This window comes from Pyruvatibacter sp. HU-CL02332 (genome assembly GCF_040362765.1).
In the GTDB taxonomy this organism is placed as follows: Bacteria; Pseudomonadota; Alphaproteobacteria; order CGMCC-115125; family CGMCC-115125; genus Pyruvatibacter.
The window spans coordinates 1-53,732 of sequence record NZ_BAABWK010000002.1; the positions used below are offsets into that span (position 1 = coordinate 1).

At 57.3% G+C, this 53,732-nt stretch carries 68 protein-coding genes, 1 tRNA gene and 1 pseudogene (1 of these 70 running past the window's edge); 53 read left to right on the forward strand and 17 right to left on the reverse strand.

The genetic code is table 11. The features are described 5' to 3' along the window. From ABXH05_RS10515 to ABXH05_RS10680, 34 genes are all read left to right on the forward strand, one after another. Positions 1-211 (forward strand): EF-Tu C-terminal domain-related protein (locus ABXH05_RS10515; RefSeq protein ID WP_502947733.1); only part of this gene is annotated, 211 nt, incomplete at its 5' end. Positions 212-315: 104 nt separating this feature from the next. After that, on the forward strand, positions 316-624 hold the full coding sequence (rpsJ, locus tag ABXH05_RS10520) for a 30S ribosomal protein S10 (protein ID WP_043949288.1): 309 nt from the start codon (positions 316-318) through the stop codon (positions 622-624). Between the two features lie 28 nt (positions 625-652). Beyond that, positions 653-1,423, forward strand: a complete 771-nt coding sequence (rplC, locus tag ABXH05_RS10525; RefSeq protein ID WP_348141075.1) for a 50S ribosomal protein L3 — start codon at positions 653-655, stop codon at positions 1,421-1,423. A 2-nt stretch (positions 1,424-1,425) separates the two neighbouring features. Then, a complete protein-coding gene (rplD, locus tag ABXH05_RS10530) occupies positions 1,426-2,046 on the forward strand; it encodes a 50S ribosomal protein L4 (protein WP_348141073.1) in 621 nt (206 codons plus the stop codon). Continuing rightward, on the forward strand, positions 2,043-2,336 hold the full coding sequence (locus tag ABXH05_RS10535; protein ID WP_348141071.1) for a 50S ribosomal protein L23: 294 nt from the start codon (positions 2,043-2,045) through the stop codon (positions 2,334-2,336). The genes rplD and ABXH05_RS10535 overlap by 4 nt, the downstream gene beginning before the upstream one ends. Before the next feature lie 17 nt (positions 2,337-2,353). Then, on the forward strand, positions 2,354-3,193 hold the full coding sequence (rplB, locus tag ABXH05_RS10540) for a 50S ribosomal protein L2 (RefSeq protein WP_043949284.1): 840 nt from the start codon (positions 2,354-2,356) through the stop codon (positions 3,191-3,193). An 11-nt stretch (positions 3,194-3,204) separates the two neighbouring features. Next, complete coding sequence (gene rpsS / locus ABXH05_RS10545) at positions 3,205-3,483, forward strand: 30S ribosomal protein S19 (RefSeq protein WP_043949283.1); 279 nt, start codon at positions 3,205-3,207, stop codon at positions 3,481-3,483. 2 nt (positions 3,484-3,485) lie between these two features. Then, a complete protein-coding gene (gene rplV / locus ABXH05_RS10550) occupies positions 3,486-3,881 on the forward strand; it encodes a 50S ribosomal protein L22 (RefSeq protein WP_043949282.1) in 396 nt (131 codons plus the stop codon). Beyond that, on the forward strand, positions 3,881-4,597 hold the full coding sequence (gene rpsC / locus ABXH05_RS10555) for a 30S ribosomal protein S3 (protein WP_353561005.1): 717 nt from the start codon (positions 3,881-3,883) through the stop codon (positions 4,595-4,597). The genes rplV and rpsC overlap by 1 nt, the downstream gene beginning before the upstream one ends. Positions 4,598-4,633: 36 nt before the next feature. Beyond that, the gene (gene rplP, locus ABXH05_RS10560) at positions 4,634-5,050 is read left to right on the forward strand and encodes a 50S ribosomal protein L16 (protein ID WP_043949280.1); all 417 of its coding nucleotides are present in this window, start codon (positions 4,634-4,636) and stop codon (positions 5,048-5,050) included. 15 nt (positions 5,051-5,065) lie between these two features. Next, complete coding sequence (gene rpmC, locus ABXH05_RS10565) at positions 5,066-5,278, forward strand: 50S ribosomal protein L29 (RefSeq protein ID WP_171816002.1); 213 nt, start codon at positions 5,066-5,068, stop codon at positions 5,276-5,278. A 22-nt stretch (positions 5,279-5,300) separates the two neighbouring features. Then, positions 5,301-5,540 (forward strand): 30S ribosomal protein S17, encoded by a 240-nt coding sequence (rpsQ, locus tag ABXH05_RS10570; protein WP_043949278.1) that lies wholly within the window; start codon positions 5,301-5,303, stop codon positions 5,538-5,540. 73 nt (positions 5,541-5,613) lie between these two features. Beyond that, positions 5,614-5,982 (forward strand): 50S ribosomal protein L14, encoded by a 369-nt coding sequence (gene rplN / locus ABXH05_RS10575; protein WP_043949277.1) that lies wholly within the window; start codon positions 5,614-5,616, stop codon positions 5,980-5,982. A 10-nt stretch (positions 5,983-5,992) separates the two neighbouring features. Then, positions 5,993-6,310 carry a 50S ribosomal protein L24 gene (rplX, locus tag ABXH05_RS10580; RefSeq protein WP_122381401.1) on the forward strand — a complete coding sequence of 106 codons (318 nt, stop codon included), beginning with the start codon at positions 5,993-5,995 and terminating at the stop codon, positions 6,308-6,310. Next, on the forward strand, positions 6,303-6,875 hold the full coding sequence (gene rplE / locus ABXH05_RS10585; protein WP_348141065.1) for a 50S ribosomal protein L5: 573 nt from the start codon (positions 6,303-6,305) through the stop codon (positions 6,873-6,875). Before rplX ends, rplE begins: the two co-directional genes overlap by 8 nt. Positions 6,876-6,931: 56 nt before the next feature. After that, positions 6,932-7,237, forward strand: a complete 306-nt coding sequence (gene rpsN / locus ABXH05_RS10590) for a 30S ribosomal protein S14 (protein ID WP_348141063.1) — start codon at positions 6,932-6,934, stop codon at positions 7,235-7,237. 11 nt (positions 7,238-7,248) lie between these two features. Next, on the forward strand, positions 7,249-7,647 hold the full coding sequence (gene rpsH, locus ABXH05_RS10595; protein WP_043949273.1) for a 30S ribosomal protein S8: 399 nt from the start codon (positions 7,249-7,251) through the stop codon (positions 7,645-7,647). Positions 7,648-7,698: 51 nt separating this feature from the next. Beyond that, a complete protein-coding gene (gene rplF, locus ABXH05_RS10600; protein ID WP_348141060.1) occupies positions 7,699-8,232 on the forward strand; it encodes a 50S ribosomal protein L6 in 534 nt (177 codons plus the stop codon). Positions 8,233-8,249: 17 nt separating this feature from the next. Beyond that, positions 8,250-8,612 carry a 50S ribosomal protein L18 gene (rplR, locus tag ABXH05_RS10605; RefSeq protein ID WP_043949271.1) on the forward strand — a complete coding sequence of 121 codons (363 nt, stop codon included), beginning with the start codon at positions 8,250-8,252 and terminating at the stop codon, positions 8,610-8,612. A 17-nt stretch (positions 8,613-8,629) separates the two neighbouring features. Further along, positions 8,630-9,214: a 30S ribosomal protein S5 gene (gene rpsE / locus ABXH05_RS10610; RefSeq protein WP_348141058.1), complete on the forward strand. Its 585-nt coding sequence runs from the start codon at positions 8,630-8,632 to the stop codon at positions 9,212-9,214. 10 nt (positions 9,215-9,224) lie between these two features. Beyond that, a complete protein-coding gene (gene rpmD / locus ABXH05_RS10615) occupies positions 9,225-9,416 on the forward strand; it encodes a 50S ribosomal protein L30 (protein ID WP_043949269.1) in 192 nt (63 codons plus the stop codon). A 67-nt stretch (positions 9,417-9,483) separates the two neighbouring features. Then, on the forward strand, positions 9,484-9,981 hold the full coding sequence (gene rplO / locus ABXH05_RS10620; protein ID WP_348141055.1) for a 50S ribosomal protein L15: 498 nt from the start codon (positions 9,484-9,486) through the stop codon (positions 9,979-9,981). A 58-nt stretch (positions 9,982-10,039) separates the two neighbouring features. Then, positions 10,040-11,371, forward strand: a complete 1,332-nt coding sequence (secY, locus tag ABXH05_RS10625; protein ID WP_348141053.1) for a preprotein translocase subunit SecY — start codon at positions 10,040-10,042, stop codon at positions 11,369-11,371. Beyond that, positions 11,368-11,946: an adenylate kinase gene (locus ABXH05_RS10630; protein WP_043949266.1), complete on the forward strand. Its 579-nt coding sequence runs from the start codon at positions 11,368-11,370 to the stop codon at positions 11,944-11,946. Before secY ends, ABXH05_RS10630 begins: the two co-directional genes overlap by 4 nt. A 256-nt stretch (positions 11,947-12,202) precedes the next feature. Next, positions 12,203-12,571, forward strand: coding sequence for a 30S ribosomal protein S13 (rpsM, locus tag ABXH05_RS10635; protein WP_348141051.1), 369 nt, complete (start codon positions 12,203-12,205; stop codon positions 12,569-12,571). Between the two features lie 82 nt (positions 12,572-12,653). Beyond that, complete coding sequence (rpsK, locus tag ABXH05_RS10640) at positions 12,654-13,043, forward strand: 30S ribosomal protein S11 (RefSeq protein WP_348141048.1); 390 nt, start codon at positions 12,654-12,656, stop codon at positions 13,041-13,043. 103 nt (positions 13,044-13,146) lie between these two features. Beyond that, the gene (locus ABXH05_RS10645) at positions 13,147-14,181 is read left to right on the forward strand and encodes a DNA-directed RNA polymerase subunit alpha (RefSeq protein ID WP_043949264.1); all 1,035 of its coding nucleotides are present in this window, start codon (positions 13,147-13,149) and stop codon (positions 14,179-14,181) included. Between the two features lie 42 nt (positions 14,182-14,223). Next, on the forward strand, positions 14,224-14,643 hold the full coding sequence (gene rplQ, locus ABXH05_RS10650; protein ID WP_348141044.1) for a 50S ribosomal protein L17: 420 nt from the start codon (positions 14,224-14,226) through the stop codon (positions 14,641-14,643). Between the two features lie 212 nt (positions 14,644-14,855). Then, positions 14,856-16,286, forward strand: coding sequence for a DegQ family serine endoprotease (locus tag ABXH05_RS10655; RefSeq protein WP_353561006.1), 1,431 nt, complete (start codon positions 14,856-14,858; stop codon positions 16,284-16,286). Positions 16,287-16,337: 51 nt separating this feature from the next. Next, entirely contained in the window at positions 16,338-17,648 is a 1,311-nt protein-coding gene (locus tag ABXH05_RS10660) for a replication-associated recombination protein A (RefSeq protein ID WP_353561007.1), read from the forward strand. Then, a complete protein-coding gene (crcB, locus tag ABXH05_RS10665; RefSeq protein WP_353561008.1) occupies positions 17,645-18,025 on the forward strand; it encodes a fluoride efflux transporter CrcB in 381 nt (126 codons plus the stop codon). The genes ABXH05_RS10660 and crcB overlap by 4 nt, the downstream gene beginning before the upstream one ends. Further along, on the forward strand, positions 18,022-19,017 hold the full coding sequence (locus ABXH05_RS10670; protein ID WP_353561009.1) for an RluA family pseudouridine synthase: 996 nt from the start codon (positions 18,022-18,024) through the stop codon (positions 19,015-19,017). Before crcB ends, ABXH05_RS10670 begins: the two co-directional genes overlap by 4 nt. Continuing rightward, positions 19,014-19,700: an HAD-IA family hydrolase gene (locus ABXH05_RS10675; protein ID WP_353561010.1), complete on the forward strand. Its 687-nt coding sequence runs from the start codon at positions 19,014-19,016 to the stop codon at positions 19,698-19,700. Before ABXH05_RS10670 ends, ABXH05_RS10675 begins: the two co-directional genes overlap by 4 nt. A 2-nt stretch (positions 19,701-19,702) precedes the next feature. Further along, entirely contained in the window at positions 19,703-20,473 is a 771-nt protein-coding gene (locus tag ABXH05_RS10680) for an ATP12 family chaperone protein (RefSeq protein ID WP_353561011.1), read from the forward strand. Here the strand turns inward: ABXH05_RS10680 and lipB are convergent. Then, entirely contained in the window at positions 20,470-21,186 is a 717-nt protein-coding gene (lipB, locus tag ABXH05_RS10685) for a lipoyl(octanoyl) transferase LipB (RefSeq protein WP_353561012.1), read from the reverse strand. The two genes, ABXH05_RS10680 and lipB, sit on opposite strands and share 4 nt — an antisense overlap. Before the next feature lie 110 nt (positions 21,187-21,296). Between lipB and ABXH05_RS10690 the strand changes: the two genes are divergently transcribed. From ABXH05_RS10690 to ABXH05_RS10720, 7 genes are all read left to right on the forward strand, one after another. Then, a complete protein-coding gene (locus ABXH05_RS10690) occupies positions 21,297-21,533 on the forward strand; it encodes a FliM/FliN family flagellar motor switch protein (protein WP_043949256.1) in 237 nt (78 codons plus the stop codon). A gap of 179 nt (positions 21,534-21,712) precedes the next feature. After that, positions 21,713-22,273 (forward strand): precorrin-2 dehydrogenase/sirohydrochlorin ferrochelatase family protein, encoded by a 561-nt coding sequence (locus ABXH05_RS10695; protein ID WP_353561013.1) that lies wholly within the window; start codon positions 21,713-21,715, stop codon positions 22,271-22,273. Then, on the forward strand, positions 22,270-23,067 hold the full coding sequence (locus ABXH05_RS10700; RefSeq protein ID WP_348141024.1) for a phosphoadenylyl-sulfate reductase: 798 nt from the start codon (positions 22,270-22,272) through the stop codon (positions 23,065-23,067). The genes ABXH05_RS10695 and ABXH05_RS10700 overlap by 4 nt, the downstream gene beginning before the upstream one ends. Before the next feature lie 132 nt (positions 23,068-23,199). Then, positions 23,200-23,286: transfer RNA gene (locus ABXH05_RS10705), tRNA-Leu, on the forward strand. A gap of 187 nt (positions 23,287-23,473) precedes the next feature. Beyond that, positions 23,474-24,886, forward strand: coding sequence for a magnesium transporter (gene mgtE, locus ABXH05_RS10710; protein ID WP_348141022.1), 1,413 nt, complete (start codon positions 23,474-23,476; stop codon positions 24,884-24,886). Further along, positions 24,871-25,833 carry a Kelch repeat-containing protein gene (locus ABXH05_RS10715; protein ID WP_353561014.1) on the forward strand — a complete coding sequence of 321 codons (963 nt, stop codon included), beginning with the start codon at positions 24,871-24,873 and terminating at the stop codon, positions 25,831-25,833. The genes mgtE and ABXH05_RS10715 overlap by 16 nt, the downstream gene beginning before the upstream one ends. Further along, entirely contained in the window at positions 25,833-26,441 is a 609-nt protein-coding gene (locus ABXH05_RS10720) for a GNAT family N-acetyltransferase (RefSeq protein WP_353561015.1), read from the forward strand. Before ABXH05_RS10715 ends, ABXH05_RS10720 begins: the two co-directional genes overlap by 1 nt. On the opposite strand, the gene ABXH05_RS10725 is transcribed toward ABXH05_RS10720, so the two are convergent. The 3 genes from ABXH05_RS10725 to ABXH05_RS10735 form a co-directional block, all read right to left on the reverse strand. Further along, positions 26,438-27,052, reverse strand: coding sequence for an NUDIX hydrolase (locus ABXH05_RS10725; RefSeq protein WP_353561016.1), 615 nt, complete (start codon positions 27,050-27,052; stop codon positions 26,438-26,440). The genes ABXH05_RS10720 and ABXH05_RS10725 overlap by 4 nt on opposite strands. Then, positions 27,049-28,017 (reverse strand): prolyl aminopeptidase, encoded by a 969-nt coding sequence (pip, locus tag ABXH05_RS10730; protein ID WP_353561017.1) that lies wholly within the window; start codon positions 28,015-28,017, stop codon positions 27,049-27,051. The genes ABXH05_RS10725 and pip overlap by 4 nt, the downstream gene beginning before the upstream one ends. A 115-nt stretch (positions 28,018-28,132) precedes the next feature. Beyond that, the gene (locus ABXH05_RS10735; protein ID WP_043949251.1) at positions 28,133-28,339 is read right to left on the reverse strand and encodes a cold-shock protein; all 207 of its coding nucleotides are present in this window, start codon (positions 28,337-28,339) and stop codon (positions 28,133-28,135) included. A 486-nt stretch (positions 28,340-28,825) separates the two neighbouring features. Between ABXH05_RS10735 and ABXH05_RS10740 the strand changes: the two genes are divergently transcribed. Genes ABXH05_RS10740 through ABXH05_RS10755 form a run of 4 tightly spaced genes read left to right on the forward strand, consistent with a single transcriptional unit; the run spans position 28,826 to position 33,764 of the window. Further along, positions 28,826-30,445, forward strand: a complete 1,620-nt coding sequence (locus tag ABXH05_RS10740; protein WP_353561018.1) for a carboxyl transferase domain-containing protein — start codon at positions 28,826-28,828, stop codon at positions 30,443-30,445. 56 nt (positions 30,446-30,501) lie between these two features. Then, entirely contained in the window at positions 30,502-32,514 is a 2,013-nt protein-coding gene (locus ABXH05_RS10745; protein WP_353561019.1) for an acetyl-CoA carboxylase biotin carboxylase subunit, read from the forward strand. 9 nt (positions 32,515-32,523) lie between these two features. Next, positions 32,524-32,961: a DUF1489 family protein gene (locus ABXH05_RS10750; protein ID WP_348141009.1), complete on the forward strand. Its 438-nt coding sequence runs from the start codon at positions 32,524-32,526 to the stop codon at positions 32,959-32,961. Beyond that, positions 32,958-33,764, forward strand: a complete 807-nt coding sequence (locus tag ABXH05_RS10755) for a hypothetical protein (RefSeq protein WP_353561020.1) — start codon at positions 32,958-32,960, stop codon at positions 33,762-33,764. The genes ABXH05_RS10750 and ABXH05_RS10755 overlap by 4 nt, the downstream gene beginning before the upstream one ends. Positions 33,765-33,773: 9 nt before the next feature. Here ABXH05_RS10755 and panC read toward each other — a convergent pair whose 3' ends face one another. Continuing rightward, positions 33,774-34,637 carry a pantoate--beta-alanine ligase gene (panC, locus tag ABXH05_RS10760; RefSeq protein ID WP_353561021.1) on the reverse strand — a complete coding sequence of 288 codons (864 nt, stop codon included), beginning with the start codon at positions 34,635-34,637 and terminating at the stop codon, positions 33,774-33,776. A gap of 276 nt (positions 34,638-34,913) precedes the next feature. On the opposite strand from panC, the gene ABXH05_RS10765 reads away from it, so the two are divergent. The 3 genes from ABXH05_RS10765 to ABXH05_RS10775 all read left to right on the forward strand — a co-directional run bounded on the left by ABXH05_RS10765 (position 34,914) and on the right by ABXH05_RS10775 (position 37,434). Next, positions 34,914-35,807: a division plane positioning ATPase MipZ gene (locus ABXH05_RS10765; protein ID WP_353561022.1), complete on the forward strand. Its 894-nt coding sequence runs from the start codon at positions 34,914-34,916 to the stop codon at positions 35,805-35,807. A gap of 123 nt (positions 35,808-35,930) precedes the next feature. After that, entirely contained in the window at positions 35,931-36,650 is a 720-nt protein-coding gene (locus tag ABXH05_RS10770; protein WP_353561023.1) for a VWA domain-containing protein, read from the forward strand. A 25-nt stretch (positions 36,651-36,675) separates the two neighbouring features. Beyond that, positions 36,676-37,434, forward strand: a complete 759-nt coding sequence (locus ABXH05_RS10775) for a DnaJ domain-containing protein (RefSeq protein ID WP_353561024.1) — start codon at positions 36,676-36,678, stop codon at positions 37,432-37,434. Between the two features lie 7 nt (positions 37,435-37,441). On the opposite strand, the gene ABXH05_RS10780 is transcribed toward ABXH05_RS10775, so the two are convergent. Beyond that, on the reverse strand, positions 37,442-39,010 hold the full coding sequence (locus ABXH05_RS10780; RefSeq protein ID WP_353561025.1) for a serine hydrolase: 1,569 nt from the start codon (positions 39,008-39,010) through the stop codon (positions 37,442-37,444). Positions 39,011-39,497: 487 nt separating this feature from the next. Between ABXH05_RS10780 and ABXH05_RS10785 the strand changes: the two genes are divergently transcribed. From ABXH05_RS10785 to clpA, 3 genes and pseudogenes are all read left to right on the forward strand, one after another. Then, on the forward strand, positions 39,498-39,929 hold the full coding sequence (locus ABXH05_RS10785; protein WP_353561026.1) for a DUF1499 domain-containing protein: 432 nt from the start codon (positions 39,498-39,500) through the stop codon (positions 39,927-39,929). Positions 39,930-40,073: 144 nt separating this feature from the next. Then, the gene (clpS, locus tag ABXH05_RS10790; RefSeq protein ID WP_348140997.1) at positions 40,074-40,454 is read left to right on the forward strand and encodes an ATP-dependent Clp protease adapter ClpS; all 381 of its coding nucleotides are present in this window, start codon (positions 40,074-40,076) and stop codon (positions 40,452-40,454) included. 92 nt (positions 40,455-40,546) lie between these two features. Continuing rightward, positions 40,547-42,856 (forward strand): annotated as a pseudogene (gene clpA / locus ABXH05_RS10795) (ATP-dependent Clp protease ATP-binding subunit ClpA); the annotation flags it as partial. Positions 42,857-42,928: 72 nt separating this feature from the next. On the opposite strand, the gene ABXH05_RS10800 reads toward clpA, so the two are convergent. The 8 genes from ABXH05_RS10800 to ABXH05_RS10835 all read right to left on the reverse strand — a co-directional run bounded on the left by ABXH05_RS10800 (position 42,929) and on the right by ABXH05_RS10835 (position 49,089). Then, on the reverse strand, positions 42,929-43,627 hold the full coding sequence (locus ABXH05_RS10800; RefSeq protein ID WP_353561028.1) for a helix-turn-helix transcriptional regulator: 699 nt from the start codon (positions 43,625-43,627) through the stop codon (positions 42,929-42,931). Positions 43,628-43,645: 18 nt separating this feature from the next. Next, entirely contained in the window at positions 43,646-44,023 is a 378-nt protein-coding gene (locus tag ABXH05_RS10805) for a VOC family protein (RefSeq protein ID WP_353561029.1), read from the reverse strand. Between the two features lie 77 nt (positions 44,024-44,100). After that, entirely contained in the window at positions 44,101-44,523 is a 423-nt protein-coding gene (locus ABXH05_RS10810) for a VOC family protein (protein ID WP_353561030.1), read from the reverse strand. A gap of 2 nt (positions 44,524-44,525) precedes the next feature. Continuing rightward, complete coding sequence (locus tag ABXH05_RS10815) at positions 44,526-46,145, reverse strand: Vgb family protein (protein ID WP_353561031.1); 1,620 nt, start codon at positions 46,143-46,145, stop codon at positions 44,526-44,528. A 48-nt stretch (positions 46,146-46,193) separates the two neighbouring features. Then, entirely contained in the window at positions 46,194-46,625 is a 432-nt protein-coding gene (locus tag ABXH05_RS10820; RefSeq protein ID WP_353561032.1) for an HIT family protein, read from the reverse strand. 10 nt (positions 46,626-46,635) lie between these two features. Continuing rightward, a complete protein-coding gene (locus tag ABXH05_RS10825) occupies positions 46,636-47,826 on the reverse strand; it encodes a GNAT family N-acetyltransferase (protein ID WP_502947734.1) in 1,191 nt (396 codons plus the stop codon). A gap of 50 nt (positions 47,827-47,876) precedes the next feature. Beyond that, positions 47,877-48,620, reverse strand: coding sequence for a glycerophosphodiester phosphodiesterase family protein (locus ABXH05_RS10830; protein WP_353561033.1), 744 nt, complete (start codon positions 48,618-48,620; stop codon positions 47,877-47,879). Position 48,621: 1 nt separating this feature from the next. Beyond that, complete coding sequence (locus ABXH05_RS10835; RefSeq protein ID WP_348140979.1) at positions 48,622-49,089, reverse strand: RidA family protein; 468 nt, start codon at positions 49,087-49,089, stop codon at positions 48,622-48,624. 95 nt (positions 49,090-49,184) lie between these two features. On the opposite strand from ABXH05_RS10835, the gene ABXH05_RS10840 reads away from it, so the two are divergent. Further along, the gene (locus ABXH05_RS10840; RefSeq protein WP_353561034.1) at positions 49,185-50,228 is read left to right on the forward strand and encodes an agmatine deiminase family protein; all 1,044 of its coding nucleotides are present in this window, start codon (positions 49,185-49,187) and stop codon (positions 50,226-50,228) included. A gap of 6 nt (positions 50,229-50,234) precedes the next feature. On the opposite strand, the gene ABXH05_RS10845 is transcribed toward ABXH05_RS10840, so the two are convergent. Beyond that, entirely contained in the window at positions 50,235-50,957 is a 723-nt protein-coding gene (locus tag ABXH05_RS10845) for a GGDEF domain-containing protein (RefSeq protein WP_353561035.1), read from the reverse strand. A gap of 241 nt (positions 50,958-51,198) precedes the next feature. Here ABXH05_RS10845 and ABXH05_RS10850 point away from each other — a divergent pair, with 241 nt between their 5' ends. Beyond that, positions 51,199-52,020 carry a cell envelope integrity EipB family protein gene (locus ABXH05_RS10850; RefSeq protein WP_353561036.1) on the forward strand — a complete coding sequence of 274 codons (822 nt, stop codon included), beginning with the start codon at positions 51,199-51,201 and terminating at the stop codon, positions 52,018-52,020. A 10-nt stretch (positions 52,021-52,030) separates the two neighbouring features. Here ABXH05_RS10850 and ABXH05_RS10855 read toward each other — a convergent pair whose 3' ends face one another. Together ABXH05_RS10855 and ABXH05_RS10860 are read right to left on the reverse strand one after the other, a co-directional pair. Continuing rightward, positions 52,031-53,293, reverse strand: a complete 1,263-nt coding sequence (locus tag ABXH05_RS10855; RefSeq protein WP_353561037.1) for a DNA polymerase IV — start codon at positions 53,291-53,293, stop codon at positions 52,031-52,033. Then, positions 53,293-53,732, reverse strand: the 3' portion of a protein-coding gene (locus ABXH05_RS10860; RefSeq protein ID WP_353561038.1) for an ROK family protein. It continues 478 nt past the right edge of the window; only the last 440 of its 918 coding nucleotides appear in the window; the start codon falls outside the window, past its right edge; its stop codon occupies positions 53,293-53,295. The genes ABXH05_RS10855 and ABXH05_RS10860 overlap by 1 nt, the downstream gene beginning before the upstream one ends.

Here is a 53,732-nt window from a genome sequence, read left to right on the forward strand (position 1 = left end):
AAACTACCGTCCGCAGTTCTACTTCCGTACGACGGATGTGACGGGTGTTGTGTCACTGCCGGAAGGCACTGAAATGGTTATGCCTGGCGACAACTGCGAGATGCTGGTTGAGCTGATCGTACCGATTGCCATGGAAGAGAAGCTGCGCTTCGCTATCCGTGAAGGCGGCCGCACCGTTGGTGCTGGCGTCGTTGCAGCAATCATCGAGTAACAAGTTTCTGACGGGCGTGCCTTGAAGGCGCGCCCGTCGGACTTTGACTACCAAGTTCTTTCTAATGGCCCGGCAACGGGTCGCCTATACGGGAAACAGGTTCCATGCAGAACCAGAACATTCGCATTCGTTTGAAAGCATTCGATCATCGTATTCTCGATGCTTCGACGCTGGAAATCGTCAATACGGCGAAACGGACGGGTGCAACGGTGCGTGGGCCAATCCCGCTGCCGAACCGGATCGAGAAGTTCACTGTGCTTCGTGGTCCGCACATCGATAAGAAGAGCCGTGAACAATTCGAGATCCGTACGCACAAGCGTCTTCTCGACATTGTCGACCCAACACCGCAGACCGTGGACGCGCTTATGAAGCTCGACCTCGCCGCCGGCGTTGACGTCGAAATTAAGCTCTAGGTTTTATTAGTAGCAAGGAGTGCGAAAAATGCGCGCTGGCGTGATCGCACAAAAAGTTGGCATGACGCGGGTCTTTACGGACGAGGGGAAGCATATTCCCGTCACCGTTCTTAAGCTCGATGGTTGCCAGGTTGTTGGACACCGCACGGAAGAGAAGAATGGCTACACAGCCCTTCAGCTCGGTGCAGGCTCCATCAAGGTCAAAAATCTCACCCGTGCTGCGCGCGGTCACTTTGCCAAGACGTCGGTGGAACCCCGTCGCCGTCTGGTCGAGTTCCGTGTGACACCGGACAACCTCATCGACGTGGGCGCTGAACTTCAGGCCGACCACTTCGTTGCTGGCCAGTATGTGGATGCCTCCGGTATCTCGATTGGTAAAGGGTTTGCCGGTGCGATGAAGCGCCATAACTTCGGCGGTCTTCGCGCAACGCACGGTGTATCCATCTCTCACCGTTCCCACGGTTCGACCGGTCAGTGTCAGGACCCGGGCAAGGTGTTCAAGGGGAAGAAGATGGCCGGTCACATGGGTCAAACCCGCGTGACCACCCAGAACCTTGAGATCGTTTCTACGGATGTAGAGCGCGGCCTCATTCTGGTGAAGGGCGCCATTCCTGGCTCTAAGGGCGGCTGGGTGCAGCTGTCTGACGCTGTCAAGAAGCCGCTTCCTGAAGGTGTGCCGATGCCTGGTGCGTTCCGCACGGCTGGTTCGTCCGACGAGAAGCCTGCTGAAGAAACCGCTGCTGAAACCCCGGCTGAAGAAGTCGTGGCGGATGAAGCTGAGAACAAGGACGACGCATAGTCATGAAGCTGGACGTCCAGACACTCGACGCCAAGAAGGCGGGCAGCGTTGATCTGCCGGATGACGTGTTCGCGCTCAAGCCGCGTACCGACATTCTCCACCGTATGGTGACTTATCAGCTGGCCAAGCGCCGCGCTGGTACGCACAAGACAAAAGGCCGTTCCGAAATCGCCGGTACGACCAAGAAGATGTACAAGCAGAAGGGCACCGGTGGTGCTCGTCACGGTAACAAGAAGGTTCCTCAGTTCCGTGGTGGCGGCAAGGCCTTTGGTCCGGTTGTGCGTGATCACGCACACGGCCTGACCAAGAAGGTTCGCGCGCTTGCTCTTCGTCATGCACTTTCGACCAAGGCACAGGCCGGCTCGATCATCGTTCTTGATGAAGCCAAGCTGCCTGAGCCCAAGACCAAGGTCGTGAAAGACGCTTTTGCCAAGCTGGGTATCACAAGCACGCTCATCGTTGATGGTGCGGAACTTGATGACAACTTCGCACTGGCAGCGCGGAACATTCCGCACACGGACGTGCTGCCTGTTCAGGGCATCAACGTTTATGACGTTCTGCGCCGTGACACATTGGTGCTGACAAAGTCAGCGCTCGAAGCACTGGAGGCACGGTTCGCATGAAGGCCGAAGATCTCTACACCGTCCTTCAGGCGCCGGTGATCACTGAAAAGTCCACCATTGCTGGTGAGAACAATCAGGTGGTTTTCCGTGTTCCGCTTGAAGCTACGAAGCCGCAGGTGAAGGAAGCTGTTGAAGCTCTCTTCAAGGTTGAGGTGAAAGCTGTCAACACGATGCGGGTCAAAGGCAAGCAGAAGCGTTTTCGCGGCACGCTTGGCAAACGTTCGGATATCAAGAAGGCAATCGTCACGCTTGCCGATGGTCACTCCATTGATGTGACTACAGGCCTTTAAGGGACGACGCAGGAACAATGGCACTTAAGAAATACAATCCGATCACGCCGAGCCAGCGCCAGCTGGTGACCGTCGATCGCTCTGGTCTTTGGAAAGGCAAGCCGGTCAAGACATTGACCCAGGGCCTTACAAAGTCTGGTGGCCGCAACAACAAGGGCCGCACTACGTCTTACCGGACGGGTGGTGGTCACAAGCGCACCTATCGGATGATCGACTTCAAGCGTCGTAAGTTCGATGTACCTGCGAAGGTGGAGCGTCTTGAGTATGACCCCAACCGGACAGCCTTTATTGCGCTGATCAAGTACGAAGACGGTGAGCTGTCTTACATCCTCGCTCCACAGCGTCTGGCAGAAGGCGACACTGTTATCGCCGGTGCCCGCGTTGACGTGAAGCCAGGCAATGCGATGCCACTTTCTGCGATGCCAATCGGCACCATCGTCCACAATGTGGAGATGAAGGAAGGCAAGGGCGGTCAGATCGCTCGTTCAGCCGGTACTTATGTGCAGCTGGTTGGTCGCGATCAGGGTTATGCAATTCTGCGTCTTGGTTCCGGTGAGCAGCGTCTTGTTCGCGGTGAATGCATGGCGACAGTGGGTGCGGTTTCAAATCCGGACCAGTCAAATATCAAGCTTGGTAAAGCGGGTCGTTCTCGCTGGCTTGGCCGTCGTCCGACGGTTCGTGGTGTTGCCATGAACCCGGTCGATCACCCCCACGGTGGTGGTGAAGGTCGTACGTCAGGTGGTCGTCATCCAGTGACACCGTGGGGCAAGCCCACGAAGGGTCGCCGGACACGCTCTAACAAGTCCACAGATAAATACATCGTGCGCAGCCGTCACCAGCGCAAGAAGAAGCGGTAGGGCTTAAGTAAATGACACGCTCCGTATGGAAAGGGCCGTTTGTTGACGGCTATCTGTTGAAGAAGGCCGACGCAGTGCGCGAGTCGGGCCGTAACGAGATCATCAAGATCTGGTCACGTCGCTCTACGATCCTGCCGCAGTTCGTTGGTCTCAATTTCGGTGTCTACAACGGCAACAAGCATGTGCCGGTGCAGATTTCTGAAGACATGGTTGGCCACAAGTTTGGCGAGTTCGCTCCGACACGGACGTACTACGGTCATACGGCTGACAAGAAGGCGAAGAGGAAGTAACGATGGGTAAGCCATCCAAACCCCGGAAGCTGGCGGAAAACGAGGCGCGTGCGGTTGGCCGCATGCTGCGTACGAGCCCGCGCAAGCTGAACCTGGTTGCTCAGTCCATCCGTGGTCTGAAGGTTGATCGTGCAATTGCCGATCTGACCTTCTCACCAAAGCGGATTTCAAAGTCGGTAAAGGCGGTTCTTGAAAGCGCCATTGCCAATGCTGAAAACAACCATGATCTGGATGTCGACGAACTCGTCGTCCACGAAGCTTATGTAGGCAAGAACCTTGTCATGAAGCGCTGGAAGCCACGGGCACGTGGTCGGGTAGGCCGGATTGAAAAGCCATTCAGCCAGATCACGATTGTTGTGCGCGAGAAGAGTGCCGAGACTTCAGGGGAAGCTGCGTAATGGGACATAAGGTCAATCCAATCGGGCTCCGCCTTGGCGTCAACCGTACCTGGGACTCCCGCTGGTATGCGAACCGCGGCGAGTATGGCGAGCTGCTTCATGAGGATGTGCGCATCCGTGAATTCCTGATGAAGGAATTGAAGCAGGCCGGCATCTCCAAGGTGATTATCGAGCGTCCGCACAAGAAGTGCCGGGTAACGATCCACACCGCACGTCCGGGTGTTGTCATCGGCAAGAAGGGCGCGGACATCGAAACACTGCGTCGCAAGATCCAGTCGATGACCGCCAGCGAAGTGCACCTCAACATTGTTGAAGTGCGCAAGCCTGAAATTGATGCGCAGCTGGTGGCAGATTCCATTGCCCAGCAGCTTGAGCGTCGTGTTGCATTCCGCCGTGCCATGAAGCGCTCGGTTCAGTCTGCAATGCGTATGGGTGCCGAAGGCATTCGTATCACCTGCGGCGGTCGTCTTGGTGGTGCTGAAATTGCTCGTGTTGAGTGGTACCGCGAAGGTCGTGTGCCCCTTCATACACTGCGCGCTGACATTGACTACGCCACGTCTACGGCGTTCACCGCCTACGGTGCCTCCGGCATCAAGGTTTGGATTTTCAAGGGCGAAATCCTTGAGCACGACCCAATGGCACATGAGAAGCGTGCCCTGTCTGCTCAGGAAGGTGGACGTCCCGGTGGCGGCGATCGTCGGCCCCGTCGCGACTAATCGCGACGTTGTTTGAGAGTTTGAGGACTTAGAGAGATGCTGCAGCCAAAGCGCACAAAATTCCGCAAGGCCCACAAGGGCCGCATCCATGGCGTTGCCAAGGGCGGGACGGCTTTGAATTTCGGCTCCCACGGGCTTAAGGCCCAGGAACCAATGCGTGTTACGGCACGTCAGATTGAAGCGGCGCGTCGTGCCATCACACGTCACATGAAGCGTGCTGGCCGTGTGTGGATCCGCATCTTCCCGGATGTGCCGGTTTCAAAGAAGCCGACTGAAGTTCGGATGGGTAAAGGTAAGGGTACGCCGGAATATTGGGTGGCTCGGGTCAAGCCGGGTCGCGTGATGTTCGAAATCGATGGTGTTCCACACGACGTGGCGAAAGAAGCGCTGGAACTTGGTGCTGCCAAGCTCCCGCTCAAGGTTCGCATGATCACGCGTGTTGGCGAACACTAGAGCGGCGCGAAGAGGATAGGACTGATGAAGATTGCAGATGTCCGGGACATGACGCCCGACCAGATGGACGACGAAGTGGTGAAGCTGCGCAAGGAAGCATTCAACATGCGCTTCCAGCGTGCCACGGGTCAGCTCGATAATACGGCGCGTTTGCGCGTAATCCGCCGCACGATTGCACGGATTAAAACCATTCAGGGCGAGCGCGGCAAAGCCGACGCTTCTGCCTAAGCAGGACTAGAAGGAACCTAAGATGCCAAAGCGCGTGCTCCAGGGCGTCGTGGTCAGCGACAAAATGAAAGACACGGTCACAGTGCTCGTTGAGCGCCGTTTTACCGACCCTGTCATGAAGAAGACCATTCGTCGTACGAAGCGGTATCACGCACATGATGCGCAGAACGCTTTCAAGACGGGTGACAAGGTGCGCATTCGTGAATGCGTTCCGATTTCCAAGACGAAGCGCTGGGAAATCTACACTGGCGAAGAGGCGTAAGCCCTTTTTCGTTGGTTTCGAGAATTTGAAGTTTGGTCGTAAGCGCGCTTACACAGCGTGAAGGAATTGAATAATGATCCAGATGCAGTCGAATTTGGACGTCGCGGACAACTCAGGTGCCCGTCGCGTTCAGTGCATCAAGGTGCTGGGTGGCTCCAAGCGCAAATATGCCGGTGTTGGTGACACGATTGTTGTCAGCATCAAGGAAGCCATTCCCCGTGGTCGCGTAAAAAAGGGCGACGTGATGAAGGCAGTGATTGTACGCACTGCCAAGGAAATCCGCCGCCCGGACGGAAGTGCCATCCGCTTTGATAGCAATGCGGCTGTGCTCGTGAACAACAATGGTGAGCCGATCGGCACTCGTATCTTTGGCCCGGTTACTCGTGAACTGCGTGCCAAGAACATGATGAAGATCGTGTCTCTCGCACCGGAGGTGCTTTAGAGCCATGGCTTTGAAACTGAAAATTCGCAAGGGCGACAAGGTCGTTGTGACGACTGGTAAGGACAAGGGCAAAACGGGCGAAGTGCTAAAGGTACTTCGTGAGGAAAACCGTGCTGTTGTTCAGGGCGTGAACATTGTTCGCCGCCACACACGTCAGACGCCGCAGGCCGAAGGCGGGATCATCGCTAAGGAAGCGCCGATCCACATTTCGAATATCGCGATTGAAGATCCCAAAGAGGGCGGCGCATCGCGGGTTGGCTTTAAGACGCTTGATGACGGACGCAAGGTTCGTGTCGCGAAGCGCTCAGGAGAAGTAATCGATGGCTGATGCTGCTGAAGCCACGGACAACTACGTACCGCGCGCCCGCGCGACCTACGAAGGTGTCGTTCGTGAAAAGCTTATTGAGGAATTCGGGTACAAGAACCCGATGCAGGTACCCAAGGTCGAGAAGATCGTCCTGAACATTGGTGCCGGCGTCGCTGTGGGTGACTCGAAGAAGATTGGTTCTGCGGTTAAAGCGCTTGAAGCCCTTACGGGTCAAAAGGCTGTTATTACCAAGGCCAAGAAGTCTGAAGCCACGTTCAAGCTTCGCGAAGGCATGAACATCGGTGCCAAGGTCACACTGCGCAAAGAGCGTATGTATGAGTTCCTTGATCGCCTGGTGAACATTGCTCTGCCGCGCGTGCGTGACTTTAGGGGTCTGAACCCCAAGAGCTTTGACGGCAATGGCAACTACGCCATGGGCCTGAAGGAACACATCGTGTTCCCAGAGATCAACTATGACGACGTCGATCACGTATGGGGGATGGATATCATCGTCTGTACTTCGGCTGCCACTGATGACGAGGCGAGGGCTCTCCTTCGCGAACTCAACTTCCCCTTCACGTCGTAAACGCACCCATCAAGACTTTGGGCCGCGAACGATACGGTCGGGACTAGGAGGACTACATGGCGAAAAAGAGCGCCATCGAAAAGAACAAGAAGCGTCAGCAGCTTGTGCAGAAGTACGCATCAAAGCGTGCAGCTCTGCGTGAGCTCATTCACAACCAGGAACTGCCCATCGAGGAGCGGATCCAGGCTCAGTTGAAGCTCAATGCGCTGCCACGGGATTCATCTCCCAGCCGCGTTCGGAACCGGTGTGAAGTATCCGGTCGTCCGCGCGGTTATTATCGCAAGCTGAAAATGTCACGCATCGCGCTGCGGGATTTTGCCTCCAATGGGCAGGTTCCGGGCATGGTCAAGTCAAGCTGGTAGGGAGTTAGCAAATGTCTTTTTCTGATCCCCTCGGCGATATGCTGACCCGCATCCGCAATGGCCAGATGCGCGGTAAGTCAAAGGTCCAGACCCCAGGGTCAAACCTTCGCCGCCGTGTGCTCGATGTGCTGCAGTCTGAAGGTTACATTCGCGGTTACGCGGAAGTGGCTTTCGACAATGGCCGCAAGGAATTTGAGATCGAGCTCAAATATTTCGAAGGCACGCCCGTGATCCGCGAGATCAAGCGTGTGTCCAAGCCTGGTCGCCGTGTTTATTCCGCGGTGACTGATCTTCCTCAGGTCTACAACGGCCTGGGCATTTCCATTCTGTCGACACCCAAGGGTGTGATGTCTGACCACATCGCACGTGAGGAAAATGTCGGTGGTGAGGTTCTCTGCCAGGTGTTCTAGGCCCCTTAATCGGGCCCAAGGGACAGACCAGCGGACTAGGAGCGAATAGATATGTCGCGTATCGGTAAAATGCCTATCGCCATTGCAAGTGGCGTCACTGTGACCGTCGATGGTCGAACAGTGAAGGCGAAGGGATCAAAGGGTGAGCTTGAGCTTACGCTTGTTCCAGAAGTCACAGTCAGCCAGGGCGAAGACGGTCTTACCGTTGCGCCGGTTGATGATAGCCAGCGTGCACGCGCAATGTGGGGCCTGTCGCGCTCTCTCGTTGCGAACATGGTGCAGGGTGTTGCGGAAGGCTTCAGCAAGGAGCTTGAGATCAACGGTGTTGGTTACCGTGCAGAAGTGCAGGGTAAGAGCCTCAAGCTTGCGCTGGGCTTCAGCCACGATGTGATCTACCCAGTGCCCGAAGGCATTGAGATCAAGACACCAAAGCCTACGGAAGTTGTAATTTCGGGAATCGACAAGCAAAAGGTCGGGCAGGTTGCTGCTGAGATCCGTAGCTATCGTCCGCCAGAGCCTTACAAGGGCAAGGGCGTGAAGTATGTCGACGAATACATCTTCCGCAAGGAAGGCAAGAAGAAGTAAGTGAACGGAACAGGCAGATGAGCAATTCAATGAAGATGCGCGAACGCCGCAAGATGCGGGTGCGCCGTTCGCTTAAGAAGACCGCCAACGGGCGTCCGCGCCTGTCGGTTTACCGGTCGTCGAAGCACATTTCTGCACAGGTCATCGATGATGTTCAGGGTGTTACCCTGGCATCTGCATCGACCCTGGAAAAGGATCTGCGCGGTAGCCTGAAGACGGGCGCCGATGTGGCTGCAGCAAAAGCTGTGGGTGAGTTGGTGGCCAAGCGTGCGAAAGACAATGGCGTCAAGGACGTCGTCTTCGACCGTGGCGGGTACATTTATCATGGCCGTGTGAAAGCGCTGGCCGACGCTGCCCGTGAGGGCGGCTTGGAATTCTAGGCGAGAGGGTTAGTCACGTGGCACGGGAACAAGGCGGTCGGAATGACCGCGGACGTGGGCGCGATCGCGATGATCGTGATAGCGAATTCGTCGACAAGCTGGTGCATATCAACCGCGTCGCCAAAGTGGTGAAGGGCGGTCGCCGTTTCGGTTTTGCTGCCCTTGTGGTGGTTGGTGATCAGAAGGGCCGGGTTGGCTTTGGCAAGGGCAAGGCCCGTGAAGTGCCGGAAGCTATCCGCAAGGCAACGGAACAGGCCAAGCGCCAGATGATCCGTGTGCCGCTGCGCGAAGGCCGTACGCTGCATCACGATGTGGCTGGTCGTCATGGCGCGGGTCGTGTGTACCTGCGTGCGGCGCCTCCAGGCACCGGCATCATTGCTGGCGGTCCAATGCGTGCGGTGTTTGAAACGCTGGGCATGCAGGATCTGGTGGCGAAGTCGATCGGTACGTCGAACCCCTACAACATGGTTCGGGCAACGTTTGATGCTCTAACGCGCGAGCAGAGCCCGCGTATGGTGGCAGCACGCCGTGGCCTCAAGGTCAGCGACGTGGTTTCCCGCCGTTCCGATGCTTCTTCTGAAGCGCTCGAAGACGCTGAGTAGGAACTGACTGATGGCAGCTAAGAAAACAATCACCGTTGAGCAGATTGGTAGCCCAATCCGTCGTCCGGATCGTCAGCAGAAAGTGCTGATTGGTCTTGGCCTCAACAAGATGCATCGTCGTCGGACGCTGGAAGACACTCCAGCTGTGCGCGGCATGGTCAACAAGGTGCACCATCTGGTGCGGATCGTGGACGAGTCCTAGGACTTAACGCCACCATCATTGGTATCTCGCCTGGGCATGTGGGCCTGAGGCAAAAGGCAGTTGAACGATGAAGCTGAACGAGCTCAAAGATAACGAAGGCGCCCGCAAGGAGCGCATGCGTGTGGGCCGTGGTTACGGTTCCGGTAAGGGCGTAACTGCTGGTCGCGGCCAAAAGGGCCAGAAGTCACGCTCCGGTGTGGCTATCAAGGGCTACGAAGGTGGCCAGATGCCCATTCACATGCGTCTGCCGAAGCGGGGCTTTAACAACCCGTTCCCGACAGTCTACGCAATCGTGAACATCGGCCGGGTGCAGCGCGCCATCGATGAGGGCACACTGGACGGCTCGAAGCCGGTCAATGCTGAAGCTCTTCGGGGTGCAGGTCTTCTGCGCCGCAAGGATGTGGATGTACGCCTGCTGGCAAAGGGCGACTTGAAGTCCAAGGTCTCTTTCGAAGTAACAAGCGCATCCAAGGGTGCCGCTGAAGCTGTTGAAAAAGCCGGTGGATCGATCAAGATCGTTGAATCAGCTCGGCCCAAGCCGGCTGCTGAAACCGCTTCTGCGTAAGTCTGGCCTCAGTTTCCAAGGCCACGCATAGCGCGGGGCCTGTAAGGAGTAAGCGCATATGGCGTCGGCTGCCGAACAACTTGCGGCTAACCTCAATTTCTCTGCCTTTGCCAAGGCGGAAGAACTCAAGAAGCGCATCTGGTTCACGCTGGGTGCGCTTTTGGTGTACCGGCTGGGAACCTATATCCCGCTGCCTGGTATTGACCCGGTCGCACTTGCTCAGCTGTTTGAACAGCAGCAGGGCGGTATCGTGGGCATGTTTGACATGTTCGCCGGTGGCGCCGTTGGCCGTATGGCCATCTTTGCCCTAAACGTCATGCCGTATATTTCGGCGTCCATCATCATGCAGCTCATGACGGCGGTTGTGCCGCGTCTTGAGCAGTTGAAGAAGGAAGGCGAAAGCGGCCGCAAGCAGATCAACCAGTATACCCGTTACGGCACAGTCCTTCTGGCGACGTTGCAGGGCTACGGCATTGCTGTGGGGCTGGAAAGCGCCGGCAATGTGGTGATTGATCCAGGACCCTTCTTCCGCGTTTCAACGGTTATTACGCTTGTGGGCGGCACCATGTTCCTGATGTGGCTTGGTGAGCAGATCACCGCGCGCGGCGTCGGCAATGGTATCTCGCTTATCATTTTTGCAGGCATTGTGGCCGAGCTACCGGCAGCCCTTGTGGGAACACTTGAACTTGGTCGCCAGGGTGCACTTTCCACACTGGTCATCATCGGCTTCCTGGTCATGGCTGTTGCTGTGATTGCCTTCATCGTGTTTGTGGAGCGCGCGCAGCGTCGGCTGATTGTGCAGTATCCCAAGCGACAGGTGGGCAACCGCATGTTCGGCGGGGACTCGTCTCATTTGCCGCTCAAGCTTAATACGGCCGGTGTTATTCCACCGATTTTCGCCTCGTCATTGTTGCTCTTGCCGCTGACGGCTGCCGGGTTCTCCGGCGGGCAGGGGCCGGATTGGCTTACGACGGTCACCACGATGCTTGGCCACGGTCAGCCGCTATACATGCTGATGTATGCAGCCGGGATCGTGTTCTTTGCGTTCTTCTACACAGCGCTTGTGTTCAACCCAGGGGACACGGCTGACAATCTGAAACAATATGGCGGCTTTGTGCCGGGCATTCGCCCTGGCGAAAGGACCGCTGAGTACATCGACTATGTGCTGACACGCCTCACTGTGGTGGGGGCCGGGTATTTGGTCATTGTGTGTCTGCTTCCTGAAATTCTGGTCTCCCAGTATTCGGTGCCGTTCTATTTCGGCGGTACGTCACTGCTCATTGTGGTGAGTGTGACCATGGATACGGTGTCTCAGGTGCAAAGCCACCTGTTGGCCCATCAGTATGAAGGCATGGTCAAGAAGTCGAAGTTGCGAGGGGGCCGTCGATGAATCTGATTTTCCTTGGACCACCGGGTGCCGGCAAAGGCACACAGGCTGGCCGTGTCGAAACCGCTCATGGTCTCGTACAGCTTTCCACTGGCGACATGCTGCGCGCAGCTGTTGCCGCCGGTACGGAAATTGGCAAGCAGGCCAAGGAAATTATGGAACGCGGCGACCTGGTGCCGGATGAGGTGGTCGTGAAGATCATTTCAGATCGTATCGAGGAAAAGGACTGTGCCAACGGGTTTATTCTGGATGGTTTTCCGCGCACGACAGGCCAGGCCGAAGCACTGGACAAGATGCTTGAGGAAAAGGGCCTGAAGCTCAATGCGGTGATCGAAATCCGCGTTGATGATTCAATCCTTGTGGACCGTATTCGGACCCGTGCTGCGGAAACAGGTGGTGACCGCGCGGATGACAATGAGGAAACGCTGAAAAAGCGCCTCGAGGTCTATCACGCTCAGACGGCGCCGCTGATCCCGTATTATGAGTCGCAGGGCAAACTTCTGGTTGTGGATGGCATGAGTGCCATTGATGACGTGACCCGAGACATTGAAGACAAGATTGGACTGGCAACTGCATAAGGCTAATTTGGCTTATTTTGCAGTGGTTTAGGCTGATTCGCTGAACATTTTCCCAGGGCGACCTTTTACCTGGGTTTGAATGGTTGACTGAGACTGAACGAAACCTATAATCCGCGCCTCCGCAAAGGTCAGAATCGCGGATTTCCGCGCCGTTCCCGCTCCTAATCTGAGGGCCGGGCACGCGAGCGGTTTTTTTGTGTATCTGAACCCCGATTTTCGGGCGAGGAATTAGCGGCACTTTTGGAGAAACGAAGCAGTGGCTCGTATCGCAGGCGTCAATATCCCGACGAACAAGCGCGCATTGATCGCGCTTACTTACATTCATGGCATCGGCGACACGAAGGCCGCCGAAATCCTGGACAGCGTGAACATCTCGCATGAGCGGCGTGTCAACGAGCTGTCGGATGCCGAAGTCATTCAGATCCGTGAAGCGATCGACCAGAACTATCTGGTGGAAGGCGACCTTCGCCGTGAAACATCCATGAACATCAAGCGTTTGATGGATCTTGGGTGCTATCGCGGTCTGCGTCACCGTCGTGGCCTGCCGGTTCGTGGCCAGCGCACGCACACCAACGCCCGTACCCGCAAGGGTCCGGCCAAGGCGATCGCCGGTAAGAAGAAGTAATACAGCTTTTGCCAGCGCGACTTGGGCCCCGGGGCGGGGCATTCAGGGATCCGCGGCTGGCTGACAAGGACGAACTAACAAGATGGCAAAAGAAGCAACCCGCGTACGCCGCCGTGAACGCAAGAACATCTCTTCAGGTGTGGCGCACGTGAACTCGACCTTCAACAACACCATGATCACCATAACGGATGCTCAGGGAAATGCGATTTCCTGGTCTTCTGCGGGTACCATGGGGTTCAAGGGGTCACGTAAGTCCACGCCGTTTGCCGCACAGGTTGCAGCAGAAGACGCTGGCAAGAAGGCTGCCGAGCACGGCATGCGCACGCTTGAAGTCATGGTTTCCGGTCCGGGTTCTGGACGTGAATCAGCCCTTCGCGCGCTGCAGGCTGCAGGCTTCACCATCACGACCATTCGTGACGTTACGTCCATCCCGCACAACGGTGTGCGCCCGAAGAAGAAGCGCCGCGTCTAACGCAGCTCTTCGGCGGACGGTACGTCCTACTACGGACTTAAATTCGCGGCCTTCCCCCTTGGTGATTTCACCATCCTGGCTTTATGCCAAGCGGGGCCGCTAGATGAACGAGGCTAACAAATTGATCCAGAAGAACTGGCAAGAACTGATTAAGCCCAACAAGCTGGACATTCAGCCGGGCCGTGATGCCCAGCGGATCGCAACGGTCGTTGCAGAACCGCTTGAGCGCGGCTTTGGCCTGACGCTCGGCAACGCATTGCGTCGTGTTCTGCTGTCATCGCTGCAGGGTGCTGCAGTGACGTCTGTTCAGATTGATGGCGTGCTGCACGAGTTCTCATCTGTTGCGGGTGTGCGTGAGGATGTCACCGACATCGTTCTCAACATCAAGCAGATGGCGATCCGTTTGCACTCTGAAGGCCCGCGTCGGATGACGCTCAAGGCTGACAAGGCGGGCGCTGTGACGGCCGGCATGATTGAAACGGGTGCGGATATCGACATCCTCAACCCGGATCTCGTGCTCTGCACGCTCGATGAAGACTCTGAAATCCGTATGGAATTCACTGTTGACCTTGGCAAGGGCTACGTTGCGGCAGATCGCAACCGTCCCGAAGATGCGCCGATCGGTCTGATCCCTGTGGACAGCCTGTTCAGCCCATGCCGCAAGGTGTCCTACAAGGTTGAGAACACCCGTGAGGGCCAGATTCTTGACTATGACAAGCTCACGCTCACAGTCGAAACCGATGGTTCACTGACGCCGGATGATGCGGTTGCGTATGCTGCCCGTATCCTTCAGGACCAGCTGCAGACCTTCGTGAACTTTGAAGAGCCTCGCCCGGAACAGCCTGTTGAAGAGCGTCCCGAGCTTGAGTTCAATCCGGCACTGCTGAAGAAGGTGGATGAGCTTGAGCTCTCTGTCCGTTCAGCCAACTGCCTGAAGAACGACAACATCGTCTACATTGGCGACCTTATTCAGAAGACAGAAGCGGAAATGCTCCGTACGCCGAACTTCGGTCGTAAGTCGCTGAATGAAATCAAAGAAGTGCTTGCCCAGATGGGTCTCCACCTCGGTATGGAAGTACCGAACTGGCCACCGGAGAACATCGAAGACCTGGCTAAGCGTTACGAGGATCAGTACTAGGCGCCTGCCCAACGGGGTAACTGCGCTTAAGGAGAGAAGAAGATGCGTCACGGCAAAGCCCACCGCAAACTTAACCGGACCACGCCTCACCGCAAGGCGATGCTGGCCAACATGGCAATCGCGCTCATCAAGCATGAGCAGATTGTGACCACGCTGCCAAAAGCAAAGGAGCTTCGCCCGTATGTGGAGAAGCTGATTACGCTTGGCAAGCGCGGCGACCTGCATGCGCGCCGTCAGGCCTACTCCAAGCTGCCTGAGCAGAAGTGGGCTCAGAAGCTCTTTGATGTGCTTGGTCCGCGTTACGCAGACCGCAAGGGTGGGTACACCCGCATCATGCGGGCTGGCTTCCGCTATGGTGACAATGCGCCAGTTGCAGTCATCGAGCTTGTGGACCGCGATCCATCTGCCAAGGGCCAGGACTCTGGTCCGGACCTGACATCGGACGAGCAGGACGCAGCGTAAGCATCAGCTGGTACGAACGACCAAGAAGGCGGCTCAGTAAGAGCCGCCTTTTTTGTTTGTGTCGGGTCAGGTTCAGTTCATCGGCGTCGTTCATCATCTCGGACAACAATGCTTGATGTGAGCAGATGTGCTTTTGCAAAATCGATGCGCGCCCTATCTTTAGGTCAGGGTGCCGCTGGTAGAGCCTCTGGGAGATTTTTGGAGTGAGACGCATGATAATGCGCAAAGTTACCGGATATGTTTGTGCTGTCGGGCTCAGCCTCATGGCAATAGTTGCTGCGACACAGAACGCGCAGGCTCAAACGGTTCCAACGTCCAAAGCCCAGATTGATCTGAGCTTTGCTCCATTGGTCAAGCAGGTTGCACCTGCCGTGGTGAATGTCTTCACCAAGCGCGTGGTGCGTGAACAGGCGCGGTCACCGTTTGCAAATGATCCATTCTTCCAACGCTTCTTTGGAGACCGTTTCTCGTTCGGCATGCCGCGGGAGCGGGTGCAGAGCTCGCTGGGGTCGGGGGTCATTGTTGCTGCCAATGGCATCATCGTAACGAACAATCATGTGATCGCAAATGGTGACACATTCACTGTTGCCCTCTCAGATCGTCGCGAGTTTGAGGCGGAAGTGCTGCTGGCTGATGAGCGCACCGACCTTGCGATTTTGAAGATCGATACGAAGGGTGAGGTGCTGCCCACTTTGCAGTTTGGTGACTCCGATGGTCTGGAGGTGGGTGATCTTGTCCTGGCCATTGGTAACCCGTTTGGTGTGGGGCAGACGGTGACCAGCGGTATCGTGTCCGCCCTTGCACGCACGCAGGTCGGTGTAACGGACTACCAATTCTTCATTCAGACGGATGCGGCTATCAACCCGGGCAACTCGGGCGGCGCCCTGGTGACCATGGATGGTCAGCTTGTGGGCGTGAACACCGCCATCTTTTCGCGCTCTGGTGGGTCGATCGGTATCGGCTTTGCCATTCCGGCAAATATGGTCCGGCTCGTGGTGGCGTCTGCTCAGGACGGCAATGACGGACGGGTCGTGCGTCCCTGGCTGGGCGCGTCCGTTCAGACTGTGACGTCTGAGCTTGCCCAGTCGCTTGGGCTTGATCGTCCCGGTGGAGCGCTGATCGGAGATGTCTATCGGGGTGGGCCTGCCGACCGCGCCGGCCTGGAAACCGGTGATGTCATCCGCAATCTGGATGTCCATGACGTGGTGGATGAAAACGCACTTAGATATCGTCTTGCAACGCGTGAGGTTGGCACCAGCGTGTCGATTGATTACCTGCGCAACGGTATTGCCCGCAAAGGCTCGTTGACGCTCACAGCGCCGCCAGAGCGGCCTGTGCGTGACACCACCAAGCTTGAAGGAGCACACCCATTTTCGGGCGCGACAGTGGCCAACCTTTCACCGGCTCTGGCTGAGGAAATCCGGCTGGATCCCATGTTGTCCGGTGTGGTTGTGACTGAAGTGGTGCGTCGCAGTGCCGCCAATCGTCTGGGGGTTCAGCCCGGCGATATCATTCTCGGTGTCAATGACACGCGTGTGGCTGATGTAGACGCCCTGGAGAGTGCTTTGACGGGCGGCGGTCGCAATTGGCAGGTATCAGTCCGTCGTGGCGAGCAGGTGTTCAACACCAACGTTCGCCTTTAACTACTCCTATACAACTGACCCAATGGCGGCCAAATCGGATATGGTGCAGCCATGTCCGATCTCTTCCAACAGGCTGGTCTTGAGAGTGACGCGCCACGCCCCTTGGCGGATCGCTTGCGGCCTGCTGCTCTATCGGAAGTTACCGGTCAGGATCATCTGGTGGCGGAGGACGCCCCTCTGGGGCGGATGCTGGCAACGGGCCGCCTTAATTCGGTGATTTTGTGGGGACCTCCGGGCACTGGGAAAACGACCATTGCCCGGTTGCTGTCATCCGCGGTGCCGGAAATGGAGTTTGTCCAGATATCGGCGATCTTCTCAGGCGTCGCTGATCTGAGAAAAGTCTTTGATGCCGCCAAGACCCGGCGCGGCATGGGCAAGGGTACCCTTTTGTTTGTGGATGAGATCCACCGCTTCAACCGGGCGCAGCAGGATGGCTTTCTGCCCTATATGGAAGACGGGACAATCATCCTGGTGGGGGCCACCACAGAAAACCCGTCGTTTGAGCTGAATGCCGCTGTTTTGTCACGTGCGCAGGTGCTCGTGCTCAAGCGTCTTGAAGAGCAGGCGCTGGAGACACTTCTGGTGCGCGCTGAGGCTCTTGAAGGCACAGCATTGCCGCTCACAAGCGACGCACGTGATGCCCTCAAGGCGATGGCTGATGGCGATGGCCGGTTCCTGCTCAATCTGGCTGAGGAATTGCTGACGCTTCCAGCAGGGGCGGAGCCGTTGGACAGTGCCGCCCTGGCGGAGGCGGTCCAACGCCGGGCGCCAGTCTATGACAAGGGGCAGGACGGTCACTACAATCTCATCAGTGCGCTGCATAAATCCGTACGCGGATCAGACCCTGACGCCGCTCTTTATTGGCTTGCGCGGATGTTGACGGCTGGAGAGGATCCGCTTTTTCTCGCCCGGCGGCTGGTGCGCATGGCGATTGAGGATATTGGTCTGGCTGATCCGCAGGCGGTTGTTCAGGCAAATGCGGCGAAAGAGGTCTATGACTTTCTGGGGAGCCCCGAAGGCGAACTGGCGCTGGGCCAGCTTGTGGTGTATCTCGCCACTGCCCCCAAATCCAATGCCGCCTATGTAGCCTATAAATCCGCCACACGCCTTGCCAAGGAGACTGGCTCTTTGATGCCGCCCAAACATATTCTCAATGCGCCGACCAAGCTCATGAAGGAGCAGGGGTATGGCGAGGGCTATGAGTACGATCATGATGCTGAAGGCGGTGTCTCAGGTCAGGACTATTTCCCAGATGAGATCGGCGAGCGGCCCAGTTTTTATCAGCCGCCGGACCGAGGTTTTGAACGCGAGTTGAACAAACGTTTGGCCTATTTCGCAAAGATCAGGAGTGGCCGGTCATGAACATGATTGTTGCCATTGCACTGGGCGGCGGGCTTGGCGCCGTTGGACGATATGTCGTTGGGGCAGGGGCCCTTGCTGTGTTTGGCCCGGGCTTTCCAATGGGCACACTGATGGCAAATGTCATTGGTGGCTTTTTGATGGGTGTGGTTGTAGAGACCGGTGCATTGAAGTTTTCGTACAGCCCGGAGCTGCGTGCGTTCTTGACCGTTGGCCTGCTTGGCGGGTTTACGACGTTCTCTGCCTTTTCGCTTGAAAGCGCTTTGATGATGGAGCGCGGCGAGTGGGGACTGGCCTTCATCTATATTGTTGGCTCGGCGGTGCTTGCCATCGCAGCCTTGTTTGCGGGCCTTTGGCTCGTTCGGAGTGTCATGTCATGAGCGGTGTTCAAATCATCGATGTTGAACCCGGCGAAGACGGGTTGCGTGTGGACCGCTGGTTCAAGGGACGGTTTCCGGGGCTTGGCCATGGACGTCTTGAAAAGCTTTTGCGTACCGGTCAGGTGCGTGTTGATGGCGGTCGGGTCAAGGCATCAACACGGGTGGAGCAGGGACAGACGGTCCGTGTTCCTCCATTGCCGGAAGATTCATGGGCTGCCCAGTCCCGGCCAAAACGCCAGAGCTCCGCACCTCAGGACGGAGCCTTTCTGCGCGACCTGGTCCTGCACCGCGATGACGATGTAATCGTGATCAACAAGCCTGCAGGCCTCGCGGTCCAGGGAGGGTCCCGCACAGACAAGCACATTGATGCGATGCTGGACTCTCTGACATTTGATGCACCTGAACGTCCGCGGCTTGTGCACCGTCTGGACAAGGACACATCTGGCGTTCTCATGCTGGCACGCTCACGCGATGCAGCTGCCAAGATTGGCCGGGCATTAAAGCGTCATGACACCCGCAAAATTTACTGGGCCCTCACCAAAGGCGTGCCGCGTCCTCATCAGGGGACGATCAATCTTGCGCTTGCCAAGGCAGGCTCGGAAGGCCGCGAACGCGTACATGCTGCCAATGAAGAAGACATGGATTCCAAAGAGGCGATCACCCATTACGCGGTTGTCTCTCAGGCAGGGCAGAAACTGGCATGGGTGGCTTTCAAGCCGGTCACAGGGCGTACCCATCAAATCCGTGCCCACGCCGTTGCCCTTGGCACACCTATTGTGGGCGACGGCAAATATGGTGGGGCCGAGGCGCATCCCGGTGGGGAGATTCCAAGGCGGATGCATCTGCATGCCCGCGAACTGACACTACGCCATCCCAAGGGACACATGCTGACGGTGAGTGCACCCCTGCCCGAACACATGCAAAGCACCTGGTCTTTGCTCGGCCTTAGTCAGACGGATGATGAAGACCCTTTTGCGGAGTTGGAAGGGTGAGCCTGAGTTTCATTGTCTTTGATTGCGACGGCACATTGGTGGACAGCCAGCACGCGATTACCAGTGCCATGGTTCAGGCCTTTGAGGCACACGGCCATACGCCACCGTCAAATCATGACATCCTGTCTGTCGTTGGTATCTCACTTGAGCCTGCCATTGCGCGCTTGATGCCGGATCATGAAGCGCATGTTCATGGAACGCTGGCAGAAACCTACAAAGATGTTTTCTCCGGTATGCGCGCAAGCGGAGACATCGGCGAATATCTCTATGATGGTGCCCATGATGCTGTGACACGTCTGGCCGCAACGGATGCGCTTCTTGGCGTGGCAACGGGCAAGTCGAGACGTGGCGCGGAGAATGTTCTCAAAGAACACGGGTTGCGAGATCATTTCATCAGTGTGCGAACAGCTGATGACGGGCCGGGGAAGCCGCACCCACACATGCTCAACCTTGCGATGGGCGATGTGGGCGCTGATCCGCACGAGACGATCATGATTGGCGATACCAGCTACGACATGGAGATGGCGCGTGCGGCGGGGGCTGGCGCCGTTGGCGTCAGCTGGGGCTATCACACCGTGGAGGTGTTGAAGCAGACAGGCGCTCACGTTGTTATTGATGACTTCAGCGCACTTGATGGTGCTTTGGCTCAGGTGCGCCATATGATGCATGAAGGCAAAAGCTGACTATGAGTGATACGGATAAACCTACCTTCGTCGCGACATATGATCCTGAGGGAGAGCGCGACGCACGGCTGTCCAAGCGGTTTTACAAGGTGGCTGCCAGCGCAAAACGAGATGATGGGTTTGCCATTATTCTCGATGACAGAGAACTCAAGACGCCAGGCCGTACGGCGGTTCGTGTGCCCAACGCAGAGCTGGGCGAGGCTGTCGCTGCTGAGTGGGAGGCGCAGGCGTCTCATATTGATCCCTCAACCATGCCCCGGACACGCATTGTGACGACCGCCATTGATCGTGTGTCGCTGGATAATGGACCTGCGATCGACGAGATTGTCGGTTATGCCGGTACAGATCTCGTCTGCTATCGCGCGGATGACCCCGAGGAGCTTGTCGCCTTGCAAGGGCAAGCGTGGGATCCATTGCTGGAGTGGTTTGCCGGGGCTACCGGGACCCGCCTGAAAGCAACCAGCGGCATTATTCATGTGCAGCAGGATGACGACGCACTGCGTCAGGTTGGGCTTCTTTTGAATGAAGTCGATCCGATCAGCCTGACTGCTTTGCATACTCTGGTGACACTCTCCGGCAGCGCAGTCGTTGGTCTGGCGATGCTCAAAGGGCATCTCAATGCCAAAGACGCATATGCGGCGTCGCGCGTCGACGAAACTTTCCAGATCAAAAAATGGGGCGAAGACGAAGAAGCGGCAGAACGTGCTGCGTTTCACAAAGTAGAGTTTGATGCCGCCGCAGAAGTTTTGCGCCTTTTAGGCAGACTCTCCTAAGTCGCTTCGTCGATCGTCGGGCCAAACACACGTTCGAACTCGGTTCGCAGCGCCATGTCGAGGTCAGGCATGGAGGCTGTGAGGCCCATATCCTCAAAGCTCGTAACGCCATGTTGCTGGATGCCGCACGGTACGATGCCTGAAAAATGCTCGAGGTCCGGGTCCACGTTGATGCTGATGCCATGGAAGGTGACCCAGCGGCGGACCCGCACGCCGATGGCGGCAATCTTGTCTTCTGTTTCGAGACCACGATCCGGGCGTTTGACCCACACACCGACCCGGTCGGTGCGCACTTCGCCGCTGATGTGAAAGTGGGCGAGGGTGCCGATGATCCAGTCCTCCAGACCTGCCACAAATGCCCGGACGTCCTGTCCGCGCGTCTTGAGGTTGAGCATGGCATAGCCGACGCGCTGACCTGGCCCGTGGTAGGTGTATTGGCCGCCACGCCCGGTCTCATAAACCGGGAACCGGTCGGGTGTCAGAAGGTCCTTGGGATCGGTACTGGTGCCGGCAGTGTAGAGGGGCGGGTGTTCCAGCAGCCAGACAAGTTCAGGCGCCTCACCGGCGGCAATGGCGGCGGCACGTGCTTCCATTTCCGCCAGTGCCACAGGGTAGGGCACCTGGTCTGGTGAAATACGCCACTCCACGTTCGCAGCGTCTGTATAGAGCCGGGCTACGGGTGCGCGGGCGGATATGTCTTCGGAAACGCTCATGAGGGTCTCTATATCATTATTCGCGTTTACGTATGGGTAACCCTGTTTTGCGAGGTTGGGGAACCGGATCGCCCGATGAAGGGCTTGATCATGCAGTCGGGACCCGACCTATGAGCGCCATTGAAAAAGTTGATGTTGAGATTTCCGTTGTTCTCGGCAAGGCGACCATGCCTATCCATCAGCTCCTGAAAATGGGCCGTGGGGCTGTGATTGAGCTGGATGCGGGAGAAACTGAGGAAGTCTGGCTCCTGGCCAACAATCAGCCCATCGCACGCGGCGAAATCGTCGTTCAAGGCGACCATGTGGGCGTTTCCATCACAGAAGTCCTGCAGCAGCACACTTTCTGATCCAGAGTATGCCTGCATCACACAAATAACGCATGATTAGTGTGGTTTGTTGTATTTCACGCCTTTTACTTGAACAAAGTGCGGTTACCCCTTAACTCTTGGTCAATAGGCCGCTTCCTCCTGATTGGATTGGGCGGAAATCAGCCATTCCGCCAAGTGTTTTGTTGGGTAGCCTTTGCATGTTTCCCGTTTCGCTAGATTTGGACCTGCTGAAGGTAGCTGTCGCTGGGAGCGGTGCTGCCGCCCGTCAGCGTATCCGGCTGTTGACGGAAGCTGGTGCAGGCGATTTCAGCGTGTATGCGCCCAATGCTGACGCAGAGATGGTGGAAGCGGCTGGCGCCCGGTTGGTGAACCATCTGCCGGACGACAGTGATCTGGACGCTTTGGACGTCTTGTTCATAGCCGACCTCGCGGAAGCAGATGAAACACGGCTGGCGGCAGCTGCGCGCTCCCGGAAGGTGCTGGTCAATACCGAGGATGTTCGGCCGCTGTGCGATTTTCATGTCCCGGCCATGGTGCGGCGGGGAGACCTGCTTCTGGCGATCTCCACCGGTGGCGCATCTCCGGGACTTGCACGTCGTCTGAAGGCACATCTGGGTCAGGCATTCGGTGAAGAGTGGGCTGACCACATAAATGAAATTGCGAGCGCCCGAACGCGCTGGCGCGAAGAGGGGGTGCCTCTGCCTGAACTGGGCAAGCGCACCAATGCTCTTATTGATGAGAAAGGCTGGCTGTCATGACCGCATTGCAGGCCACCACGACAGAACAGGCAACGCCTGTGCAACGTCAGGCAATGGATTCTGAAACCGTTACGTCTGCACGATTGGAACAGCTGCGCCGTGACTTTGGTCACCTGGAAGGTGCTGAGTTGCTGGATGCCATGGTGCACAAGGCGTTCCCGGACAAGATCGCCATGGTTTCGTCCTTCGGGTCGGAAGCTGTCGTGCTCTTGCACTTGCTCTCAGAAGTAAACCCGACGGTGCCGGTGCTGTTTCTGAATACCGGTAAGCTATTTGGCGAAACGCTGCGCTATCGCGACCGGCTGCAGGACAAGCTCGGTTTGACGGATGTTCGGTCGCTTGGCCCGGATCCCCGCGTGGAAGCTATCTCTGACCCTGCCGGCGATCTGTGGGCCCGAGATGCGGATGGCTGCTGCCATTTCCGCAAGGTGCTACCGCTGGCACATGGTCTGAAAAATTTCGAAGCGTCGATCACCGGACGCAAACAGTTTCAGACGGGCGCACGCGCCGGCATGCCCACAATTGAGCAGGAGGCGAACGCGGACGGTACGCCTGGAAGGTTCAAGATCAATCCGCTGGCGAACTGGAACCTCGATGACCTCAAGACCTACATCGAGGATCACAAGCTGCCACGGCATCCGCTGGTGAAGGATGGATACCTCTCAATCGGCTGCATGCCGTGCACGGACCGTGTGAAAGAGGGCGATGATTACCGCTCTGGCCGGTGGGCTGGAACCGACAAGGATGAGTGCGGAATCCATGTGCCAGGCCTCGTCGACGGCGACGGCATTTAGGAACCCGGCCTGGGCTAGATCGAACCTCTGATCTGTGTCCAGATCAGGGCCTTGTGTTGGGCCCGGCAGTTTGCTACACGGCGGTCCCTGCTTTGTTTGGCCGCTTCTGGCGGCATTTGCAGGTTCTACCGTGCGGTCGTGGCGGAATTGGTAGACGCGCAGCGTTGAGGTCGCTGTGGGGTAAAACCCGTGGAAGTTCGAGTCTTCTCGACCGCACCATTTTTCTTCTTTTTCATGCATTTATGCCTGCTCACCGGCATTGCCGGTGGACAGCAGCCCTGCGGCTGCACATCTTTGTGTCATTGGTCCCCAATGGCCGATTTGGGCTGGTTACTTGCCAGCGGTTCAGTTAGCAAAAGCATAGGCTGGACGGCTTTCGGGTTGGCCCCGATAGCCTGACCTTGAGGTGGAGAAGGCGCTGAACGATATCGCACCAGATCTGAACCGGGCTTCTGACCCGGACCCCATTGCAGACGATGAGATCGGCCTGTCGCCGGACTTCGTGCGCAATGTGGTCGACCGGATTGATGCGGGCGATGCGCCATCTGTGCGCGCTGCCGCTGATGGTCTTCATCCCTCAGACGTTGCGGAGCTTCTGGAGCTTTTGCGACCAGATGAGCGTCGCACGCTTGTTGCGATTCTGGGGCCTGACCTCGACATAGCCGCGTTGTCTGAACTGGACGAGGGGCTGCGTGACGAAGTTCTGGACTATATCGGTCCAGGGCGCGTTGCCGAAGCACTGGCTGATCTGGATACGGATGATGCGGTCTATCTGCTTGAGGACATGGACGAGTCCGAGCAGAAGGCCTTGCTCTCACGCATGCCCGACGAAGACCGCGCGCAGATTGAGCGGTCACTCGAATATGAAGAAGACAGTGCCGGCCGTCTTATGCAGCGCGACATTGTCGTGGTGCCGCCGCACTGGAATGTCGGTCAGGTGATTGACCATCTGCGCGAAGCGGATGACCTGCCTGAAACCTTCTTTGAAATTTTCGTTGTCGATGAAATGTACCACGCCATTGGCACGGTTCCCCTGTCGCGATTGATGCGAACAAAGCGCCCGGTGCCGATCCAGGACATCATGGATGTGGAGCAAACGCTTATTCCTGCTGACATGGATCAGGAAGAAGTTGCTCACCAGTTTGAGAAATACAATCTGGTTTCCGCCGCCGTTGTGGATGAAGACGACCGGCTGGTCGGTATGGTCACCGTTGATGACGTCGTTGAGGTCATTCAGGAAGAAGCAGGTGAAGACCTGCGCCGTCTTGCAGGTGTTGGTGACGAAGCTCTGACGGATACCGTCATCAAGACAGCGCGCAGTCGTTTTCCGTGGTTGTTTGCCAACCTGTTCACTGCGGCCATAGCTGCAATCGTGATTTCTGCGTTCGGCGTAAGCATCGAGAAGATGGTGACGTTGGCCATCCTGATGCCTGTGGTCGCTGCTCTTGCCGGGAATGCAGGGACACAGACCATGACGGTGACCGTGCGGGCCATGGCGACCCGGGACCTGGTGGATTTTAACGTTGGCCGGGTGATTTCACGTGAGGTTCTTGTTGCCTTCATCAACGGCTTTATTTTTGCCGTACTTATGGGGCTGGGTGTGGGCGTGATATTTGGTGACTGGGAACTAAGCGGTGTTATCGCGGTTTCCATGGTCATCACACTGGGGTTTGCCGGTCTGTCAGGTATCCTCATTCCGCTAGCGTTGGACAGGGCAGGGGCTGACCCTGCCATCTCATCCAGTGTTTTTCTGATCGCGCTGACAGACGCGGTTTCATTTCTTGCATTTCTTGGATTGGCCACATGGTTGCTGCTTTGACGAAGCTTCGTTCCACATTCCTGGGAGGCGTCCTGTTCGGCGCTATGTTTACGGTAGTGCCTGCTGCGGCGGGCAGCTGGAGTGAAGGGGCGCCCATCGGTGAAGCTCGGGCTTTTGGCGCGGCCGCAGCACAGGGTGAGACGATTTATGTGGCCGGTGGCGCGGGCCTCAAGGAACCTGTCGCGGATTTTGCAGCATATGACGTCCTGGGTGATATCTGGCGTCCGCTGCCCACCATGCCGATTGGCCGCCAGGGTTTTGGCATGGCAACCGCCCTTGATGGCGGTGTCTATGTAGCCGGCGGGTATGCAGGTGAGGATTTCGACACGCCCTCATCCGAGCTTTGGCGCTACGACATGGCCAACGCCGTGTGGGTTAGGATGGCCGACATGCCTGCAGGACGTGCCCGTCATGGCATGGCATCGCTCGACGGCAAGCTGTATGTGGTCGGCGGCGAAGGTCCAAATGCGTCGCGTGTTTTTGTATATGACACCTTTCAGGCTGCATGGTCAGAATTGGGTGCGGACCTTCCAGCACCCCGCAAGGACTTGGGCGTGGTCGCCGCTGCAGGCAAAATTTACGCTTTGGGTGGACGGACCGGTAATGGCGTGACCGCGCAGGTTCATGTGCTGGATGTAGAGGCCGCCAGGTGGCGTCAGGGCAGTGCACTGCCGTCGCCACGTGCAGATGCCGCTGTAGGTGTGGTCGCGGGCCAAATCCACCTGGCCGGTGGACGGTCAAATGATCCCATGAGGACATTTTCAGAGCACTATGTGCTCGACGCATCTGGTGGCGGATGGCGTAAGGCTGAACCGCTGCCACTGCCGCGTCTGGGTGCTGCATCTGCCGGTTCTGGCGGGGCATTTGTCATTGTCGGGGGATCCGGCGGCGCAGGTGTCTTTTCCCTCTTCACCACCAGCGATGTGGTCGATATCTACAAGCCATAATGACTGATCATGTGATTCATCGTGCCGGGCCGGATGATGCCCGCCTTGTTGGACGTCTCATTGGCGAAGCATTCGCTGACGATCCAATATCCCTGTGGATACTCCAGAAGCCTGAACTCATCACCCGGATCATGACCCGGCTGGCCACGCATGTTTACGTCCCGGACGGGTTTGCCGAGTATCTGGACAATCAGCTTGGCGCGACCATGTGGATGCCGCCAGGCGGACATGGACAGCTTGCCGGGTTTCAAAGTCTGGCTGCCTTGTTTGACATGATGGTCTGCGGTGTTCCGTCCGCCCTTGGACGCAGCAGTACCTTTGGCTCCGTCATGCACAAGGTCACGCCGAAGGAGCCACACTTCTACCTCTTTACGATTGGCGTTGTCCCTGAGGGGCAGGGTAAGGGACTTGGCGGGGCTTTGCTGCGATCGGGGCTTGCCCAGGCGGATCGGGCCAGCATGCCGACCTATCTGGAATCGAGCAAGGCAGACAACATACCCATCTATCAGCGCTATGGTTTTGAGCTACGCGATGTACCGGCGGGCCTCCCGGAAGGGTGTCCGCCGATCTATCCCATGTGGCGCCCTGTCAAAGGCGGGGCTGGCTAGAGCGCACTTCTAAAATCTTCGAGTGTCGGCTCGGTCATGATCTTGTGTCGGGCCGACAGCATGATTCCGGCGTGAGCAATGGCGATGTCTGTGCTGCCATCGGCAAACACCCGAAAGGCCTCTTTCAGAGGCATTGTGATGACTTCCAGATCTTCATCGTCTTCCAGTGCCTGCTCATGGGCTTTGACGGCGCCAATTCCAAGATACGGATAGGCCATCTGGCGGAAGCGGCCGGGGTAGGGGTGTATGGGCGGCAATGGGAACACACGCTCGGCCGAATATCCCGTCTCCTCGCGCAGCTCACGGGCAACCGCATGCTCCGTATTCGGATCATCGTCGTCAATGATTCCGCCGGGCAGTTCCAGCATCACCCGCTGTGAGCCATGTCGGTAGTTTCGGACCAGGACAGCCTGATGGTCCATTGTGATGGCCAGCATTGCAGCCCAGTTTGGCAGGTCGAAGACGTGATAGGGGTCGACGATGGCACCGCGCATGGTTTCGCAACGTTGCTGACGGGCGCGGATGTAGGGTGTTTCAAAAACGATTTCTTCTGAATGGACTTTCCATGCACCGGGCTTGGACGGGGGCTTGATGGAATTGGAAGAACTCATGGGATGTCTTTCAGAATATGTGGGTTGAGGGCGGCCAGCAGGGCTTGCGTGTTGGACGGGTCGCGCCACGTATGGCCTGCATCCGGCACCACGGTCAGACTTGTATGTGGAACGGCACGCGCAAAATCAAATGCTGTTTGGGGTGGGCACACGATGTCGTAACGCGATGTCACCAGATCGATTTGGATTTCAGCAAGTGTCTCTGCGGCCTGCTTCAGAATGCTGTCGCCGTCGATAAAGCCGTGATGGCGAAAGTAGTGGTTTTCGATCAGGGAGTGCGCCAGCACGAAGTCCGGATCTGCAAGTTCGGCAGACATGCGTGTTGTGTCGACCACCAACCGCGACACGGCTTTTTCCAGAGCTGTCCACCTGTGCAGGGCATCAAGGCGTTTTGCATTGTCGGCGTCCGCAAACAGGTCTGCGTAGGCTGCGATGGGGTTTTGGTGTTGCGGCGGTGTGAGTGGCTTCAGGAAGTCCGCAAAGACATCGGGGAACAGGGCTGCGGCAATGCCGTTTGGATAGTAGAGCGCTTCGAGTTCGCTTTGGCGTGCCAGAAACAATCCATAGAGGATCATATGCGTCACGCGATCGGGGTGAGCCATGGCTGCTGCTACCGCCAGAGTGGCGCCCCATGAGCCGCCAAAGAGCACCCAGCGTTCGATGTTCAGATGGATGCGGAGCCGCTCAATGTCTTGGATCAGGTGCGGGGTGGTGTTGGCCGCGAGGTTCCCGTGGGGGCGTGACCGTCCAGCGCCTCGCTGATCGGCAAGGATGATGCGATAGCGGGTTGGATCAATGAGCTGGGTGATGTCGGTGGAGAATCCGCTGCCCGGCCCACCGTGCAGGTACATGAGCGGAATGCCTGAGGGATTGCCACATTCTTCGTAGTAGATTTCATGGCCATCCTCTGGCGGGAGGAAGCCACTGGCGTAGGCATTGCTTTTGGGAAAGAGGGGCAGGGCCATGTGAACCTGTCGCGTGGTTGTGGTTCATGCCGCCGCTGTGCAGCAGATACGAATACGGCCCGGACGCTGGAAGCGTCCGGGCCGCGAATTCGTCAAATCCTGGAGTGGAGGCTAATTAGCCAACAACTTTCAGGTTTTCGGCAGACATCTTGCCGTTGCGGCCTTCCTGGAGTTCAAACTCCACGACCTGGCCTTCGTCAAGGCTTGCCAGTCCGGCAGCCTGAACAGCTGTGATGTGCACGAAGGCGTCTTTGCCGCCATCATCGGGCTGTACGAAACCGTAGCCCTTTTTCATGTCGAACCACTTAACGGTTCCCTGCATCTTGATAGTCCTTCAATTCCGATCGTCACACGATCTTGTACCGTCCTTGGCAACATGCCTGGACGGGCATTCGCAACCCCTTGCCGAAAGTCCTGATTGCGTCTTTGCATTGTGACGTCGTCGGAGGAGGCCAGAGAAGTCGAATAGGCACGGGGACCATGCTCGTTTTTCGTGATTTTTGCAATGTCTTTCGGGGGTTGCCTTATTTGCCCATGATTGGGCATCGAATGGCTGCGTGAGCCCGAGGCTTGGCACTTCAAAGGATGTCACGCTTTCGGGTTGATCCCCCTGTGTGCCTAAGGGAGTTTGGCACCCCCATGGAATTACGCAAAACCGGCGGTTTCCTGCGCATTGCTCCTATGTGACACATCACTTGCGTGCGGTTTGGGGCTATGCTCCCTTGCCATACACACCTGTCAGATTCAGGTGCATTTTGAAGCGGGCGCATCCTCAACAGACGCCGGCGCAGGAAGTGTTTCAGGGACCATGCCGAAGCTAAAATCGTCCATCCAGACCAAGAGTAGCAGTTTCAAGGAAAACGCAGCGGCCATGCAGGCGCTGATTGCAGACCTCGAAACCAAGACAGCGCAGGCCTCTTTGGGCGGCAATGAGCGATCGCGCGACCGGCATGTTTCGCGAGGCAAACTATTGCCGCGGGACCGTGTTGCCCGCTTGCTTGATCCAGGCACGCCATTTCTTGAACTGTCTCCGCTTGCGGCCAACGGCATGTATGACGATGACATTCATGCAGCTGCGATCATCACCGGCATTGGGCGTGTCTCTGGCCGCGAATGCATGATTGTTTGCAATGACGCGACCATCAAAGGCGGCACCTACTATCCGGTCACCGTGAAGAAGCATCTTCGCGCGCAGGAAGTGGCGCGGGAAAACAGACTGCCCTGCATCTATCTGGTGGATTCCGGCGGCGCCAATCTTCCCAATCAGGCGGACATCTTTCCGGATCGCGAACACTTCGGTCGCATCTTCTTCAATCAGGCGGCCATGTCGGCCGAAGGTATTGCGCAGATCGCGGTCGTGATGGGGTCGTGCACAGCCGGTGGGGCTTATGTGCCGGCCATGTCTGACGAGACCATCATCGTGCGCAATCAGGGCACGATTTTTCTGGGTGGTCCGCCGCTTGTAAAGGCGGCCACCGGTGAAGTTGTGAGTGCTGAAGATCTGGGTGGTGCGGATGTGCACTCACGCAAGTCCGGCGTGACGGATCACTATGCGGAAGATGACGCCCATGCATTGGCGATCGCCCGGCAGATTGTGAGCAATCTGAACACGCGCAAGCCATGCGAGGTTGAAACGCGGGTGCCTCGTGCGCCGCTCTATGATCCGGCAGAGCTTGCGGGCGTCGTGCCGGAAACACTGACGACCCAGTATGACGTGCGCGAAGTCATCGCGCGGCTGGTGGATGGCTCGGAGTTTGACGAGTTCAAGAAACTCTATGGCACGACACTGGTTACCGGCTTTGCCCGGTTGATGGGATATCCCGTCGGTATCGTCGCCAATAACGGCATCCTGTTTTCGGAAAGCGCGCAGAAAGCGGCTCACTTCATTGAGCTGTGCTCCCAGCGCGGCATTCCTTTGATCTTCCTGCAGAACATCTCCGGCTTCATGGTTGGCAGCCAGTATGAGGCGGGCGGCATTGCCAAGGACGGCGCCAAGATGGTGACGGCGGTTGCCACGGCGCAGGTGCCAAAGTTCACGGTTATTATCGGCGGCTCCTATGGGGCAGGGAATTACGGCATGTGTGGGCGTGCTTACTCGCCGCGTTTCATGTTTGCCTGGCCCAATGCGCGTATTTCCGTCATGGGCGGGGAGCAGGCAGCAAGCGTGCTTGCAACCGTCAAACGTGATGGTATGGAAGCGCGCGGCGAAGAGTGGAGTGCCGACGAAGAAGATGCCTTCAAGGCGCCCATTCGTGAGGCCTATGACGAAGAGGGGCATCCCTATTTCGCCACAGCGCGCCTTTGGGACGACGGCATCATCGCGCCGCAGGACACGCGCATGGTGCTTGGACTTGCCATCTCGGCCTCGCTGAATGCGCCAATCCGCAACCCTCTTGCGCCGGATCGTTTCGGCGTCTTCCGGATGTAGGGCGGGGTTATGAGCAACACTTCATCCAAAACAACAAAGCCAAAACGGCGGGCGCAATGATCACATCTGTTCTGATTGCCAATCGCGGTGAGATTGCCTGCCGCGTGATTGAAACCGCCCGGTCCATGGGATTGCGGACCATCGCTGTTTATTCAGAAACTGACGCAAACGCTTTGCATGTGGAAATGGCCGACGAGGCCTATCTGCTTGGGCCTGCGGCGGCGGCTGAAAGCTATCTGCGGCAGGACAGGATACTGGATGCCGCGCGCAAGAGCGGGGCTGATGCCATACACCCGGGATACGGCTTTCTCTCGGAGAACGCAGAGTTTGCAGAAGCCTGTGCTGACGCCGGCGTGCTTTTTGTTGGTCCGCCTGCTGACGCGATCCGCGCCATGGGCCTCAAGGACCGTGCGAAAGTCCTGATGCAGGATGCCAATGTGCCGGTGGTTCCCGGTTACCATGGGGACAACCAAGACCCCGTGTTTCTGGCCGCTGAAGCTGAGAAAATTGGTTATCCTGTTCTCATCAAGGCTGTTGCTGGTGGTGGCGGCAAGGGCATGCGTCGTGTCGATGCTGCTGGCGATTTTGACAAGGCGTTGGCGTCTGCTCAGCGCGAAGCAAAAGCCGCCTTTGGTGACGATCACGTATTGATTGAAAAGTTCGTTTCCCGTCCACGTCACATCGAGGTTCAGGTCTTCGCGGATGCCCATGGCAACGTGGTGCATCTCTTCGAGCGGGACTGTTCAGTTCAAAGACGTCACCAAAAGGTGGTGGAAGAAGCACCGGCGCCGGGCATGCCTCAGGACATGCGCGATGCGATGGGCAAGGCTGCCTGCGAAGCGGCGCGCGCGATCGGCTATCGCGGAGCGGGGACCGTTGAGTTCATCGCAGACGCGTCAGAAGGGCTGCGTGCAGATCGCTTCTACTTCATGGAAATGAACACGCGTCTGCAGGTTGAGCACCCGGTGACAGAGATGATCACCGGTCAGGACCTTGTTGAGTGGCAGTTGCGCGTTGTGTCCAACGAGGAATTGCCGCTGAAGCAGGATGAGATCCTGCTCGACGGACACGCGGTTGAAGTTAGGCTCTACGCGGAAGACCCGAACAAGCAGTTCTTCCCATCGACCGGCAAGCTCAAAGAGTTCTGGATGCCGGAAGAGGGCGACGGGGTACGGATTGACGCCGGGGTTCAGCTTGGTGACGAAATAAGCATCTACTACGACCCTATGATCGCAAAGGTGATTGCCTGGGGCGATACGCGCGATGCGGCGCGTCAGCTGTTGATAAAGGCGCTGTGTGACGTCGAAGTTGTGGGTGTGACCACCAATGCTGCGTTTCTGAAGGACGTTGTCAGTCATCCGGTTTTTGCGTCCGGCGAGATGGATACGGGCTTTATTGAGGCGCACACGACCGAGTTGCTGCCGGGCAAACAGGCGGCGCCGGCTGACATTGCAGCTTTTGCAGCCCTCGCGCTGGCGCAGAACAGAACTTTGCAGGCTGCCCGAGGCAGTGATGCTGACCCTTACTCTCCATGGAATGATGTGGGCGGTTGGCGTTTGGTTGGTACTGCTGGCGAAACGATCACTTTGCTGGACCGCGACACCCCCCTTGCTGCAGAGGTGACTTATGGCGCAGACGACATCGCGGTCTCGCTTGAAGGCGCCGAAGGCCGCGTTAGTACCTACCGTGTGGCTGAAGGCGTGATTGAAGCCGTCGTGAATGGTGCCCGCATGTCAGCGGGTGTTCATATTGAAGATGACACAGTCTCCGTCATGAAAGACGGCGCGACGTGGACATTTGATGTTCCCGATCCGCTGGATGTTGATGCTGCGGATGCCGCTGCACTGGGAGGTGTTGAAGCACCCATGACCGGCAAGATCACACAGGTCTGGGTCAAGGCAGGAGATAGTGTTCAGCGCGGTGCGCCCTTGATTGCGCTGGAAGCCATGAAGATGGAGCACACCCTTAATGCACCGGCTGACGTGACCGTGGCGGAGGTTCTGGCGGTAGCCGGTGACCAGGTTGAAGGCGGTGCGGCCCTCGTGGTGTTTGACGCGTCAGACGAATAGACTGCGCAGATGGCACTTAACCTCATAAAGCTCTGCGTTGGCGCGTCCTCCATTGAAGATCTGGCTGACTGGCAGGGCAGGGTGCTGGCGGGCAAGACCGGATACGGAAAAGTCGACAAGCTTTTCCATACGACCCGGATGACACCTAAACGCGGTGAGGAGCTTCTTGATGGCGGCTCTCTTTATTGGGTTATGTCCGGCACCATACGGGTGCGGCAGAAACTGCTGGATATCGAGCAGTACAAGGATTCAGAAGGCATCAAACGTTGCCGGCTGGTCCTTGATCCACCGTTGATCCAGACACGCCCTGCGCCTCGGCGGCCTTTTCAGGGGTGGCGGTATCTTGAAGCCAAGGACGCACCAGCGGACCTTGATATGTCGAACGCGGGGGCAGACGATATGCCTGCTGAGATGCAGGCGGAACTCATGGAGCTCGGATTGCTATGACTTTGCGATTTTGCGCACCCCTTGCAGCCGGGGTTGGACTTGCAGTTGCAGCGCTTTTGCCCAACGGGCCAGCCCACGCGGCCGGTGCGTGCCTGAGCATGCCTTTGGTTTTTGAAACCGAGACCGCAAGTGGTTGCCCTGACGCCGCGACATTGGCGCGGCTAATGGATGCGCCGCTGCCCATCGGGACCCGCTCACCCAGTACCGGTAAGTCCGAAGGCGTTGAGCTGACAGCATCTGACGATAGCGCCAAGCGCCATGTGCGGACCTGCCGCGCCTACGCAGATGCCGTCGGTGCGGGGTGGTATGCGGCTACCCAGATGGATATGAACTTTGAAGGATTCATGCGTGTCGCCTGTGGCTCTGTCATGGCTCTGGCGGCGTCTGGCGAGGCCACCACGTCGCGGATTGATGACGAGCAGGTAGGGTTTCAGACCCTGTCACTTCTTCCGGTAGATGTGTTGCCAGCGCTTGCACCCGACACGGAAGATACGCTGGCCACACTGAAAGCTGCGCAGTTCAGTGTGGGTAGCATGGTGGCGACTGGTGATGTGCTGACCAGGGGCAGTTCACCGGAACAACTGGAACTGGCCTATGCCGGGTCCGCCTCGACCTATGGTGAAGTGGCTCGGGGTGATTTCAACGGCGACGGCGAAATGGACATCCTTGTGTATGCACGCCATGAGGCCGTGAATGGATCACTTCGGTGGTACGAGCTGTTTGCGCTGTCCTACCCGGACCAGTCCTTGACCTTTGAACGGTTTGAGCCTGCAGGCTTAGGGGCGCTGTCATCGGGAAATTGACGGCGAAGCCTAGTTGTTGGCACGCGGATTGACGTTGTCGATCAGGCGCGTTGTGCCCAAATGGGCCGCCGCGAGAACACGAAGAGGGCTGCCCTCTTTGACTTCGGCCTGAGACACCTTTGCCAGACTGTCGGCGTTGCGGATGGCGACATAGTCGATTTTCTCAAAACCTGCGGCGAGCAGAGCTGCACCCGCCGCATCCTCGGTAGCCTGCGGGTCGCCGCCGGCCAGGACCTGCTTTCCAGCGTCATCAATGATGCGCTTCATGCTGGGTGCGACAGCCCGGTGCTCCTTACTCAGATAGGCGTTACGTGACGACATGGCCAAGCCGTCTGTTTCTCGAATGGTTGGGCCTCCAATCACCTCCACCGGGATATCAAGATCACGCACGAGGCGGCGGATCACCTGCAACTGCTGATAATCCTTCTCGCCGAAGACTGCGACATCCGGCAGGACCTGCAAGAGCAGTTTTGCGACAACTGTGGCGACGCCCCCGAAGAAGTGGGGACGATGATCAGTTTCAAGTCCTTGCGAAGGCCCGTCGACATGCACCGACGTGGCAAATCCATCTGGGTACATTTCCTGAGGGTCCGGTGCCCATAGGAGGGATGTGCCCCGGCTTTCCAGTTTTGCCTTGTCACCGTCTTCATCGCGAGGGTAGCGGTCCAGATCTTCGCCTGGGGCAAATTGGGTAGGGTTAACAAACAGGCTGACGGCAACAACCTCAGAGTGGTTTGAGGCAATATCGACCAGTGCGAGATGTCCCTCATGTAACGCGCCCATGGTCGGGACCAGTCCAATACGACGACCAGCCTGCCGGTGGGCTGAAATGGAATCACGAAGCTCGCTTAAGGTTCTGACTGTCTCGATCATGATCTCGATATTCCGGGTACGGAGTGCCTGAATTCTGGGCTTTTTGGTGCCTGCATGTTCACCATACCGATGTGGAATCTGGCACGGCTTTCGCAGGTTTTGGATCGTACAAAGCAGGAAAATGGCTGTTTTCCAAGCCATGCAGTTTTTGGGTGTGTAGAATGTGTGCCATTGCGGGATTTCAGACGGCTTGCGTGTTGACTTGTGGACCCTCGCCCGACCAATATCTGCGCATTGTTGGGGGTGAGTAGCGTGCATTCGGGGAAAGTCATAAGCGTGCGTTCGCGCACGAAAGGGAAGCGGTCCAGCGCTGAAGCGCGCATGGGCCATGTCATCGTTCTTGGCAACGAGAAGGGCGGCTCGGGCAAATCCACGAGCGCCATGCATCTTATTGCCGGATTGATGAAAGCTGGGTTCAAGGTCGGCTGCATTGATCTGGACAGTCGCCAGCGCTCCATCTCACGTTATCTCGAGAACCGCCGCCAGCTGTGTGATCGCACGGGGCTGCGTCTGAGTTTTCCGCGCCATGAAGTCATCGACCCTTCCACGCTTGATAGCCGTGAAGCGGCCCAGCGCGAAGAAGAGGCTGAATTCGAGCAGGCGCTGTTCGAGCTGCGTGCCACATGCGACTTCGTCGTTGTTGATTGTCCGGGGTCGGACGTTTTTCTGTCGCGCGTCGGGCATCGGGCTGCCGATACACTCATCACGCCGATGAATGACTCATTTGTCGATTTCGATCTGTTGGGCAAAGTTGACCCTGATACCAATGAGGTGAAGGGCCCGTCCATCTACAGTGAGATGGTCTGGGAAGCGCGCAAGCGCAAAGCCATGGTCGAAGGCAAGTCCATTGACTGGGTGGTGATGCGAAATCGCCTGTCTCACCTGGACGCCAAGAACAAACGCCGCGTCCAGCAGGTTGTGACGAACCTGGCCGGCCGCATCGGTTTTCGTCTCGCACCAGGCTTTGGCGAGCGGGTGATCTTCCGCGAAATGTTCCCGATGGGATTGACGCTGCTGGATATCATTGACGACAAGGCGGGCGTTCAGCTTTCCATGTCACATGTTGCCGCGCGTCAGGAAGTCCGGGATCTGCTTACAGCTCTTCGGCTCCCCGGCGTTGAAGTCGGCAGCAATGACGACAAGGACGCGCAGGCGGCGCGGGCCGTCTAGGCCAAATTCAGCATTTTGCCAAGGTTTCCCGGCTATTTCCGTCTCATGGGGCGGGGGTTGGCAAGGGTGCCTGCGCGGCCCATCTTTAACATATGACAATGCTCCAACAGCCTGTGCACTAGTATGGCCAAGCCTCGTAGCCCTGTGGGCCATACGGCGGGTAAAACGCTCGCTTCTGGCAGTGTGGATGCTTTCCTTCAGAAAGTGTCCGCAACGCCTCTACCTGCTCATGGCAATGGGCGCGGCCGGTTGCTGTTTGTGATGGATGCCACCATGAGCCGACAGCCCACATGGGATGCGGCTGTGTCCTTGCAGGCAAAGATGTTTGACGTGACAGCGGACATTGGCGGACTTGACGTGCAGCTCGCTTTTTTCCGAGGTCTGGGTGAGTTCAAAGCCTCGCAATGGGTCAGTGATCCGGCGACCCTGGGAAAGGCTATGAGCGGCGTTCGGGTCCGTGGTGGCCACACGCAGATATGCCGTGTCCTGCGTCATGCAATTGCTGAAGCGCGGACCACACCGGTTCAAGCCCTTGTATATGTCGGGGATTGCGTTGAAGAGGCGGCAGATGATGTCTGTGCTGTTGCAGGGGAGTTGGGTTTGCTTGGAACCCGTGCCTTTATGTTTCAGGAGGGTCATGAGCGGCAAGCAGAGATGACTTTCCGGGAAGTGGCTAGGCTGACCGGTGGTGCCTTTGCCCGGTTCGATGCGAATGCAGTCAACCAGCTAAGGGAGTTGCTGCAGGCGGTTGCTGTTTATGCGGCGGGGGGCCGCAAAGCACTTGCTGGTCACTCGGCTCAGGCGTCGCGCGCGGTTCAGCAACTGACGCATCAGGTGCGCTGATGTTCAACACGATTGAGGATTACTAGTGGGATTTTTTGCTCTTTTTGTCTGCCTGCTCGGTGCGGCGATCTTGCTGGTCTATGCGGCAGGCTCCATGCCGCCGGCCTCTCTTGCCCGCATTGTGCGTTACACGGGTGGGGGATTGCTGAGCATTGCGGCGTTGTTCTTGTTGCTCACCGGTCGGATGGGTCTTGCTATCCCTGCAGCAGTGGCGGCATTTGCGCTGTTCCAAGGCAATCTGAGCCGTCTGGCAACCTTTGCGCGGAACATTCCAGGTGCTGACCGGTTTGCTGGGGGGCCAAGCGCCGGCCAAAAGTCTGACATAGAGACTGCGTGGCTTTCCATGTGGCTGGATCACGACACAGGCCAGATGGGGGGGCGTGTTAAGCAGGGTGTACTGGCTGGTGCCCAACTTGAGCAATTGTCCCTCGATGATCTCCTATCGCTCAGGACAGAACTGATTGCCAATGCAGAGTCACTTCGATTGCTGGATAGCTTCATTGAGCGTGTTCACGGGCATAGCCCCGGCGAGGGTGGTTCGGGGGATGCTGGAAAAAATCCAGGTGCAGGTGACAAGAGCACCAGCAGGAGCGATGGGGCGGGGATGACCCGGGAGGAAGCTCTTGACGTTCTGGGGCTCTCATCGGGCGCCAGTGTTGAGGATATCAAGCAGGCTCACCGGTCTTTGATGCAAAAGGTTCACCCTGACCGCGGCGGATCATCTTATCTCGCAACAAAGCTCAACCAAGCCAAGGATATGCTCCTTGCCGGGCTCAAGGCCTAATCCGCATCTAGTTGGCGGATGGCGCATACCAGTCGTCTGGTGGAACGGTGATGCAGCTGATGCCTTCTCGGATCAACGCCGTACATGCATTCCGGGCCTGGTCTTCGCCGGTAAATCCTGTGAAACGAGATCTGAAAAGTGTGCGGGAGGCGGTTTTAACCGGCACAGTCGCTGGCCCTTTGCCTTTGAGCACGCTTGGTGCGCGTGACATCGCGGCCTGAATACGACGACCAGCTTCTGCAGCATCTGCATACGCACCAATCTGAATACGCCATGCAGCACCCACAGGTGCCGCAGTGTAGGGCTGTGGCTGGGCGAGACTGGCATAATTGGTTTCGGTTGGTGGCGTATAGTCGCCAGCACCAAGAGTGCTTGTGAGCCCCGGCTCGCTTTCACGTGCATTTGCAGGGGAGACGAGCCATGCCGTTACGTCTTCAAAAACCTTCGCGTCTGCTGCTGGTGCGCTTGCAACGGCGAGGCGTCGCTGCTCGGGAACCTGAGGTGTCGGCGGTGTAAGGGTTGTCGTCTGACGCAGTGCCGGCGTTGGAATAGGCGCTGTATCAGCAAGAAGGTTTGCGGCCACATCTATGGGCAAATTGTTGGACGCCGCAGCAGGCGTTGGCACAGGAGTCGCTGCAGGTTGCTGCAGGCTGGCAAGGACCGGTGACGGAGTGGGCGATGGCGCCGCAGCAATCGCCGGCTGAGGGGCAGCTTGTTGTGGCCGCATGCGTGGAATAGGGGCGGCAGATGCAATGGACATGTGACCCCGGCGCGGAACGCGACCGAAAGCTTCATCCAGAATATCAACCATGTGGTCATCACGAGCACGAGGTGTCTTGCCACCAAGCACGACACCGACCAGATGCTTACCATCACGGATGACCGATGCGGTCAGGTTGAACCCTGATGCGCGGGTGTACCCGGTCTTGATGCCGTTGGTGCCTTCGTAGTCACCCAACAGGTTGTTGTGGTTGTTGAATATCCGACCGCGGAAATTGAAACTCTCAGTGCTGAAATAGGCGTAGTACTGAGGGAAGTCGTCCATCACGCGCTGAGCCAGGGTTGCCATGTCGCGTGCAGTTGTGACCTGACGCTTGTCAGGAAGCCCATGTGGATTGCGGAACGTCGTGCGGGCCATGCCGAGCTCGCGGGCTCGCTTGGTCATCTTCTGCGCAAATTTGCGTTGCGTCCCACCGATGTTTTCGGCAACCACCATCGCAACGTCGTTCGCCGACTTGGTGACGAGGGCGAGGATAGCCTCTTCGACAGTAATCGTGTCACCGGCATCAAGGCCGAGCTTGGATGGAGCCTGACCCTCAGCATTCTTGGATACAAGCCAAGGGGTGTTGAGTTTGATGTTTTCCTGAGCCAGCTCATCAAAGACGATGTAAAGGGTCATGATCTTTGTGAGGGAGGCGGGGTAGCGCGGCGCATCGGCATTGCGCGCGAACAGCACGCGGCCGGAATACTTGTCGAGAACCAGAGCGGCATATTTGGGTTTTGCGACCGCAGGCGTGGTTGCAATGAGCGCAAGGCTCAGTACCGCAGCAAAGCAAGCCAATACCAGCGCGCTCAAACGCGAGGTCTGGTGTGATGAGTGACTAGATCCAAACGATCCGGTCCCCAAGGCTATTGCCCCTCTTACGCAGCCCATAAAGTCCATCCCCCGATGGCACAGTTGTTAGCACGATATGTGCCCAACATGCCTCGTTTTGGTACCCGAAACTCAGGTCCAGCAAGGCTCCCCAATACAATGTCCTTAGCGTATGCAGGTTCAATGCCGAGGGCAACAGCGGTCCCGCCTGCAACTGGCGCAATTGCACTCTTCGTGCGGTCCAGTGGTTTATGTCTGCGCATGGACAGGAGGGCCGCAAAAAGTGGGAAAGACATCGGGATTCCGTGAGTTTTCCAAGTTATGCGTCGAGATTGCGGTTTTGGTGTTACAAATTGGTTAACGAAGCTTAACGTTTGCCTGTATCTCGGTGTGCCCTGTCGCGCTAAGAAGGCGTTCATCAGTGGTTCTTTGGGTTGGGGAAACCAGCCACGCGTAATAGGGTCGAAAAATGGCTAGATCAAAGGCAATCAAATCAGGCACTCCGGCGCTTGATTTTACAAAACTCAAGCTAAAGGGCTCGCCAAACGAGTATCTGGTGGCTCCTGAAGACCTGTGTAAGAACGCGGTGCCGCATCTTCCTGCAGATGTCTATGACGTTTCGGCAGAAGATCTGCGTGATGCGGTTATGCATGTGGTGTCACACCAGTCTCGCGTTGAGCTGGATGGCATGGATGAAGCCGCCAAAGCCTTCGAGTTTGTCCATTATTCGGCGGTTTTGAACTTCAAGGACATGATTTCCATCCGCGTCCTGCCGGTCGGTGCCAAGCAGTCTACGATTGCCATCTACAGCCGCTCCAAATCGGGCTACTACGATTTTGGTGTGAACAAGAACCGTGTTGAAGCCTGGCTTGAAGAGCTTGAAGGTGAAGTTATCCGCTAAGACGAGGCCTCATGAGGCTGAATCCCGCAGGAAAACGGGCAAAACGCCCTGACAACCTTCACATTTTCGCATTTGCACCCATATTATCAGAACACTGCCGGGAGTTCTCCATGGCGGCGGCTTCCCAGTGATATAATCGAGTCTATGAACACGACTGACCACAGCATTATTCGCCACGTCTTGTTGCCAGAAGAGCCCGGTGCGCCCGATGAGCCGCCAGGTCGTGGCGGCACGGATACGGGCGTTATCACCAAGACGCAGCCGAAGACCAAAAAGCCGTCGCTGTACAAAGTGCTGCTGCTCAATGACGACTACACACCCATGGAATTTGTCATTCATGTTCTCGAGCGGGTGTTTCACATGGGCAGTGAAGATGCCACGCGGGTGATGCTGCATGTGCATCAAAACGGCGTCGGGGTCTGCGGTGTGTTCACCTACGAAGTCGCGGAAACCAAGGTGACGCAGGTGATGGACCTTGCAGGCCAGCACCAGCACCCCCTGCAATGCACGATGGAGAAAGAGTAAATCTCCACATCATTGCGCAATGCCTATTCCGGCGTCAGACTGACTAAGCGGGGCATGAGTCCGGCCCTCGCGTTTATGAGGAGTTGAGTGCGTTGCCATCATTTTCACGCAGCCTTGAAGAAGGTCTCCATCGCGCACTGGCCTTGGCCAATGAGCGGGGTCACGAATACGCAACGCTAGAGCATCTGCTGCTGGCGCTGCTCGATGATCAGGACGCTGCCGCTGTCATGCGCGCGTGCTCCGTTGATCTCGACAAGCTGCGGACCGACCTTTCGTCCTACATCGACAACGAGCTTGCGAACCTCATCATCACCAGCGGTGAGGACTCAAAGCCGACTGCCGGTTTCCAGCGCGTCATTCAGCGCGCCGTAATTCACGTGCAGTCTTCTGGCCGTGAAGAAGTGACCGGTGCGAATGTGCTGGTCGCGATCTTTGCTGAACGCGAAAGCCATGCTGCGTACTTCCTGCAGGAGCAGGACATGACGCGCTATGACGCGGTGAACTACATCAGCCATGGCATTGCGAAGCGTGGCGAAATGAGTGAGACGCGGACGCCGCGCGGTGCAAACGAAGAAGAGCCTTCAGGTGAGGGTGCTGCCAAGGATGGTACCGAAGCGCTTGAGACCTATTGCGTCGATCTCAACAAGAAGGCCATGGACGGCAAGATCGATCCGCTGATTGGTCGTGACTCTGAAATCGACAGAACCATTCAAATCCTTTGCCGCCGCTCCAAAAACAACCCGCTATTCGTGGGTGACCCTGGCGTTGGCAAGACAGCCATCGCAGAAGGTCTTGCGCGCAAAATCGTCAATGGGGAAGTGCCGGAAGTCCTGAAGGACGCCACCATCTTCTCGTTGGACATGGGCGCACTGCTTGCGGGCACACGTTATCGCGGTGACTTTGAGGAACGTCTCAAAGCGGTTGTGAAGGAACTTGAAGAGTTCCCCGGCGCTGTGATGTTCATTGACGAGATTCATACGGTCATTGGTGCGGGTGCCACATCCGGTGGTGCCATGGACGCGTCAAATCTTCTGAAGCCTGCGCTTCAGAATGGTGAGCTGCGCTGCATCGGGTCAACGACCTACAAGGAGTACCGTCAGCATTTTGAGAAGGACCGGGCGCTCGTTCGTCGGTTCCAGAAAATTGATGTGGCGGAACCATCTGTTCCCGACGCGATCAAGATCCTCAAAGGGCTCAAGCCATATTTTGAGGACTATCACAAAATTCGCTACACGAACGATGCCATCAAGACGGCAGTCGAATTGTCTGCGCGGTACATGCACGACCGTAAGCTGCCGGACAAAGCCATTGATGTGATCGATGAAGTCGGTGCGTCACAGATGCTGCTTCCTGAAAGCCGCCGCAAAAAAACGGTGGGTGTGAAGGAAGTGGAAGCGGTTGTGTCCACCATGGCCCGCATTCCGCCAAAATCGGTCACCAAGACCGACACTGAAAAGCTGTCCAGTCTGGACAAGGATCTCAAACGCGTCGTGTTTGGTCAGGACGATGCGATTGTCGCCTTGTCTGCGGCCATCAAGCTGGCGCGGGCAGGCTTGCGGGAGCCTGAAAAGCCAATCGGGTCCTATCTGTTCTCCGGTCCCACAGGTGTCGGTAAAACAGAAGTCGCCCGTCAGCTCGCCTCGATCATGGGTGTCGAGCTACTTCGGTTCGACATGTCTGAGTACATGGAACGGCACACGGTTTCCCGGCTGCTTGGTGCGCCTCCCGGCTATGTAGGCTTTGATCAGGGCGGGTTGCTCACGGATGGTGTGGACCAGCATCCGCATTGTGTGCTGCTGCTTGATGAAATCGAAAAAGCCCATCCGGACCTGTTCAACATTTTGCTGCAGGTGATGGATCACGGCTCGCTGACCGATCACAACGGCAAGAAGATCGACTTCCGTAATGTGATCCTGATCATGACCACCAATGCGGGTGCCAGCGATATGCAAAAGCCACCGATCGGCTTTGGCCGCACCAAGCGGGAGGGCGAGGACGAAGAAGCGATCAAGAAGCTGTTCACGCCGGAGTTCCGTAACCGTCTGGACGCTGTCATTCCGTTCTCCGGCCTGTCCGAAGAAATCATTGCACGCGTCGTCGAGAAGTTTGTGCTTCAGCTTGAAGTACAGCTTGCTGACCGCAACGTGACGATTGAGCTGTCCAAGGCTGCTAACAAATGGCTTGGCGAACGTGGGTTTGACGAAAACTTTGGTGCTCGTCCACTGAGCCGGATCATTCAAGAACACGTCAAAAAGCCACTGGCCGAGGAGCTGCTGTTCGGCAAGCTCAAGCGCGGCGGTGTGGTGCACGTGGATGTCAAAGACGACGCATTGTCCTTCGCTGTGGAGGCAGCAGCGCCGCCGCCCAGCAAAAAGAAGGGCGGCAAGAAGGCTCCAGCGAAGGCCGCCAAGTAGGCTGGTCTTGCAGAAGTATGAAAAGGGCGTCTTTCACGAGGCGCCCTTTTTCTTTGGACGTCAGGTGGGGCGTTCGTGGCCTTCGAGTTCCATCTGGCGGTAGAAGTCGGTCAGCGACTTGCCTGGCTCATGGGTAAATTTTCCATCGGGCTTCATGGCGCTGATCCTGTCGAGGCGGAACATCCGAAAATCGTTGCGTAGCTCACACCAGCCCACCAGGGTCCAGACACGCCCCCAATACCAAAGACCCAGGGGACGAACTGTGCGGCTGCTTGCGTCACCTGCAGCGTCTTCATAGTCGAAGCTCAGTCTCGTCCTTGATTCAACGGCACGCTCAAGGTCATCAAGGCGCTTGCGGTAATCGTCATTGATTTGTGGGGGGGCAAATGCGTGGATCTGAACTTGCCGACCATGGTCACGAGCAGACGGCGGCAGAACGGTTTCAATCTTGACCAGAGCTTCCTGTGCAGCCTTGGCCATGTCAGCACCACCCCAGGCCCTGATTAGCCGTGCACCGGCCACGAGAGCCACGACTTCATCCTTGGAAAACATCATGGGCGGAAGGTCAAAACCTTCGCGCATCAGGTAGCCAATGCCGGCCTCACCATCAATGGGGACCCCGGCACCAATGAGATCAGCGATGTCTCGATAGATTGTACGCTCGGATACTTCCAGCCGTTCTGACAATTGGCGGGCCGTGGTGAGCCGACCACCTCTGAGATGTTGAACAATCTGAAAAAGGCGGTCGGCTCTGCGCATGGGGTTACCCGCTGGTGGTTATCCGATTGTCTCAAACAGCCCGATGGAATTTCCATCCGGGTCAATAGCATAGGCAAACCGCCCGGCGGGAATTGTCACTGGTTCGCCAAGGACCTTGCCGCCTGCTTTGCCTGTGCGAGCCATGGCGTCTTCCAACTTGTCGGGAATTGCGAAATGAGCCGTTGGGCCTTCACCTGCCTTGGCGGGGGTGCCGGGGTAGATGTGCCCGGCAACACCGGTTCCATCTGCCGTGGGGAACATGGCCATGGGGTTGGGTCCGCTGTCATCGCGCTTGAGATCAAGACCAAAGACGTCGTTGTAAAATGTGATGGCGCGGTCAACATCTGTGACCGGGATCTCAGTCCAGACTGTAAAATTCTGCGGTGCGTGTGCCATGTCCGTCTCTCCTTTTGGGGTATGGAGAGATACAGTGACAGACCGCTCCTGACAGCATGGTGTCAGGAGGGTTCTCCTTACTGGCTTTCCTGGACAGCAAACTCAACTGACTGTCCGTAACTGACTTCCAGTGTGTGCCCGTCCGGGTCCTGTATGAAGGCCCAGTAACCCACTGGCGGACCTGTATCTGTCGGGCCGCTGAAGGCACGTCCTTCTGTAGCTGCGAGCGCGACGAGTTCGTCCACGCGTGCCCGACTTTCAACGCATACGCCGAGATGTCCAAAGGGGCCTAATGGCGCTTCACCCTGTTTGGCCTCAAGAAACACGACGGCGAAGGCGCGTCTTAGATCAGACAGCCAGAAGACACGGGTGCCTCCATCAGTGCGATCATGGATCAGCTTCATGCCGGCAAAGCGCGTGTAGAAATCGATCGTCTTGTCAGCATCTGTGCAGACGAGGGCAATGTGGGTGAACCCGATGTCTGTACCGGGCGCAGCCATGCTCATTCTGCCCGGTTCAACCGGAAGACCTGTGCCAGTACTTCTGAAGAGAAATAGAGGTTGCCCTCACCATCTTCGGCCACGCCGGTGGGCATAAACACTTCTGGCCCTTCTTCGGGAATGACACCGAAGGGGAGGCCGGATGCAACAGTCACTCGATCACCTTCTGGCGTTACCATGGTGATCTGCTGCTTTGCAGCTTCCACAATCGCCATGCCGCCATTGGCCAGGAAGGTGAACCCTTCCGGATTGGCGAGATCATCAATGACGGTTTCAACGCCGCCGCTATCGGTCAGTCGTGAAATGCGACCGCCTTTGGTCTCTGAAAAATAAATCGCGCTGTCCGGACCCTGTTGCATCATGGCCGGGCCGTCGAGCTTGTCTGCGAGTGTGATGCGGTCTTCATGGTTGTCCGGATTGACCCTGACGATGGCACCGCGGGCATATTCTGTTACGAGGATGCCGCCATCCTCCAGGGGCAGGGCTTCTGTGGGCGTGGTGAAGCCGTGCATGAGGTCGATGGATTTCCCGGTGGGACCGTCAAACAGCTGCACGGCACCGGCGGTCAATCCCGCCACGGCAAACTTGTTGTGTGCCACTGCCATGCTGGTGGGGTAGTCCATCTCTTGCGCAAAGACGCGGGCGATTTCTGTCACGTCGCCCGTCTGCGTATCGATGGAGCGAATGGCGAACACGTCGGCCACATACAGCGTCTTGCCGTCCGGGCCCATGGCGATGTCCGCAGCGACTGCCAGTGGGCCTGAGACCAGAGCGGTGCTTTCGCCGGTTTCAACGTTCACCTCAATAATGGCGTTGTCGGCCATGTTGGAGATGTAGAGCGTGTCATCCGGTGCGAATGCCAGATTGTCGATGGCGGGTTTGACCTGCGCTACAATTGTCTTGGCACCTGACGCCACGTCCACTCGGATGACTTCGCCGGCCTGCGTGTCGACTGCGTACAGCTCGTTCTTGGAGTTGAAGTTGACAGCAGCTGGTGTCTGGAAGCCGTCGGCAATGACTTCAAGGGTGCCTGCATCTACGTTGACGCGGGCAATCTGGCTCTTGAACCAGATTGGGCCGTAGAGATGTCCGTCGGGGCCAAAGTCAAACCCATTGAGGCCACCCATGTCTTTCATGATGAGGCGGGGGTCTTCCTTGCCGGTGGGGTCGAGTTCCCACAAGGCGTCACCTGCAAAGACCTGTGTCATGAACAGGCGGCCATCGTCCGTCCATGCAATTGAGTTTGTGCCGGGCAGGCCTTCAGCGAGCGTGAGCAAGTCACCGGCCGGCGTGCGGGCAAATACTTTTCCCTGCAGGAAAGCCGTCCAGGCAATCGTCCCGTCGGGGCCTTGTTCCACATCGTCCGCCATGCCGTCTGGGGCTGCTTCGGCCACGGTGACTGCGCCGGTCTCCCGGTCGATTTCATAAAGTGTTGCGCCAACCACGGATCCTGCCAGGAGCCGGCCTTCTGGCGTCACGGTCAAGCCGTGGATGCCGTGGAACGGGGAAGGGCCTGTCAGAGCTTCCAGCGTCCATCCGTCAGCGATGGTGGGTTCGGCGTAGGCCGGAGCAGCAAGAAGGCTGGCGGCAAGCATGGTTGCCGCGACATGTGAAAGGCGCATTTTGGATTCCCCCCGGATGGTCGTTCTTTGATCTTGTTGCCGAGCAGTCTAACCCAAATTGCCGGTTATGCGACCGGCATGATCTGCCAGTATGTCAGCTTCCTGCATGGTGCGGGCGTGCAGGTTCATTTCAACGCCTTCCCACCGGGGGATGACGTGGAAGTGGATGTGAAAAACCGTCTGACCCGCCGGCGCGCCTGAGAACTGGGCGCAAATGACGCCGTGTGGATCAAAGGTGGTGCGAACGGCATGGGCCACTTTGCGGGTGGTGCGGATCATTGCCTCTGCTGCAGCTTCGCTGAGATCAAACATGTTGACCGCTGGTTCGCGCGGGATCACCAGCGTATGGCCTTCAGCCATAGGCATGATGTCCATGAAAGCGAAGGTGTGCTCATCCTCATAGACTTTGTGAGCCGGTGCTTCGCCACGCAGAATTTTGGCGAAGATATTGTTTTCGTCATAAGGCGTGTTGAGGCTCATGGCGGTGTCCTTAGTCCTGAGGAGTGGTCTGATTTGTCTTTTTGAAGGGTGCGTGATCCAGCAGCATGTCAGCATCTGCCGCGACGTGTCGTCGTTCGCTTGCAAGATAGTTGTCCACGGCGTCGCGGAAGCTGGGGTTGGGAATATAGTGGGCTGAATAGGTCAGCTTGGGCACGTAGCCGCGTGCCAGTTTGTGTGACCCCTGAGCACCCGCCTCAACGCGCTTCAGCCCGCGCGACAGGGCAAAGTCGATTGCCTGATAGTAACAGACTTCAAAATGCAGGAAGTCATGATGTTCGATGCACCCCCAGTAGCGGCCGAACAGTGTCTCTGAGCCGATCATGTTGAGGGCACCGGCGATGTAGCGACCGTGGCGCTTGGCAAGGATGAGCAATAGATCGTCGGGCACCGCTTCGCCGAGCATGGAGAAACAGGTGCGGGTCAGGTAGGGCGTTCCCCATTTCCGGCTGCCAGTGTCCATGTAAAACGTGAAGAATGCATCCCAATGGTCTTCGGTTATGTCCGAGCCGGTAACCCACTCAATCTCAATGTCGTTTTCGATCGCACGCGCACGTTCCTTCTTCAGGTTTTTGCGTTTGCGCGATGCAAGTGCGTTGAGGAACCCATCGAAATTTCCATAGCCGTCATCTTCCCAGTGGAACTGCTGATCGGTGCGTTGCAGAAAACCAATATCTCCCAAGTGGTTCCACTGATCTTCGGGCAGGAACGTCATGTGGCATGAGGACAGATCCAGCTGATTGGTTATCTCAACAAGGGCGGCAGCGACCTGATCTTCCGTTTGCTGCATGTTTGGGCCTGAACGAGCTAGCAAGCGACGGCCTGTGGCAGGTGTGAAGGGCACGGATACCTGAAGCTTGGGATAGTATTGGCCGCCAGCGCGTTCCCAGGCATCGGCCCATCCGTAGTCAAATACGAATTCACCCTGAGAATGGCCTTTGAGGTAGGCAGGCGCGCATCCCGCAATGTTGCCATGTCCGTCCTCCACCAGCACGTGATACGGCTTCCAGCCGGTTTGGGCTGTTGCGGACCCGGACTCTTCCAGAGCTTTCAGGAATGCGTGTGAGAGAAACGGATTGTACGGAACATCGCCGCCGGGATTTGCGCACGCGTCCCACTGAGCAGCATCGATGCTGCTCATGCTTTCCGCTGCGCGTGCAATGATTTTTTCGGCGTCGCCCATGTGACCTCAGTCTAACTGCCCTAGGTATGTAAATGAAAGTAGGGCGGTACTCACGGGCGGAAAGTTTCAAAGATGATCTGGTCCGCATGAACTGCTGCCGTATCCCGATGGGCGTCTGTGCGGACAGTCCAGGTCAGGACAGGCAGGCCCAGACGACGTCGCAGGGCAACAGACCATTGTGGCAATGCATTGATGTCAAAGCCGATGAAATGCGGGCGGCTTTGCACGTTGTAGAGCATGTGGCGCAGGGCAAATCTTTGGGCCGCAGGCATTTGCAGGGCCGGGCCGCTTGAGTAGCCATAGGACAATTGTCCCCGCGTGATGTCCGGTGCATTGGCAGCGAACCATCCCATGGAACGCGGATTGAATGACATGACTGCTGCGCGGTCGCGATAGCTTGCAAGAACCTCGGCAGTTCGTTTTTCCAGTGGGCCTTCATGTCCTGTTCTGATCTTCAGCTCGATCACCGGCACGACCTTGCCGCTGACCTGGTCGAGAAACTCACCCAGGGTCTGCATGCGATCAGACGATGCTTTGAAGGAGATGGTTTTCAGTTCAGCCGATGTGCGCTTGAACACTGCACCGGTTTCTTCGGTCAACCGGTCGAGGGTGGCATCGTGAAACACCATTGCCTCTCCGTCTGCTGACAGCTGCAGGTCGCATTCAATTGCATACTGACTGTCAATGGCGGCTTGAAATGCCTTTGGCAGATTTTCGACCACACCGTCTTCAAGGCCATGTAGCCCGCGATGGGCGACCGGGGTTGATGTGAGCCAGGAAAGATCGCGTGCCATATCAGGTGATCTCAAACACGGCGTCGATTTCAACCGCGACGCTGAAGGGGAGGTTGCTTGCCCCCAGGGCAAACCGCGCGTGCTTTCCGGCGTCGCCAAATACATCGACCATCAAATCGGAGCAGCCGTTGATTACCGCGGGGTGTTGATCAAAGTCGGGGGTTCCATTCACGAAGCCACCAAGTTTTACGCAACGGGTTACGCGATCAAGGTCGCCGTCACATGCCTGGCGCAGGGCCGCGAGTATGTTGATGCCGCACAGGCGCGCCGCCTTGACCGCATCGTCCTGACTTACATCGTCACCGACCTTGCCGCGATAGGGCAGTCCGGTCGCATCCACTGGTACCTGACCGGAAATGAAGACGAGACTTCCCGTCACCACGAATGGTACGTAGTTGGCGGCTGGCGCAGCTGGATCTGGCAGTTCGATTCCAAGTTCGCTCAGCCTTTTCTCAATCTTGCCGACCATGTGTCTGTCTCCCGTGATGTCTTTGTTTGCCACCCTTTTTGGCATGCCCGTGCAAATGGTTAAAGTGCGCGCCGAAGAACAATTGGCGAGATTCCATGACTGACCCCTTTGCAAATTCACCTGTCGCCCATGGCATGTTCATGCCTGCGGAGTGGGAGCCGCATGCACGTTGCTGGATGCAGTGGCCGCGCAGGGGCGACCTGTGGGGGCCCTACATGCCGCAGGCCATTGTGGCCTATGCCCATGTCGCACGGACGATTTCCCAATTTGAGCCGGTCACGATGATTGTGCATCCCGATGATGCGGCAGAAGCGCGGTTTGCGTGTGGGGCGGGCGTTGAAGTCGTGGCGTTGGAAACAGACGACAGCTGGGCGCGGGACACTGGCCCCACCTTTGTGAAGGATCCGGCTCGAGGTGTGGCGGGCGTCCATTGGCAGTTCAATGGCTGGGGTGCCAAGTACGGGCATGTGGAACGTGATGCGCGGGTGGGCGGCGAGGTTTTGTCCCGACTCGGCATGAAGAACTATCGGGCACCGGTGGTGATGGAGGGTGGCAGCTTCAGCGTTGATGGCTACGGCACTTTGCTTACGACCGAGCAATGCCTGTTGAACGCCAACCGTAACCCGGAGCTCCAGCCGCGTGAGATTGCCGAGATGCTGGCGATGTATCTGGGTGTGCGTCGTGTCTTGTGGCTTGGCGACGGCCTGGAGGGTGACGAAACGGATGGCCATGTGGACATGGTGGCTTGTTTCGCTGGACGTGGACGTGTGCTTCTCAACATGCCCAAACCCGGTGAGCCTAATCATGCCGCTATGCAGGACAATCTGCAGCGACTTGGCGAGATGAAAGATGCCGGAGGCCGGGAACTGGAAGTAATCGCGGTGCCTCAACCACAGCAGGCGCAGCATGATGACGGACGGATGATGCCCCTGTCATACATCAACTTCTACATAGCCAACGGCGCTGTCATTGTTCCGGCCTTTGGTGACGAGGCGGATGATGAGGCTGCCAGCATTATTGGTGCAGCCTTTCCCGGGCGCGAATGTGTGCAGGTGCCCTCGTTTGACATTGCGCGTGGCGGCGGGGTGATCCACTGCATCACGCAACAGCAACCGGAAGGTGACCCGGTTCAAGAGTAACCGGTGCTACTCAGCCGCCTGGAAAGAGCGCAATCGCGTCGGCTGTGGTGAGCGGCGGCGTTTGTCGTGATACATCGCAACATCAGCCATGTGCATAATCTGCTCGGCAGAGGCGTCGCTGTCATATGGCGCAATGCCAAAGCTGGCATTCATGGGAATGCGCTGGTTGCTGATCATGGCCGTTGCGCGATTGAGTTCTGCCTTCAACTCGACGGCGCGATGTCTGGCAGGTGCAAGATCACCATTGACCATCAGGATTGCGAATTCATCTCCGCCGGTACGGGCGAGATAATCTGTATTGCGGACGCGCGCTTTGAGAAAATCAGCGACGTGTTTGAGCATGGCGTCGCCGGCTGCATGGCCCATGGTGTCATTGATCGGTTTGAAACCATCAAGGTCGATGGCGACCAGCAACCCTTGCTCTTCATGCCGTCTGGCATTTCCGAGGGCGCGTGTGATGGCATCCTTGAAGCCGCGGCGATTGAGCAGGCCGGTGAGTTCATCTGTCATGGACAGAGTTTCAAGCTGCTCGATGCGTGATTGCTGCTCGGTGATGGTGCGCTGGGCCTCAGCTGCATAGTTCAACGCACGTTCGATGAGCTCGCGCGTCTCGCGGGTCATGTGAAGCGCAGGCTTGCTAACGCGGCTGAGGAGACTGCCTGTCTCTTCAGCAGGCTTCATGCCTGGAATGGGCACTACGCCATCTGATGGTGTGAATGCGTGATACATCGCTTGTGTACTCCTGTTCACTGCGCCAACCGATACCCCATCGATGACAGGTATCTTTAGGTGTTGGGGCTACAGGAGCAAGCTGCATGCCTGTTCATGTTAATCAAAATTGTCAGGCATTTCCTCATTTTTTGGGTCCATAGATTCACCACATTGGGTGGCAAGAGTTGCGTGATTACCCGGCAAGGCGGCACTTCTTGCCGGGTTAGGTTTTTGCCCGCACACGCGTTAGGTTACCGAAATGTTCAAGAAATCAACCAACACAGCTCTTGCCTCTGCATTGGCCGGAATATTTTTTTTGATCCCGGCTCAAAATGCGGCTGCGGGTAATCTTGCGCCTCACCGTGCCGTCTATTCGATGAAAATGTTAGGCAGTGAGGGTGGGTCTGATATTGCCTCTGTGAGCGGCCGATTGGTGCTCGAATGGCAGGGCTCATCCTGTGATGGTTTCATAACCAGCCAGCGGATCGTCAACCGGATGGGAAGCAAGCAGGGCAACGACTTTGTCAGCGACTTTCGGGTTACATCCTGGGAGTCCGGGGATGGTGATGAGTTCACATTTTCCATGACTCACCTCATGAATGGAACGCCGGTTGAGGAGATCGAAGGGTCCGCAGAACGGCTTGATGGTGGTGGGCAGGTCAGGCTTTCCAAGCCTGAGAATCGTGACATTCCGTTGCCGTCCGCGATTGTATTTCCCACCGAGCAGATCAAGGCGCTGATGGCGTCTGCTGAAGCCGGCAAGAAAGTGCATTCGGCGCCGGTCTTTGATGGGTCGGACACGGAACATCATTTTGATACGACAACGATCATTGGCAAGGCGGGTTCCGGGGCACCCAAGGCTGATGAGGCAGAGCCGGGCGAAAGCCTTTCTTCACTTGGCTACTGGCCGGTTCAGGTCAGCTATTTTGATCCAAATGATGTGACTGGTTTGCCGGACTATGAGGTCTCCTTTCGTTTTTATGAGAATGGGGTCTCGACGGGGCTGATTATGGACTACGGGGATCTGACAATCGGCGCTGATCTTGTGGCGCTGGATATGCTGCCGCAGCCTGAGTGCTGAGGCACCGCTTCTAGTCGGGCTTTATGCCGCGTCCGCGATCAATGATCTTCTTACCGAACTTTTCTCGCACTTTGTCCACGGCGCGTTCAGCAGCTGCACGTCTGTTTGCCTCTGGGTCGAGTAGGTCAGCCATCTGCGTGCCGCCTGTGGCGGTTACAAGATTGGCAACGCCAATACCAATAAGGCGATAGGCAGTACCATCTGCCTCGGGTTTCAAAAGTTTCTGTCCGGCTCGATAGATGACATCTGCCAATTGCGTTGGATCACTGAGTGTCAGATTGCGGGTTTTGGTCTTGAACTCAGCTGACTTGAGCTTCAAAGCCACCGTATGGCCGGCAAGGTCTGATGCCTTGCAGCGCCCAGCGACCTTGTCGCTGAGACGCCAGAGAATGCGCTCAAGGTCATCGTAGGATGCAATGTCTTCGTTGAAGGTGGTTTCAGCACTGACGCTTTTCGTCTCGCGGACAGGTTTGACGGTACGCGTGTCGTCGCCCCTCGATAGCCGGGCGAGGCGCAGGCCCAGTTGCCCATAGGTGGCCATGAGGTCGCGCTCGTCAGCTCGTTGGAGGTCGGCAATCATGGTGATGCCATTTGCTTCCAGTTTGCGGCGCATGGCTTTGCCGACGCCCCAAATCTTGCCGACCGGCAAAGCGGCAAGGGTGCTCATGGTTTCTTCGCGACCGATAATTGAGAACCCGCGAGGCTTGTCAAAGTCCGATGACAGTTTGGCCAGAAATTTGTTGTGGCTCAGCCCGACCGAAACAGTGATGCCGATTTCGTCTTCGATACGCTGCGCAAGGCGCATGAGCGTTTCCGCCGCACTCATGCGGTGCAGGCGCTCCGTGCCCGTGAGGTCGAGGAAGGCTTCATCAATTGAAATGGGTTCGACCATCGGCGTGACGTCGCGCATAAGTGCCCGCACTTCTTTGCCTGCGGCTGCGTACTTGTCCATCTGGGGTTTGACAACCGTCGCGTGGGGGCAGGCCTTGAGGGCCTTGAACATAGGCATGGCAGAACCGACGCCATAGGTGCGTGCGATGTAGCAGGCCGTCGAAACTACGCCACGGCGACCACCACCAATGATGAGTGGCTTGTCTCGCAACTCGGGATTGTCGCGTTTTTCAATCGCTGCATAAAACGCATCACAGTCAATGTGGGCGATTGTCAGATCAAGCAGTTCGTCATGTCTGGCCAAACGTGGCTTGCCGCACGATGCGCAGCGGCGAGCGTCGTCACTGTTGGGTGCGTAGCAGTCTCTGCACAGGGCGGGCACTAGCGCGCCTCAATTGCAGCATCAGCTGGCCAAAGCCACGCAGCACCGCGAATGCCGCTTGAGGCGCCGTGATGGTTCTTCAGGATTGGTGTGACAACGGTATCGGAGAACACGTGGTGTGGCAGACGTGCTGCAACCGCGCCGTAGAGATGCTCAAGCTCGCTTAGGCCGCCACCCAGAACGATTGCGTGAGGGTCAATGATGTTAATCACGGTCGATAGCGCGCGCGCTAGACGGTCTGCGTGCCTGTCCAGCGTGGACTGAGCATCGGTGTCTCCTGCGATGGCTTCCGCGACGATCTTTTCCGGCGACAGGGACATCTGTGTCATACGCATATGGTCGGCAGCCAATGCCGGGCCGGAGCACCATGCTTCGACACACCCATGCTTCCCACAGTAGCAGGCCGGGCCCGGGTGTTCCGCGTCGCTCATCCATGCCA

Excerpts from the sequence above, each read along its gene's own strand:
- ABXH05_RS10660 (WP_353561007.1), top strand. The coding sequence starts at position 16,338 with ATGTCCGATCTCTTCCAACAGGCTGGTCTTGAGAGTGACGCGCCACGC.
- ABXH05_RS10785 (WP_353561026.1), top strand. The coding sequence starts at position 39,498 with ATGGCTAGATCAAAGGCAATCAAATCAGGCACTCCGGCGCTTGATTTT.
- ABXH05_RS10720 (WP_353561015.1), top strand. The coding sequence starts at position 25,833 with ATGACTGATCATGTGATTCATCGTGCCGGGCCGGATGATGCCCGCCTT.
- ABXH05_RS10700 (WP_348141024.1), top strand. The coding sequence starts at position 22,270 with ATGACCGCATTGCAGGCCACCACGACAGAACAGGCAACGCCTGTGCAA.
- lipB (WP_353561012.1), bottom strand. The coding sequence starts at position 21,186 with ATGAGCGTTTCCGAAGACATATCCGCCCGCGCACCCGTAGCCCGGCTC.
- pip (WP_353561017.1), bottom strand. The coding sequence starts at position 28,017 with ATGGCCCTGCCCCTCTTTCCCAAAAGCAATGCCTACGCCAGTGGCTTC.
- ABXH05_RS10735 (WP_043949251.1), bottom strand. The coding sequence starts at position 28,339 with ATGCAGGGAACCGTTAAGTGGTTCGACATGAAAAAGGGCTACGGTTTC.
- rplQ (WP_348141044.1), top strand. The coding sequence starts at position 14,224 with ATGCGTCACGGCAAAGCCCACCGCAAACTTAACCGGACCACGCCTCAC.
- rplP (WP_043949280.1), top strand. The coding sequence starts at position 4,634 with ATGCTGCAGCCAAAGCGCACAAAATTCCGCAAGGCCCACAAGGGCCGC.
- ABXH05_RS10680 (WP_353561011.1), top strand. The coding sequence starts at position 19,703 with ATGAGTGATACGGATAAACCTACCTTCGTCGCGACATATGATCCTGAG.
- rpsK (WP_348141048.1), top strand. The coding sequence starts at position 12,654 with ATGGCAAAAGAAGCAACCCGCGTACGCCGCCGTGAACGCAAGAACATC.
- rplN (WP_043949277.1), top strand. The coding sequence starts at position 5,614 with ATGATCCAGATGCAGTCGAATTTGGACGTCGCGGACAACTCAGGTGCC.
- ABXH05_RS10770 (WP_353561023.1), top strand. The coding sequence starts at position 35,931 with ATGGCCAAGCCTCGTAGCCCTGTGGGCCATACGGCGGGTAAAACGCTC.
- ABXH05_RS10830 (WP_353561033.1), bottom strand. The coding sequence starts at position 48,620 with ATGGCACGCGATCTTTCCTGGCTCACATCAACCCCGGTCGCCCATCGC.
- ABXH05_RS10740 (WP_353561018.1), top strand. The coding sequence starts at position 28,826 with ATGCCGAAGCTAAAATCGTCCATCCAGACCAAGAGTAGCAGTTTCAAG.
- ABXH05_RS10630 (WP_043949266.1), top strand. The coding sequence starts at position 11,368 with ATGAATCTGATTTTCCTTGGACCACCGGGTGCCGGCAAAGGCACACAG.
- ABXH05_RS10820 (WP_353561032.1), bottom strand. The coding sequence starts at position 46,625 with ATGAGCCTCAACACGCCTTATGACGAAAACAATATCTTCGCCAAAATT.
- rpsH (WP_043949273.1), top strand. The coding sequence starts at position 7,249 with ATGTCTTTTTCTGATCCCCTCGGCGATATGCTGACCCGCATCCGCAAT.
- rplC (WP_348141075.1), top strand. The coding sequence starts at position 653 with ATGCGCGCTGGCGTGATCGCACAAAAAGTTGGCATGACGCGGGTCTTT.
- ABXH05_RS10845 (WP_353561035.1), bottom strand. The coding sequence starts at position 50,957 with ATGTATCACGCATTCACACCATCAGATGGCGTAGTGCCCATTCCAGGC.
- ABXH05_RS10745 (WP_353561019.1), top strand. The coding sequence starts at position 30,502 with ATGATCACATCTGTTCTGATTGCCAATCGCGGTGAGATTGCCTGCCGC.
- ABXH05_RS10850 (WP_353561036.1), top strand. The coding sequence starts at position 51,199 with ATGTTCAAGAAATCAACCAACACAGCTCTTGCCTCTGCATTGGCCGGA.
- ABXH05_RS10810 (WP_353561030.1), bottom strand. The coding sequence starts at position 44,523 with ATGGCTGCGCCCGGTACAGACATCGGGTTCACCCACATTGCCCTCGTC.
- clpS (WP_348140997.1), top strand. The coding sequence starts at position 40,074 with ATGAACACGACTGACCACAGCATTATTCGCCACGTCTTGTTGCCAGAA.
- ABXH05_RS10815 (WP_353561031.1), bottom strand. The coding sequence starts at position 46,145 with ATGCGCCTTTCACATGTCGCGGCAACCATGCTTGCCGCCAGCCTTCTT.
- secY (WP_348141053.1), top strand. The coding sequence starts at position 10,040 with ATGGCGTCGGCTGCCGAACAACTTGCGGCTAACCTCAATTTCTCTGCC.
- ABXH05_RS10750 (WP_348141009.1), top strand. The coding sequence starts at position 32,524 with ATGGCACTTAACCTCATAAAGCTCTGCGTTGGCGCGTCCTCCATTGAA.
- rpsQ (WP_043949278.1), top strand. The coding sequence starts at position 5,301 with ATGCCAAAGCGCGTGCTCCAGGGCGTCGTGGTCAGCGACAAAATGAAA.
- rplV (WP_043949282.1), top strand. The coding sequence starts at position 3,486 with ATGGGTAAGCCATCCAAACCCCGGAAGCTGGCGGAAAACGAGGCGCGT.
- ABXH05_RS10840 (WP_353561034.1), top strand. The coding sequence starts at position 49,185 with ATGACTGACCCCTTTGCAAATTCACCTGTCGCCCATGGCATGTTCATG.
- rplB (WP_043949284.1), top strand. The coding sequence starts at position 2,354 with ATGGCACTTAAGAAATACAATCCGATCACGCCGAGCCAGCGCCAGCTG.
- ABXH05_RS10835 (WP_348140979.1), bottom strand. The coding sequence starts at position 49,089 with ATGGTCGGCAAGATTGAGAAAAGGCTGAGCGAACTTGGAATCGAACTG.
- rplE (WP_348141065.1), top strand. The coding sequence starts at position 6,303 with ATGGCTGATGCTGCTGAAGCCACGGACAACTACGTACCGCGCGCCCGC.
- rplR (WP_043949271.1), top strand. The coding sequence starts at position 8,250 with ATGAGCAATTCAATGAAGATGCGCGAACGCCGCAAGATGCGGGTGCGC.
- rplF (WP_348141060.1), top strand. The coding sequence starts at position 7,699 with ATGTCGCGTATCGGTAAAATGCCTATCGCCATTGCAAGTGGCGTCACT.
- ABXH05_RS10725 (WP_353561016.1), bottom strand. The coding sequence starts at position 27,052 with ATGAGTTCTTCCAATTCCATCAAGCCCCCGTCCAAGCCCGGTGCATGG.
- ABXH05_RS10645 (WP_043949264.1), top strand. The coding sequence starts at position 13,147 with ATGAACGAGGCTAACAAATTGATCCAGAAGAACTGGCAAGAACTGATT.
- crcB (WP_353561008.1), top strand. The coding sequence starts at position 17,645 with ATGAACATGATTGTTGCCATTGCACTGGGCGGCGGGCTTGGCGCCGTT.
- ABXH05_RS10800 (WP_353561028.1), bottom strand. The coding sequence starts at position 43,627 with ATGCGCAGAGCCGACCGCCTTTTTCAGATTGTTCAACATCTCAGAGGT.
- ABXH05_RS10655 (WP_353561006.1), top strand. The coding sequence starts at position 14,856 with ATGATAATGCGCAAAGTTACCGGATATGTTTGTGCTGTCGGGCTCAGC.
- rpsJ (WP_043949288.1), top strand. The coding sequence starts at position 316 with ATGCAGAACCAGAACATTCGCATTCGTTTGAAAGCATTCGATCATCGT.
- ABXH05_RS10825 (WP_502947734.1), bottom strand. The coding sequence starts at position 47,826 with ATGGGCGACGCCGAAAAAATCATTGCACGCGCAGCGGAAAGCATGAGC.
- panC (WP_353561021.1), bottom strand. The coding sequence starts at position 34,637 with ATGATCGAGACAGTCAGAACCTTAAGCGAGCTTCGTGATTCCATTTCA.
- ABXH05_RS10695 (WP_353561013.1), top strand. The coding sequence starts at position 21,713 with ATGTTTCCCGTTTCGCTAGATTTGGACCTGCTGAAGGTAGCTGTCGCT.
- ABXH05_RS10690 (WP_043949256.1), top strand. The coding sequence starts at position 21,297 with ATGAGCGCCATTGAAAAAGTTGATGTTGAGATTTCCGTTGTTCTCGGC.
- rpmD (WP_043949269.1), top strand. The coding sequence starts at position 9,225 with ATGGCAGCTAAGAAAACAATCACCGTTGAGCAGATTGGTAGCCCAATC.
- rpsN (WP_348141063.1), top strand. The coding sequence starts at position 6,932 with ATGGCGAAAAAGAGCGCCATCGAAAAGAACAAGAAGCGTCAGCAGCTT.
- ABXH05_RS10670 (WP_353561009.1), top strand. The coding sequence starts at position 18,022 with ATGAGCGGTGTTCAAATCATCGATGTTGAACCCGGCGAAGACGGGTTG.
- rplO (WP_348141055.1), top strand. The coding sequence starts at position 9,484 with ATGAAGCTGAACGAGCTCAAAGATAACGAAGGCGCCCGCAAGGAGCGC.
- ABXH05_RS10805 (WP_353561029.1), bottom strand. The coding sequence starts at position 44,023 with ATGGCACACGCACCGCAGAATTTTACAGTCTGGACTGAGATCCCGGTC.
- rpsS (WP_043949283.1), top strand. The coding sequence starts at position 3,205 with ATGACACGCTCCGTATGGAAAGGGCCGTTTGTTGACGGCTATCTGTTG.
- rplD (WP_348141073.1), top strand. The coding sequence starts at position 1,426 with ATGAAGCTGGACGTCCAGACACTCGACGCCAAGAAGGCGGGCAGCGTT.
- ABXH05_RS10535 (WP_348141071.1), top strand. The coding sequence starts at position 2,043 with ATGAAGGCCGAAGATCTCTACACCGTCCTTCAGGCGCCGGTGATCACT.
- ABXH05_RS10715 (WP_353561014.1), top strand. The coding sequence starts at position 24,871 with ATGGTTGCTGCTTTGACGAAGCTTCGTTCCACATTCCTGGGAGGCGTC.
- ABXH05_RS10755 (WP_353561020.1), top strand. The coding sequence starts at position 32,958 with ATGACTTTGCGATTTTGCGCACCCCTTGCAGCCGGGGTTGGACTTGCA.
- rpsC (WP_353561005.1), top strand. The coding sequence starts at position 3,881 with ATGGGACATAAGGTCAATCCAATCGGGCTCCGCCTTGGCGTCAACCGT.